A 56326-nucleotide genomic window follows, 5' to 3' on the forward strand; every position below is an offset into this window, starting at 1 on the left:
CCAGAACAGCGTCGAACTCAAGGACATGGGCGTGGCCTCCTCCACCACCGCCCTGGGCCGCACCCTGGGCGGAGCGTTCGGAGTCGCCCTGATGGACACCCTGTTCACCACCCAGGTCACCCACGCCATGACCGACCGCCTCGGCCACCAGGCCGGCACCCTCAACTCCGCCCAACTCGACGCCTGGCCACCCTCCCCGAAGCCGTCCGCGAGGCCTACCGCCACGCCGTCGCCATCGGCACCCACTGGGCCTTCCTCGTCTGCGCCGCCATCGCCGTGGCCGGCCTCATCGCCGCCGTCTTCATCAAGGAAGTCCCCCTCCGCGGCACCAACACCCCCACCCCCGCCCAGGACACCGAGACCACCCCGCCCCTCCAGCAAGCCGCCACCCACTGACCACCGCCGCAACCACCCCCTCCACGCGGTCCACGTCATCCACCCTTAGCGGGGCTTTAGGGACCAATGGCCCGGAACCCGTCGGTTGCGTCGACCGTCCTGATGCACACAGGACATGCACACAGGACATGCACACAGGACGCTGACGCAGCGGAAAGGGAGTGGACATGGGGTTCTGGGCGCGCAGGAATCACGAGGGTCTCCGGGCCCGCGCGGTGGTGGTGGCCTGCGCCGTCGCCGTGGCGGCGACGGTGTGGGGCGTGGCGAGCGAGGTGGGACCGGGGCCCGGGCACGCACACCGGAAGGTGTCCCGGCAGCAGGAGGCCGGGCACCCGGGCCCGGCCGGACAGCGTGCACCCGGGGGGATACCGGAGGGCATGGCCCACGCCTCCGAGGGCGGCGGGAAGACCGTCAACATCACCATCGACGACGGCCCCGACCCGCGCTGGACCCCGGAGGTCCTGGACGTACTGGAGAAGCACGGCGCGCAGGCGACCTTCTGCATGCTCGGTCCACAGGCCAAGGCCCACCCCGAGCTGGTCAGGAGGATCGTCGCGGCCGGCCACCGGCTCTGCGACCACACCATGGACCACGACACCTCCATGGACAAGAAGTCCGTCGCCTACCAGGAACAGCAGATCCTGGACGCGCAGCGGCTGATCGAGGAAGCCGCGGGAGCGGGCGCGCGGGTCGACTACTACCGGGCCCCCGGCGGCGCCTTCACCCCCGACAGCCGCCGCATCGCCGCCGCCCACGGAATGCGCCCGCTCGGCTGGAACGTGGACACCAAGGACTTCCGGACGCCCGGCACGGCCGCGATCGTCGACGCCGTCGAACGCGAGATCGGCAACGGCCCGACCGTGCTCTTCCACGACGGCGGCGGCAACCGCGCCCAGACCGTCGACGCCCTCGACCAGGTGCTGGCCTGGCTGGAGGAGCAGGGCCGGCCGACCGGCTTCCCCGTCCGCACCGCCCCGGACGGACCGGGCGCAGACGCCCCCTGACACGCCGTCCGGCGGGCGAACGGGTGAAGGTCGAGGATGCGGCACGGCCGCGGGTGTTCCCTGGTCGGGCACCTGCGCACGCCGCGCACGGGCTCCGATCCCCGATTCCCGAACTCCGACGCCCGCCCGGCGCCCGACGCGCAATCCCGACGCCCGAGGCGCAACGCCGAAGCCCGAAGCCCGACGCACAACACCCGACCAGGAGGCCCCCGTGTCCATCGCCCCCGCCCGACTGTCCGACCCCGTCGTCGCGGCCTTCGTCGCCGCCGTCAACGCACACGACGAGGACGCCTTCCGTGCCCTCCTGACCGCCGACGCGACCATGTCCGACGACGGCTCCGACCGTGATCTGGAGCAGTGGATCGACAAGGAGGTCTTCGGCCCCCGCGGCCACATGGACGTGCAGTCCGAGTCCGACGACGGCCGCTCCCTGGTCGTGGACTTCCGCAACGACACCTGGGGCGAGATGCGCACCGCCTGGCGCTTCACCATCGCCCCCGGGGGCGGCAGGATCAGCCGCTTCGAGACCGGCCAAGCCTGACCACCACCGGGCGGCGCTCCCGGTACGGGGTCGGACATCCGGTACTCCGGGCGGCGGGTGCTCCCGTACGGGTGAAAGGGCGCCCGGCCTCGTTCCGGGCCGCCGCGGGCCCCGTTGGACCGGGCATGAAGCGCACCCGCATGGCAGCCCTCGCCCTCGCCACCACCGCGGCGGCCCTCGCCCCCGCCCTCGTCCAGTCGGCCGCGGCCGCCGACGCGACGGCCTACCTCCAGGACCCGGCGGGGGGTGAGAAGTCCATGAAGTCGAAGTGGACCAAGGACGAGATGCACAAGCTGGAAGCGCAGTTCCGCTTCCACACCGGGGTCCAGTACGAGATGGTCAGCCGCCCCGGTCTGGACGGCGCACCGGACATCGAGCGGAAGGTCCCCGACCCCGACACGCTGGCGTGGCAGCCGTCGTACGAGTTCACCTGGTCGGTGTCGGACTCCAAGGTGGTGAAGAAGGTGGTGACGACCAAGGACGACAGGCACCCGATCGAGCTGCACGCCGTCCTGCGCACGGCCAAGGGGGCCACGGCGGGCGAGGTCCACCGGAAGCTGGACGGGAAGCCGGCGACGGGCCGCGAGAAGATCGCGGGCGGCAAGCGGATCGCGTGCGACACCGGGACCTACACGGTGGAGTGGTCGGTGACGCGCTCGGGCTACGGGACGCTCACGGGCTCGCTGCCCTGGGACTCCAGCTGTGAGCAGCACCGGCTGGCGTTCTCCCCGGACCACGGGAAGCAGGGGCGGTAAGGGCGGTGGCGGCGGTGGCCCGCCGGGGCGGGCGGCTCGGGGCGGGCCGCCCTGCGCACCTTGTGGGTGCTCGGTGGGCGACGGGGCCGGCGCCTCGGATCGAGGGCCGTAGGCGCGCGTGTTGCCGCGCGGGTGGTCGGCGGCACGGGGTGAAGGTCCCGTACGAGTGGTGCTCGGCGGTGCTCGGCGGTGCCCGGCGGCTCAGCCGTTCTTCGCGGCCGCGTCCGCCTGGGCCGCGATGTCCTCCAGGACGGTCTTCGGGTCCACGTTCGGTTCCACCGCGCGCCCGATGTTGCGCTTGATGGTGTCGCTGACGCTCACCCAGGACGGGTCGTTCACCGGGTAGAGCTGCGCGCCGTACAGCGCCGTCAGGAACAGCTGGTCGTTCTTGTCGAGGCCGCCGCCGGCCGGGCTGCGGGAGGCGGTGACGGTGGACGGCAGCAGGTGGTAGCGGTTGGCGAAGTTCGAGAGGTTCTTGTCCTGGTAGACGAAGTCCAGGAACCTGCCGATCTCCGCCCGCTTGCCGTTCTGCTTGAACGCCATCATCCAGTCGGCCACGCCCACGGTCGGCGGCACCTCACCGCTGCCCAGCGTGTCCGAGACCGGCATGGACACGGCCCCGACGCCGATGCCCTTGGCGCGGGCCTCGTGGGCGAGCGACGGGTAGCCGTTGAGCATGCCGACCTCGCCGCGCAGGAAGGCGGCGAAGGCGTCGGCGCGGTTCAGCTGGGAGGGCGGGGTGGGGCCGGTCAGGCCGGGGGCGACCAGGTTCTCCTTGACCCACCGCCAGGTGTGGATGTTGGGGTCGGAGGCCAGGCTGTAGTTGCCGCTGCTGTCGGCGTAGCCGCCGCCGTTGCTCAGCTCCCAGATCATCGCCTCGGCGTGCGCCTCCTCCGGGCCCAGGGGCAGGGCGTACGGGTACTTCACGCCCTTGTCCTTGAGCGCCTTGGCGGCGGACTTGAGGTCGGACCAGGTCTTCGGAGCGCTGACCCCGGCCTTGGTGAACAGTGCCTCGTTGTAGAACAGCAGGCGGCTGCTCGCCACGAACGGCAGCCCGTAGAGGGTGCTGCCGACGGTGCCGGCCTCGGCGAGCGGCTGGAGGAAGTTCGCCTCGCGGGCCACGGAGAGGAGCTCGTCCGCGGAATACAGCTTCCCCTGGGCCGCGAAGTCCGAGTACGAGCCCATGAGCGCCATGTCCGGCGCCTTGCCGGCCTTGACCATGCGGGAGACCTCGCGGTCGATGTCGGCCCACGGCAGGAGCTTGACCTCGACCTTGATTCCGGGGTGCGCGGCGGTGAATTCAGTGGTCACCCTGTCCCAGAACGCCTTGGAGCTGGTGGCCGGAGTATCGCCGTATTCGGCCGCCACCAGGCGCAGCGTGCCGCCGTCGCCCGAGCCGCCGGAGCTGCCACATCCGGCCAGAGGTATCAGCAGACCGAGAACGGCCGCCGAGGCGGCCGTGCCGAAGATTCTTCGTCCCACGGGTGTGTTCCCCTGATTTTCTTTTGGATCCCATGACTACTTATGAGTTACTCCGAGCCGGGGTGTCCGCTCATGGCCCGTTGGCCGGAATTCTCTCCTGAAAACGGGGTGGTTGATTCCGTTCGGGTGCACTTGTGGTCAATGCTCCAACCAGGGCTTTTCCGGCTGGTGTTTTCCGATATGTGATCCACCGGGGCGACGCGCGTAGACATGCCGAAACGCCCGTTTCCGGTCAGCGGAGCGGGTTCAGGGGTGTGACGGGAACGTCAGTCGGCGAATTCGCCCGCGTACGGGTCGGGTTCGCCCGTCTCGGGGTTGCGGCCCTCCTGCCACCTGCGCTGGGCCTTGCGCCAGTGGACGAAGCTGAGGTGGCCGCCGTCCCAGAAGGTGATGCCGACCGGGCTCACGTCGAACTCGTCGGAGCAGAGCCGGTAGAGGAACTCGGCCATGCCGTAGGGGTACACCGCGAAGGAGTCGGCGGTGTGCCGGCCGCACACCAGGACCGGCCAGCGGTCCGGGTCGGGGTCGGAGGTGATCCAGCACAGGATGTCCGACCCGCCGGTGACGCCCCAGGCGATGATCGCCTCCGGGTCCACGTCGAAGGCGGCCCGACCGCCCTCGGCCTCCCAGACCTGCCGGGCGTTGCCGGTCTCCTCGGCCATCTCCGCCGGGTCCCACTGGAGCCCCGGCTTGGGGAGCGGGAGCAGGATGCTGGCCTCGCCGTTGATGGAACCGGCGCCGAACCGGCCCATGAAGGCGACGAAGTCGGACGGGAACGAGGTGCCCCAGGCCGCCTCGGCGCTCTGCCAGTCGATGTCCTCATCCGCGCCGTGCGTCGCCGGCATGATCTGCTCCAGCGCCTTGATGCGCGCGTTCTCCGTCATGCCGCTCCCCTGACACCCCAGCTCAACCGCCCCAACCTACCGCCGGGGCGGGACTCCCACTAGGACCTGTCCACGCGCACGGAGGTACCCGGCCGCAGCCCCCAGCCGGCCATGGCGCCGGCCTGCGCCTCCAGCACGTGCCGGGAGCGCGGGCGGGGCATCCCGAGGCGGCCCGGGGGCATCGTCACCACGGCCAGCACCCGCAGGTTCCGGTCGAGGTACGCCACGTCGATCGCGAAGCGCATGCGGAAGGTGTGCACGCTCGCCGCGGGGGTCAGCAGCATCGCCCCGGCGATGCCGTCCCGCCCGAGCAGGCCCCGGGTCCGCGCCCGGTAGGAGGCGGCCACCTCCAGCGGCACCACCACCGCCCCGACCCGCAGGGTCGCCCCGCCGTCCCGCCAGTTCGCCATGGCGGCAGCCTAGGCCCTGTCGTAAAAGTCGCGCCTGGCCCGCGACGCCCGGCACCGCACCTCGCCGCGTTGTCGGGGCGCCCGAGTACGTCCAGTACACGGGCGCCCCTCCGCCTTGCGATGCACGGCACCGGACGCCGCGGGCCTGACCGGCGCCACTTTGACGACAGGACCTAGGTCGGGGGCGCCCCCGGCCGGCGGGCGGCCGGCCGCACCGCCGTGCGGCCCGCACCGCCGTGCGGCCCCTGCCAACGCGCGGCCCCGCCACCGGGCGGCCTATGCCGCGCCGGGTCGCTGGGCCTACCTTCGGCGGATGGGTGTGGTCGTGATCGTTCTTGCCGCCGGATACGGGATCGCCGCGGGGCTGCTCCTGCCGCGCGCGCTCTGGCGGCTGGCCGTCGAGCCGGGGGAGCCCTGGCGGGAGCGCTGCCCGCAGGGGCACCCGCTGCGCGGCTGGCTCGGCCCCGCCCGCTGCCCGGCCCCCGCCGCTGCCGTCGCGGCGGGCCGGGAGGCCCTCCCGTACGAGCCGGCGGCCCCGCACCGCTACGGCAGGCGGGCCGCCCCCCTCGCTGCCCTCACGGGCGCGCTCTGCGCCGCGCTCGGGGCGGCCGTCGGCGCGCGGCCCGAGGCCGTGGTCTACGTGGGCCTCGCGCCGGCGTTCGTGCTGCTCGCGCTCGTGGACCGCGCCGTGCACCGGCTCCCCGACGTACTCACCCTGCCGCTGGCCGCCGCGGCCGCCGCCGGGCTCGCGGCGGCGGCCCCGCTGCCCCGCGCCGCGGGCGACTGGCGGCTCGCCCTGCTCGGCGGCGGCCTGCTCGCCACGGGGTACCTGGCGCTCTTCCTGATCAACCCGGCGGGCATGGGGTTCGGCGACGTCAAGCTGGCGCTCTCGCTGGGGGTCGCTCTTGGGTGGTACGGATGGGGGGTATGGGTGGCCGGGGCCTTCCTGGGCTTCCTCTACGGGGCCCTCTACGGCCTCTTCCTGGTGCTGCGGGGCTCGGCGACCCGCCGCCAGGGCTTCGCCTTCGGCCCCTTCATGGCCGCCGGGGCCTTCACCGGAGTGCTGCTGGGTGGTTTCGGAGCGTAGTCATCGCGCGGTGATGCACGCATCTCGCTTTACGAAGGGTTATGGTGGAACCCCCCCCTCGGGCCGGTCCGTATCCCCCCCCACGGACCGGCCCGTTTTTCGTTCTCCGCCCCCTCCGGTCATCCGCGCAGGTCAGCCGCGCTGGGCCCAGAGGTTGGTGCCGGGGGTGGACACCGCGAAGGAGTCGATCTCCGTCAGCTCGGCCTCGGAGAGCGGCGCCGCCGACAGCGCGGCCACGTTCTCCTCCAGCTGCCGCACGCTCGACGCGCCGATCAGCGCCGAGGTCATCCGGTCGTCGCGCAGCACCCACGTCAGCGCCAGCTGGGCCAGCGACTGGCCGCGCCGCTCCGCGATCCGGTTCAGCCCGTGCAACCGGCGGAGCACCTCGTCCGACAGCAGGTCGGGGCTGAGCGACTTGCCCTGGGTGGCCCGCGAGCCCTCCGGAATCTCCTTCAGGTACTTGCCCGTCAGCAGCCCCTGGGCGAGCGGCGCGAAGGAGATGCAGCCCATCCCGGCGTCCTCGAGGGTGTCCAGCAGCGCGTCGTCCTCGGTCCAGCGGTTGATCATGGAATACGAGGGCTGGTGGATCAGCGGACGCACCCCCATCCCGCGCAGGATCTGCACCGCCTCGGCCGTCTGCTCCGCCGTGTAGGAGGAGACGCCGACATAGAGCGCCTTGCCCTGCTGGACCGCGGACGCCAAGGCGCCCATGGTCTCCTCCAGCGGGGTCTCGGGATCGAAGCGGTGCGAGTAGAAGATGTCGACGTAGTCCACGCCCATCCGCTTCAGCGACGCGTCCAGGGAGCTCAGCAGGTACTTGCGGCTGCCCCATTCGCCGTACGGCCCCGGGTGCATCAGGTAGCCGGCCTTGGTGGAGAGGATCAGCTCGTCCCGGTGGGGCGCGAAGTCCTGGGCGAGCAGCTTGCCGAAGTTCAGCTCCGCCGAACCGGGCGGGGGGCCGTAGTTGTTCGCCAGGTCGAAGTGGGTGATGCCGAGGTCGAAGGCCCGGCGCAGGATCGCCCGCTGGGACTCGAGCGACCTGTCGTCTCCGAAGTTGTGCCAGAGGCCGAGGGAGATGGCGGGGAGCTTGAGGCCGCTGTGGCCCGTGCGCCGGTACTCCATGGAGTCGTACCGTGCGGGCTCCGCCCGATAGGGATTGGTATCAGTCACGTTGTCCTCCCTATCACGGAGCTGTGACAGACCGAGTTGGGTACCCCCAGCCACCGCGCAGTAATGTGGCGCACTCGGGGGACCGCAATTCGCACGGGGGCACTGCACGGAGGGGCTGGAAGATCGTGAAGCTGCGCGACCTGGTGTACAGGCTCTACGCACGCCGGGTGGAAGGCCGTCTCGACCATGACGCGGCGCCCAAGCACATCGGCGTCATCCTGGACGGCAACCGGCGCTGGGCGAAGGCGTCCGGAGGCACCACGGAGCAGGGCCACCAGGCCGGAGCCGACAAGATCTCCGAGATGCTGGGCTGGTGCACCGAGACGGACGTCGAGGTCGTCACCCTGTGGATGCTCTCCACGGACAACCTGGACCGGCCCGAGGTCGAGCTGCGCCCGCTGCTCAACATCATCGAGAACACCGTACGGGGCCTGGCGGCCGACGGCCGCTGGCGCGTGCACCACGTCGGCAACCTCGACATCCTGCCCGCCCGGACGCAGACCGTGCTGAAGGAGGCCGAGCAGGCCACGCACGACGTCCAGGGGATACTCGTCAACGTCGCCGTCGGCTACGGCGGCCGCCAGGAGATCGCCGACGCGGTCCGCTCGCTGCTGCTGGAACACGCCCAGAAGGGCACCTCCTTCGAGGAGCTCGCCGAGATCCTGGACATCGACCACATCGCGGAGCACCTCTACACGCGCGGCCAGCCCGATCCGGACCTGGTGATCCGCACCAGCGGCGAGCAGCGGCTGTCCGGATTCATGCTGTGGCAGAGCGCCCACTCGGAGTACTACTTCTGCGAGGTCTTCTGGCCGGCCTTCCGGAAGGTCGACTTCCTGAGGGCCCTGCGCGACTACGCGGCCCGCCACCGGCGCTACGGCACCTGACTACCGGCGCCACGGCACCCGACCGGCTCCCCCTCGCCCCGGGTGTCCCCTGACGCCCCTTCGCCCACCGCCGCACCCTGCCCCCCGAGCTTTCACCTGGGTTTCACCGAGTGTCAGTCATATGCCATGGCATGGCCTGGCCTGATATGGGAATACCACACTCAGGTCGATGCCCGATCCACGGGTGTCGAGTCTCAGCGGACGGCATGGGGCCGTCCGCCCGGGAGGCCCTTTGCACCAGGACGCACGTGCGGTTCGCACGGACGGAGTGGAGGGCCGGAAGTCGGCCCTGGCAGGGCGGCCGATGACCGGTCCGGTCTTCATGGCCCGACCTCTTCCGAGGGGGTACGTCCTTCCGTGGTGACCAGCACAAAGCGCCGCCTGCCCGACAGGCGGACCTACGTCCTCGACACCAGCGTCCTGCTGGCAGACCCCAACGCGATCTCCCGGTTCGACGAGCACGAGGTCGTGCTCCCGATCGTGGTGATCACCGAGCTGGAGGCCAAGCGGCACCATCCCGAACTCGGCTACTTCGCGCGCCAGGCCCTGCGCCTGCTCGACGACTTCCGGGTCCGGTACGGACGCCTCGACGCCCCCATCCCACTGGGCGATCTGGGCGGCACGCTGCGCGTCGAGCTCAACCACTCCGACCCGGGTGTCCTGCCCGCCGGCTTCCGGTTGGGGGACAACGACTCGCGGATCCTCGCGGTCGCCCGCAACCTCCAGGCCGAGGGCTACGACGTCACGGTGGTCTCGAAGGATCTTCCGCTGCGCATCAAGGCCTCCTCCGTGGGGTTGATCGCCGAGGAGTACCGCGCCGAGCTCGCGATCACCGATGCCGGATGGACCGGCATGAGCGAGCTCGCCCTCTCCGGCGAGCAGGTGGACCTCCTCTTCTCCGAAGACCGCCTCTACGTCCCCGAAGCGGCCGAACTCCCCGTGCACACCGGGCTGGTCCTCCAGTCCGAGCGGGGCAAGGCGCTCGGCCGCGTCACGGCGGACGGGAACGTGCGCCTGGTGCGGGGCGACCGCGAGGCGTTCGGGCTGCACGGCCGCAGCGCCGAGCAGCGCATCGCCCTGGACCTCCTCCTCGACCCCGAGATCGGGATCATCTCGATGGGGGGCCGGGCCGGTACCGGCAAGTCGGCCCTGGCCCTGTGCGCGGGCCTGGAGGCGGTGCTGGAGCGCAGGCAGCACCAGAAGGTGATGGTCTTCCGGCCGCTGTACGCGGTGGGCGGGCAGGAGCTGGGCTACCTGCCGGGCGACCAGGGCGAGAAGATGAGCCCCTGGGCGCAGGCCGTTTTCGACACCCTCTCCTCGGTCGCGGGCCGCGAGGTCATCGAAGAGGTGCTGAACCGGGGGATGCTGGAGGTCCTGCCGCTGACGCACATCCGCGGCCGTTCCCTCCACGACGCCTTCGTCATCGTGGACGAGGCCCAGTCCCTGGAACGCAACGTCCTCCTGACCGTTCTGTCCCGGATCGGCGCGAATTCACGGGTCGTTCTGACCCACGACGTCGCGCAGCGGGACAACCTGCGGGTCGGCCGGTACGACGGAGTCGTCGCCGTCGTGGAGAAGTTGAAGGGGCATCCGCTCTTCGCGCACATCACCCTGACGCGCTCGGAACGCTCGCCCATCGCCGCGCTCGTCACCGAGATGCTGGAGGCCCTCTGACCCCGCCAGGGGCTGAAACGGTCAAAAATCCCATACGGGGACAGTGAGTTGACGCCGTCCGGCAAAGGCCGCAGAGCCTAGCCGGGCGGCGTCGCGCTGCACAGGGCTTCGTCGAAACGGAGGGCCTCTTGCCAGGTGTGACCTTTCCCACGCAACGCAGAATTGCCCTGCGGTGTCGAGGTCCGGCAGAGTCTGTTTTCCGTCAGGCCCCGCATACGGCACGTCCCCCGTCTTCGTGCGGAGGGACCGGTACCTCCCATGAGGTGCCAGCAGCACCACAACTCCACAGCCGATTGCCGTATGCCGCCCGGAGTTTCACGCGGCAGCCTCCGCAAGGAGCTGTCCACGGGCCCGTGTCTCCAGTGACCTCAGAACCACGGAGACCAGTGTCAAGGGGGCACTCTTGCGCCCGCTCGGTCACTGCGGACGCTGCTGGAAGGACACCGTGTGAGCCGGATCTCGGTTCGGGGCTTCGCAGTGGCTTCTGCCACCGCGGTCACCACCGTCGGCGCAGTCGTGGGCGTTGCCACCGGCGACCCCACCTCGAACGATCTCGAGACGACCGCGTCCGGGGCGACCCTCCTCACTGACATCCCGGTCGGCGACCAGGCACAGGTCCAGAGCGCGTCCCTGACGCAGCAGGCCGACACCATCGCCCACGCCGCCGACGCCGACGCCAAGCGCTCGGCCGAGGAAGCGGCCCGCATCCAGGCAGCCGAGGACGCCAAGGCCAAGAAGGCCGAGGCGCAGAAGGCCGCGGACGAGAAGGCGAAGAAGGAACGCGAGGCGAAGGAAGTCGCCAGCCGTTCCGCCGCCCGCGACGCCGGTGACTTCGCCGTCCAGAGCTCCTACACGGTCGCTCAGGTCAAGGCCATCGCCCAGCAGATGGTCCCGGCCGGCCAGTTCCAGTGCTTCTCGAACATCATCAACCAGGAATCCACCTGGAACTACCTCGCCGTCAACAAGTCCTCGGGCGCGTACGGCCTGGTCCAGGCGCTGCCCGGTTCGAAGATGGCCTCGGCCGGTGCCGACTGGCGCACCAACCCCGCCACGCAGATCAAGTGGGGCCTGAACTACATGGAAGACCGGTACGGCAGCCCGTGCGGAGCCTGGAGCTTCCACCAGGCCAACGGCTGGTACTAGGCGACACCGCCGCACCCGCTCGACTCCGGGAGCCCCGCACCGTCCGACGGTGCGGGGCTTCCCGCGTGTACGGTCTTTCGAGGTGTGATGAGTGGGCGGGGGAAGGGACCGACATGGCGAAGAGGGAAGGCTGGCTCGGCCGGCTCGGGAGCCGGCTGAACCGGATGGAGGCGCGGCTCGACGAGCGGCGCGCCGAGGTCGAGGCCGAGGCCAGGGGCGACCTGCCGCCGCGGGCCGCCTCCCCCGGCCGCGGACAGGTCCCGGCCGCCCCGGCGTCGGAGCCCGTGCCCGTCCGCACCCAACCCGAGCGGCCCGACCCGGTCAGCGTCGTCCCGTGGGGCATGCGCGTCGCCGCGGAGGTCAGCTGGCGGCTGCTGCTGCTGGCCGGGATGCTGTGGGTCCTGATGAGGGTGATCAGCGAAGTCCGCCTGGTCGTCCTCGCCTTCGCCGCCGCCATGCTCGTCACCGCGCTGCTCCAGCCCTTCGTGGTCCGGCTGCGCCGGCTGGGCCTGCCCCGGGGGCTGGCCACCGCCGTCACCGCGATCCTCGGCTTCGTCGTCATCGGGCTCGTCGGCTGGTTCGTGGTCTGGCAGGTCATGGAGAACCTCGACGACCTCTCCGACCGGGTCCGCGACGGCATCGACGAACTCAAACTCTGGGCGCTGGACAGTCCGTTCCACGTGACCGAGAAGCAGATCAACGACATCGCGAAGAACCTCAGCGAGACCATCGGGACCAACACCGAGCAGATCACCACGGCCGGCCTGCAGGGCGTGACCGTCCTCGTCGAGGTGCTGACGGGCATCCTGCTCGCGATGTTCTCCACGCTCTTCCTGCTCTACGACGGCAAGCGCATCTGGACCTGGACGCTCGCCCTCGTCCCGGCCGACGCCCGCCCGGGGGTGGCCGGAGCCGGTCCGCGCGCCTGGCGCACGCTGACCGCGTACGTGCGCGGCACCGTCCTGGTCGCGCTCATCGACGCCACCTTCATCGGCCTGGGCATCTACTTCCTGGACGTGCCGATGGCGGTGCCGCTGGCCGTGTTCATCTTCCTGTTCGCCTTCATCCCGCTGGTCGGCGCGGTGGTCTCCGGCGCGCTCGCGGTGGTCGTGGCGCTGGTGACCCAGGGCGTGTTCAGCGCCCTGATGGTGCTGCTGGTCGTCCTGGCGGTCCAGCAGATCGAGGGCCATGTCCTCCAGCCCTTCATCCTGGGCCGGGCGGTCCGGGTGCACCCGCTCGCGGTGGTGCTCTCGGTGGCCGCGGGCGGCCTGATCGCCGGCATCGGGGGAGCGGTGGTCGCCGTACCGCTGGTGGCCGTCACCAACACCGCCGTGGGCTACCTGCGGGCGTACAGCCGCGAGCAGCTCCTCCTGGGGCATGCGGCGGTCGGCCCCGGCCCGCACGGGGCGACGGCCCTCGGCAGCTCGGTGAAGGAGGCGGACACCGGTGATCAGTGAGCCGGAGCTGGACGGGGAGTGGGGGCCCGAGCGCCCGGCCGCGGCCTCCGAGGCGGATGCGGAGCAGGGGCCGTTACGGCGGCCGCCGGGCCGCCGGTGGGGGTGGGCGCTGGGCGGGGCGGCGCTGGCTTCGGCGGTGTGGGCGGGTGCCCTGACGGCGCAGGATCGTTTCACCGCCTCGGGTCCGCCGGTCGCCTACCGGCACGCGGAGAACCTGTGCGCCGAGGGGAAGCCGGCCACGCTCGGTTCGATGGCCGGCGGGTTGGCGGCGGGCCCGTCACGCCAGGGCCGGAGCCCCGCCCTGGACTGGTCGTCCTGCGGCTACCACTCGGAGCGGACCGAGGGCCGGGCCTCCTTCTACGACGTGCAGGTGCTGGTCGAGCTGCACAGGAGGACCGATCCGGAAACGGAGTTCGGCAGCGGGCCGGTGCTCGGAACGTTCCTGGACGTGGAGTCGGCCGACAGGGAGGAGATCCCCGGGCTCGGCGAGAGGGCGCTGGTCACCGGAGAGGGCGGGGCACCCCGGCTGCAGGTGCTCGACGGCGGGGCGGTGTTCACGCTCACCGTCCACCGGTGGCGGGAGGGCGCGGACGGTGAGGCCGGCGGCGGTGGCGCCGACGACGGCGAGGAGGCCGACGGCGACGCGCTGCGGGCCGCGATGGCCGAGGACCTGCGCGAGCTGATGGCCCGCCTGAAGAAGTGACGGCGGACAGCGCCGTGCCCCCGCCGCCGGGAAGGCTGCGGGGGCACGGCGCCCGTGCGGGCGGCTACTCGGCGGCGAGCGCCGCCTCCGCGTCGAGGGTGACCGCGACGGCCTGGATCACCGAGGCGACCTTGAAGGCCTCCTGGACGGTCTCCCGGTCGACGCCGGCCTTGCGCAGGACCTGCTCGTGCGAGTCCAGGCACTGGCCGCAGCCGTTGATCGCGGAGACCGCGAGCGACCACAGCTCGAAGTCGACCTTCTCCACGCCCGGGTTGCCGATCACGTTCATCCGCAGGCCGGCGCGGAGCGTGCCGTACTCCGGGTCCGAGAGCAGGTGCCGGGTCCGGTAGAAGACGTTGTTCATCGCCATGATCGCGGCGGCGGACTTGGCGGCCGCGTACGCCTCGGGCGAGAGGTTCTCCTTCGCCTCCGGCTCCAGCTCACGCAGGACGCGCGGGGAGCGGGCGGCGATCGCGCAGGCCAGCACGGTGCCCCACAGCTGCTGCTGCGAGAGGGTGTTCTGGTTGCCGATGACCGAACCGAGGTTCAGCTTCAGGTCCTTCGCGAAGTCCGGAACGGCGGACTTGAGGGAGTCGAGGGGCATCCGTCACTCACCGGCCAGCAGCGCGCCGGCGTCCAGGGTGCCCTCGCCCTTGGTCCAGTTGCAGGGGCACAGCTCGTCGGTCTGCAGGGCGTCGAGGACCCGCAGGACCTCCTTGGGGTTACGGCCCACGGAACCGGCGGTCACCATGGTGAACTGGATCTCGTTGTTCTGGTCGACGATGAAGACGGCGCGCTGGGCGAAGCCGTCCTCGCCCTCGACGCCGCACGCCCGCATGAGGTCGTGCTTGGAGTCGGCGAGCATCGGGAAGGGCAGGTCACGCAGGTCGGCGTGGTCCTTGCGCCAGGCGTGGTGGACGAACTCGGAGTCGCCGGAGACGCCGAGGATCTGGGCGTCGCGGTCCTGGAACTCCTCGTTCAGCTTGCCGAACGCGGCGATCTCGGTCGGGCAGACGAAGGTGAAGTCCTTCGGCCAGAAGAACACCACGCGCCACTTGCCCTCATAGGTCTTGTGGTCGATCTGCGCGAACTCGCTACCGGCCTCGAGCGAGACGCAAGCGGTCAGATCGTAGGTGGGGAACTTGTCACCGACAGTGAGCACGTGCTCTCCTTGCGAACGGGAAAGGGTCCTTTTTGGGGTCTTTCCACGGGGGTTGGACGGATCTCACATGCTGACACAGCAGCATTGATTACGGAAATAGCTACACTTGAGTCCGGTGATCGGAGGTGCCTATCAGTGGCCACGGGTAACAGGGGAGCGAAGCAGCCCACCTTGGCGCAGCTGCGCGCCTTCGCGGCCGTGGCGGAGCACCTGCACTTCCGGGACGCGGCCGCCGCCATCGGGATGAGCCAGCCGGCGCTGTCCGGCGCGGTGTCCGCCCTGGAGGAGGCGCTGGGGGTGCAGCTGCTGGAGCGGACCACCCGCAAGGTGCTGCTGTCCCCGGCGGGGGAGCGGATCGCGGACCGGACCAGGGTGGTGCTGGAGGCGGTGGGCGGACTGCTGGAGGAGGCCGAGGCGGTACGGGCGCCCTTCACCGGCGTGCTGCGGCTCGGGGTGATCCCCACCGTGGCGCCGTACCTGCTGCCGACCGTGCTCGGGCTGTTCCACCGGCGCTACCCGCGGATGGACCTCCAGGTCCACGAGGAGCAGACGGCCTCGCTGCTGGAGGGGCTGGCCGGCGGCCGGCTCGACCTGCTGCTGCTCGCGGTGCCGCTGGGCGTGCCCGGGATCACCGAACTGCCCCTCTTCGACGAGGACTTCGTGCTGCTCACGCCCCGCGAACATCCGCTGGCCGGGCGCAGGGACATCCCGCGCGAGGAACTGCGCTCACTGCAGCTGCTGTTGCTCGACGAGGGGCACTGCCTGCGGGACCAGGCCCTGGACATCTGCCGGGAGGCCGGGCGCACGGCGGGGGCCGATGTCACCACCACCGCCGCCGGGCTGTCGACGCTGGTCCAGCTGGTCGCCGGAGGGCTGGGGGTGACGCTGCTGCCGCGCACCGCGCTGCGGCTGGAGACCACCCGCAACGAGTACCTCGCGACCGGCTGCTTCGCCGAGCCCGCCCCCTCGCGGCGGATCGCCCTGGCGATGCGCACCGGGACCGCCCGCCAGGAGGAGTTCCGGGCGATGGCGACCTCCCTGCGCGAAGCCGTCCGCCCGCTTCCGGTCTGGCCCACGGACTAGGGCGTACCGGGTCCCGCCCGGCCCGAACGACGTGCCCTAGCCGGGCCCGTCCGGAGCCTTCGGGGGGCGGCCGCGGCGGGGGAGGGGGCCCGGGCCGGAGGGGAGGCGGCCGGACTCCGCGAGCGCCCGGCGCAGCAGGAACTCGATCTGGGCGTTCGCGCTGCGCAGCTCCTCGCCCGCCCAGCGCGCCAGCGCGTCGTACACCAGCGGGTCGAGCCGCAGCAGCACCTGCTTGCGCGGCTGCCGGCCCGCCCGCCCCCCCTCCTCGGCCGGGGTCACTGGTAGAGGGTGCCCGCGTTGACCACGGGCTGCGCCGCACGGTCCCCGCACAGGACCACCATCAGGTTCGAGACCATGGCGGCCTTGCGCTCCGGGTCCAGGTCCACGATGCCCTCCTCGGCCAGCCGGTTCAGAGCCAGTTCGACCATGCCCACCGCGCCCTCCACGATCTGCTTGCGGGCCGCCACGACGGCGCCGGCCTGCTGGCGCTGGAGCATCGCGGAGGCGATCTCCGGAGCGTACGCCAGGTGCGTGAAGCGGGACTCGACGATGGCCACCCCGGCCGCGTCGACCCGGGCGTGCAGTTCGGCCGCCAGCTTCTCGGTGATCTCCTCGGCGTTCCCGCGCAGCGAGAGGCCGCCCTCCTCGTGCGCGTCGTAGGGGTATTCGATCGCGATGTGCCGTACGGCCGCCTCGGTCTGGGTCTCGACGAACTCCGTGAAGTCGTCGACCTCGAAGGTGGCCCGCGCCGTGTCCTCGACCCGCCACACCACGACCGCGGCCAGTTCGATGGGGTTGCCGTAGGCGTCGTTGACCTTCAGCACGGCCGTCTCGTGGTTGCGCACGCGGGTGGAGATCTTCTCCCGGGAGGTCAGCGGGTTGACCCAGCGCAGGCCGTCCGTGCGGATCGTCCCGCGGTAGCGGCCGAACAGCTGGACCACGCGCGCTTCGCCCGGGGCGACCGTGTTGAGGCCGCTCATCGCGATCAGGGAGGCGAGGACCAGCAGGGCGCCGGCCGCGACGAGCGAGACCTTGACGGCGGTGCCCGCCAGCACCGCGCCGGCGACGATCAGTCCCGTACCGCCCGCGACACCCGCCAGGCCGAGGAGGAGGGCCAGTCCGCCGCCGATGCTCCGGGCGGTGAATTCACGGACGTCCTGTGGTGTGGAGATGTCATTCGCCATTGTTTGCCCCGTTTCTCGTGGTCGCAGCCGGTCGAGCTGCTTAGCAAAGTGATATCACTTTTTCCCGGCACGGCAACCCTTCGGGCCGGGTGTGCGTCGGTTCCAGTGGTGTGGGTGCTGATTCTCACGTCCGAATTGACCGGTATTGGCCTTGGTTGGCCAACCTTTGTCACAGCCTGCGGTGTTAGCTTTCTGAGCTGACGTCGGGGGGTTATCGAGCGGAGCGGGAGCGATGGGCCGAGCAGAAGCGCGTAAGGCGCAGCAGCAGCGCGGTGCGCGGCGGGCGCCGACCGGACGTGCCGGCGGCGCCGACGGCAAGGGCGGCGCCGGCAAACGCACCGGTATACGCCGCTTCTTCACCTGGAAGAAGATCCTGGGGACCTTCCTCGGGATGATCCTGCTCCTGATGGCCGCGGCGGTGATCCTCTACTTCTCGGTGAACGAGCCCACCGACCCGAACAAGCAGGCCACGCTCCAGAGCAACACCTACCGGTACGCCGACGGCTCGATCATGGCCCGCACCGGTCAGATGAACCGCGAGATCGTCCCGATCGACAAGATCCCCGAGGACGTCCGCACCGCCTTCATCGCCATCGAGAACAAGTCCTTCTACCAGGACCGCGGCATCGACGTGATGGGCGTGGCCCGGGGCCTGTTCAACACGGCCACCGGCAAGGGCAAGGCCGGCGGCTCGACGATCACGCAGCAGTACGTCAAGAACTACTACCTGACCCAGGACCAGTCCGCGACGCGCAAGCTGCGGGAGCTCGTCATCTCCCTCAAGGTCGACCGGCGCATGGAGAAGGACGACATCCTCGCCGGATACCTGAACACCAACTTCTACGGCCGCAACGCCTACGGGATCCAGGCCGCGGCCCAGGCCTTCTACGGGGTCGACGCCGACAAGCTCACCCTGGAGCAGGGCGCCTACCTCGCCGCCGTCATCCAGGCGCCCAGCCAGTACGACCTGGCGACGGCCGGCCCGAACGGCAGGAAGCTGGTCAACATCCGCTTCAACGCCGTCCTGGACAACATGGTCGAGATGGGCAAGCTGGACCCGGCCAAGCGCAAGACCATGACGCTCCCGGATCCGATCAAGCCCAAGCCCCTTCCCGGCATGGACGGCCAGAAGGGCTACCTGATCCAGGCCGCCAACGACGAGATGAACGAGCAGAAGATCACCGACGCGCAGATCGCGGCGGGCGGCTGGAACGTCGTGCTCAACATCGACCCGAAGAAGCAGGCGGCGCTGGAGAAGGCCGTCGACGACGAGCTGGAGTCCAAGCTCGACCGCAAGGACACCAAGAACCGTCCCCAGGACCAGAGCGTCCAGGCCGGCGCCACCTCGGTGGACCCCAAGACGGGCGCGATCGTCGCCATGTACGGCGGCCAGGGCCTGGGCCAGAAGGACGCGAGCAACGCGCTGCGCACCGACTACCAGCCCGGCTCGACCTTCAAGCCGATCGTGCTGGCCTCCGCCCTGGAGAACAACGCTCACACCCAGGACGGCAAGCCGATCACCCCGAACGCGCTCTACGACGGCACCAGCAAGCGCCAGGTCGTCGGCAGCAAGATCCCGTTCAACCCGCAGAACCAGGACGACAAGGACTTCGGCAAGGAGATCACCGTCCAGGACGCGACCAACTTCTCGGTCAACTCCGTCTACGCGCAGATGATCGTCGACGTCGGCCCGCCGGCCGTGAAGAAGACCGCCCTGGCCCTCGGCATGAAGGACCGCGAGGGCTGGCCCGAGGACAAGCCGGCCATGTCGCTGGGCACCATGAGCGCCAACACCCTCGAGATGGCGGCCGTCTACGCGACGCTCGACAACCACGGCAAGAAGGTCACGCCGACCATCATCAAGAGCGCCGAGCACGCGGAGGGCGAGTTCACCCCCCGCCAGGCCGTCGGCGCCCAGGCCATCAGCCGGCAGACCGCCGACACCGTCACCAAGGTGCTCACCGGCGTGGTCAACGAAGGCTCCGGCAGCAAGGTCAAGAGCAGCGCCTACGAGGCCGCCGGCAAGACCGGTACCACCGAGTCCAACGTGGCCGGCTGGTTCACCGGTTACACCCCCGAACTCGTCACCGTCGTCGCCATGTTCGGCGAGGAGCCCGGCACCCACAAGCAGGTCACCCTCACGGGCACCGCCGGCGGCGGCCGCGCGGGCGGTTCCAGCTTCCCCGCCGAGATCTGGAAGACGTACACCCTGGCCGCGCTCAAGGGCGTGAAGACGAGCGAGTTCGACGTGTCGGAGGCGGAGATGGGAGCCGTGCAGGCGCCGTCCCGCAGCCCCTCCCCGACGCCGTCGCCGAGCCCCTCCAGCCAGCCGCCGGCCAGCAGCGCCCCGCCGCAGAACTCCCCGAGCCCGACGCCCACCCCGACGACGAGCAGCAGCCCGTCGAAGTCGCCGACCCCGACGGCGAGCCTGTCGCCGACGCCGACGAAGTCGGGCGGCCCGAAGCCGCCGGACCCGCCGCTGTTCCCGCAGGACCCCGGGCACTGACCCCGGCCGGGACCCGCGAACGCCGCCGCCCCGCAGCCTTCCGGCTGCGGGGCGGCGGCGTTTCCCCGTTCCGGGGTGTCCGTGGTCCGCGGGGTCAGCGCCGTTCGGGAGCCGCCGGCAACGCCAGCTCGAACCAGACGACCTTGCCGCTGCTCAGCCGCGTCGCGCCCCAGCGGCGGGCCATCCGGTTGACCAGGAACAGGCCGCGACCGCCCTCGTCGGTGTCCCGGGCCCGGCGCTGGCGCGGCAGCTGCGGGGAGTCGTCACCGACCTCGCAGCGCAGCACGTCCGTACGCAGCAGGCGCAGGGTCACGGGCCGCTCCGCGTACCGCACGGCATTGGTGACCACCTCGCTCACCAGCAGCTCCAGGGAGTCCTGCAGCTCCTCCAGGCCCCAGCGGGCCAGGGCGCGCCGGGCGAAGCGGCGGGCCCGGCCGGGCGCGGTCTCCTCCGGGTCCAGGAACCAGTACGCCACGTCGCTGGGCGCGATCCCGTCGAACCGGGCCGCGAGCAGCGCGATGTCGTCGTCCCGGTCGCCGGGGCCGAGCATGTCCAGCACGTCGTCGCAGAGGGCTTCCAGCGGCGGCGGGTGGTCCAGGCCGGTCAGCTGCGCGGTGGTCGCCAGGCGCTCCCGGAGCTGCTCGATCCCGGTCCACACGTCCCGCAGCCGGGACTCCACCAGCCCGTCGGTGTACAGGAGCAGGGTGGCCCCCGCCGGGGCGTCCAGCTCCACGGCCTCGAAGTCGACGCCGCCGACGCCGATCGGGGCGCCCGGAGGAACCCGCAGCACCTCGGCACGGCCGCCCAGGTGGAGCAGCACCGGCGGCGGATGGCCGGCGTTGGCGATGGTGATCCGGTGCGATACGGGGTCGTAGACGGCGTACAGGCAGGTGGCCATGCGGTCGGAGCCCAGGCGCTGCGCCTGCTCGTCGAGGTGGTGCAGCACCTCGGCCGGCGGCAGGTCCAGCTGCGCCAGGGTCTGCGCGGTGGTGCGCAGCTGGCCCATGATGGCCGCGGAGGTCATGGAGTGTCCCATGACGTCGCCGACGACCAGCGCGACCCGGCTGCCGGGCAGCGGTATCGCGTCGTACCAGTCGCCGCCGACGCGCGCGGTCTCGGCGGCGGGCAGGTAGCGCGAGGCGAGCCGCACCCCGGTGGGCTGGGGCAGGCTGTCGGGCAGCATGGTGCGCTGGAGCTCGTCGGCGATGTACGCCTCGCGGCCGTACAGGACCGCCTTGTCGATGCCGAGCGCGGTGTGGGTGGCCAGCTGGGCCGCGACCAGCAGGTCGTTCTGCTCGAAGGCGGGCCGCTCGGGGCTGCGCAGGAACACGGCGGCGCCGATCACCCGGCGGCGCCCGCGCAGCGGCGCCAGCACGGCGCGGTTGCCGCGCGGCAGCGGATGGTCCGCGCCGAGCAGTTCGGGCAGGGCGGACTTCGCGCCGGCGGAGGATCCGAAGACGGGCCGTACGCCGCGCAGCACCTCGGCGAGCGCGCCGCCCGGCCGGATCTCGCACAGCTCGGCCGCGGGCAGGTCACCCTGCGGGCCGAGCAGCGGCAGCTGGCTGAAGTCGAGCTCGCCGGCCGTCCCCGAGGCTCCGGCCGCCGGGTCCGTACCCGCGCCGGGGGCGCCGGCCGCCGCGGCGTCGGTGAAGTCGTCGATCGGCCGGAGCCGGTCGGTGCGGCGCAGCCTTAAAACGACCGGGCCGACGGGGCGCTCGTCGCCGACGGGCAGCGGGTCGCGCAGGTAGACGAGGATGGCGTCGGAGAACGTCGGCACGGTGGCCCGGCACAGCCCGAGCACGATCTCGTCGAGGTCGATGCCGCGGGCGATCCGCCGGGTGGCGGCGCCCACGAAGCGCAGCCGGTCCCCTTCCCGGCGGGCGGCGGTGTCCCCGGCGCCACCGCCGACCGGTATGCCGGTTCCGCCGCCGTGCCCGTCCCCGCCGGCTCCGGCCGGCCGGGGGGAGCGGGGGCCGCTGCCGTCCTGACCGCCGAGCACGTCTTCGGCCGCTTCGCGGGCGGGCAGCGACTGCTGGCCGTCGGCGGCGGCGTTGCGCGCCGCGCCGGCGTCCCTGGTGCGGGCGGCGCCGTCCGGGGCCAGGGCGACTCCCCGGGCCGGGTCGGCGGCGGCCGGAATGCCCGCGGACGCGCCGCCGCGCGGCCGGGGGAGTCCGGCAGGGCCGCCGCCGGGCTCCGCGCCCGGGCCCTGCGCATGCGTGCGTACGGCCTCGGCGGCGGGGATGGGCGCCTTGCCGTGGCCGGACTCGTCCGTACCTCCGCCGGAGGCGACGGGCTGCGGGCCCTCCTGAGAGGTGGGGTACTCCGTCACGCGTGGAATTCCGTCCGTTTGCGCTCGATGTGCGCTGCACTCAACTCGGTCAGTCGCGGTATACCCGCTCAGCGGCCGGGGCACCATCACCCCGCGATACCGCGTCTCCCCCGTTACCTCTCGCCGTGTCGACCTCCGGTCAGATCCCTTGTACGGGACGGCACTTGCGCACCCAGGGTCTCATCGTGCCGCTCCCCGCGCGCGGAGTTGCGGAGGACGATCCTACGTTTGCACCCCAGGGGCGCATCAAGGGTCTCATGACGTCATATGCGCCGGGGTGCGGTCCCAGTCCTCGGGCAGTTCGGGAACCGACCAGGCCGGATCCGGCCGCCAGTCCTCCCAGCCGTCGCCGAAGGGCGCGCCCCACCGCCTGATCACCTCGACGGCCGCCCGGCCGGCCTCCCGCACCCGGTCCGCCTCCCGCGGTGCCATCAGCCCGGAGCGCTGCGCCTGGGCGAACTCGTCCTCGTCGCGCCACTTCCAGCTGCGGTCCGGGTAGACGGAGATGTCGAGGAAGTGGTCCACCGAGTCGACCCCGCCGGACCAGCGCGACCGGGGCTCCTCCAGGTTCACGTACCAGCTCTTGAACTGCCAGCCGTGCTCCCAGAACAGCCACACCGACCACGGTTCCCCCGGGCGCGCCAGCTTCAGCACACCCGCGCCGAACCAGCGCGAGCGCACGGTGGTCCGCGGCGCCGTGTAGCGGGTGGCGAGCGGCTCCTCGTGGACGGGGGAGCCGTCGGCGAGGACCGGCTTGACGCACTCGGTGCCCGGGGCCATCCAGACGGCGAGCAGTTCCTCGGTGTCCCGCACCACCGTCACGGGGCGGCAGATGTGCACCCGGCCCTTCAGGCCGGGGGCGTGGTCGCGGTAGCGCCACAGGATCTGCTCCCCGGGAGCCCAGTGCGTGCCCTGCGCACGCGTGCGCGCGGCGCTGCCGGCCGGACGGAAGGTACCTGTCATGCGCAGATCTTAGGTCGGCCGCCCCCGCCGGTGCCGCGGTGCAGATCACCGAGGGGGCGGGGGACGGCAAACGACCGGATACGGACCCTGCCGCAGGGGCGCCTAGGGGTGGGTCATGCGCAGCACGTCCAGTGCCTCGTCGAGCTGTTCGAGGGTGAGGGAGCCCCGGTCGACGTAGCCGGACTCCAGGACGACCTCCCGGATCGTCTTGCGCTCGGCGAGGGACTTCTTGACGACCTTGGCCGCCTCCTCGTAGCCGATGTAGCGGTTCAGCGGGGTCACCACGGAGGGCGAGGACTCGGCGAACTCCCTGGCCCGGTCGGCGTTCGCGGTGATCCCGTCCACCGTGCGGTCGGCCAGCAGGCGGCCGGCGTTGGCGAGCAGCCGGACCGATTCGAGGAGGTTGCGGGCCATCACCGGAAGCATCACGTTGAGCTCGAAGTTGCCCGCGGCGCCCGCCACGGCGACGGTGGCGTCGTTCCCCGTCACCTGCGCGGCGATCATCAGGACGGCCTCCGGGACGACCGGATTGACCTTCCCGGGCATGATCGAGGACCCCGGCTGGAGATCCGGGAGATTGATTTCGGCCAATCCGGTGCGCGGACCGGAGGCCATCCAGCGCAGATCGTTGCAGACCTTGGTCAGCGAGACGGCGATCGTGCGCAGCATCCCCGAGGTCTCCACCAGCGCATCCCGCGCCCCCTGGGCCTCGAAGTGGTTGCGGGCCTCGGTGAGCGGCAGCCCGGTGTCCGCGGCCACCTCGGCGATCACGGCGGCGGAGAACCCGGGCGGGGTGTTGATGCCGGTGCCCACCGCGGTGCCGCCCAGCGGCAGCTCGGCCAGCCGCGGCAGGGCCGCGCGCAGCCGCTCGACGCCGTAGCGGACCTGGGCGGCGTACCCGCCGAACTCCTGGCCCAGGGTGACGGGCGTGGCGTCCATCAGGTGCGTCCGGCCGGCCTTGACGACCTCCGCGAACTCGACGGCCTTGCGCTCCAGCGCGGCGGCGAGGTGTTCCAGGGCAGGGATCAGGTCGCGGGTGACGGCGGCGGTCGCGGCGATGTGGATGGACGAGGGGAACACGTCGTTGGAGCTCTGGGACGCGTTGACGTGGTCGTTGGGGTGCACCTCGCGGCCCAGCCGCTCGGTGGCCAGGGTGGCGATCACCTCGTTGGCGTTCATGTTCGAGGAGGTGCCCGAGCCGGTCTGGAAGACGTCGATGGGGAAGTGGTCGTCCCAGCGGCCCTCGACGACCTCGGTGGCGGCGGCCCGGATGGCGTCGGCGACGTCCTGCTCCAGCACGCCGAGGCGTGCGTTGACCACGGCGGCCGCGGCCTTGACGCGCGCGAGCGCCTGGATGTGGGCGGGCTCCAGCCGCTGTCCGGAGAGGGGGAAGTTCTCCACCGCGCGCTGGGTCTGGGCCCGCCATTTGGCGTGGGCGGGCACCCGTACCTCGCCCATGGAGTCGTGCTCGGTGCGGAACGCTTCGTCCTGCTGCTGACCGGTCATGTTCGTGGCCTCCTCAAAAAGTTGAGCAATTGTCTTGTTCGAAGTGTTCCCAACTCCCCTACCGGCCAGTAAATACCGGGGGTAACACCGGCACTCGGGGAGACTCTTCATGACACGCACACACCGCAGGCCCAGGCTCAGATGTACCCTCGCCGCCGTCGCGGCGGCCGCGGCCCTCGGGGGCACTCTCGCCCTCACCCCCACGGCCCAGGCGGCGGCGCCCGCGGCGGCGCCGGCCGCGACCCCGCTGCCGCCCGAGCTGGAGGCGATCCGCGCGGCCGAGGCCGTCAAGATCTACGGCGACCCCGCCATCCGCCCGTTCGGCGAACGCAAGACCGGCCTGATCTCGCTCGGCGACAGCGAGATCTCGGGCGAGGGCGTGGGCACCTACGACCCCGCGACCAACACGCCGGCCAACCAGTGCCACCGCTCGCCCGACGCGGCGATCCACCGCACCGGCATCCCTGCCGACCTCACCTTCAACGTCGCCTGCTCCGGCGGGTACACCGGCAACATCAGGATCGGCGGCAGCAAGCAGTACGCCGACGAACTGGTGCAGAGCGACAGCCTCGCCGTCAAGGCCCGCAACACGAAGATCAAGATGGTGGTGCTCGTCGCCGGCGCCAACGACGACCTTCAGTTCGGCCCGGTCATGACCGACTGCGTCACCCGCTGGGTGCTCAGCCAGGGCACCTGCGAGCCCAAGTACGCACCCGGCTGGCAGGCCCGCGTGGACGGCCTGCGGCCCAAGGTCGAAGCCACGGTCGCCGACCTCAAGACGGTCATGCGCGACGCCGGATACACCGACTCCGACTACAAGCTCGTCCTGATGGGCTACCCCAGCCCCATCGGTCCCGACTTCCACGACAACCCGAACTTCCCCGGCAAGCTGCCCGGCGGGTGCGCGGGCTACGACTCCGACGCCACCTGGGGCCGCAACTACGCGGTACCCGCCTTCGAGAAGGGCATGCGCGCCGCGGCCCGCGCCTCCGGCGCCGTCTACCTGGACAACTCGCGGCTCTTCCACGGACACGAGGTGTGCATGGAGGACACCTGGGCGCGCGGCCTCTACCTGGACCTCGGCGACCACTTCCCGTGGGACGAGAACACCGCCCGCCAGTCCTTCCACCCCAACTACCGGGGCCACGGCGCGTTCGCGTCCTGCCTGACCCAGCTCTACGGATCCGGCCTGCGCGAGGCGTCCTGCGCGGACCCGGCGAGCACCGGCACCCCCGTCCTGCAGGCCGGGGCCTGGGACGACCGGTTCAAGCCGCTGCGCAACGAGGCGAACGGCACCTGCCTCGACGCGAACGGCGGCGCCAGCGCCAACGGGACGGGGGTCGTGGGCTGGGACTGCCACGGCGGCCGCAACCAGGGCTGGTGGTACGACAGCGCCCGTACCTCCGTCCACGTCGAACTGACCCACGACCGCTGCCTCGACGTCCCCGGAGCCGCGTACGGCCCCGGCACCGGCCTGGTCCTGTGGAACTGCCACGGCGGCGCGAACCAGCGGTTCGTCCGCGACGGCGCCACCCTGCGTCCCGCGGCCGCCCCCGGCATGTGCCTGACGGTCGCCGCAGCCCGTGAACCGCTGCGGCTGCAGACCTGCAACGGCGCTGCGAACCAGCGCTTCGCGTAGGTCCCCGGCCTGAGGGCCGCAGCCGCGCAATCCCACATCCCCCCGCACCCGGCCGGCGCGCCCCGGCCGGGTCCTCACAGGTCGAGCAGCAGCTTGCGCACGTCCCGCGGCCGGTTGGTGATGATCGTGTCGACGCCGAGGCGCACGCACAGCTCGACGTCCTCCGCCTCGTCCACCGTCCACACCCGCACGGCGAGCCCCTTGGCCTTCAGCCGGGCCACCAGGCCGGGGTCGCGCCGCACCAGCTCGATGCCCGGGCCCGCGTGGGTCGCGTACGGGGGCCGCACCGGGCGCAGCGTGCGCTCGATCAGGAACACGGTGGGCAATCCGGGCGCGAGCCGGTGCATCCGCGTCAGCGCCGTGCGCGAGAAGCTCATCACCTCGACGCGGCCGGCGGACCCGTCGGCCAGCCCGTACTCCCGCAGCATCCGCACCAGCTCGGCCTCCAGCCTGCCGCCCGCCCGCGAGGGGTGCTTGGTCTCGACGGCGAGCCCGACCGGCCGGGGCGCGGCCAGCGCCTCCTGGAGCAGGTCCTCGAAGAGCAGCACCCGGGCCCCGCGGTGCTCCTCGCCCCGCCAGCCGCCGAAGTCGAGCGCGGCGAGTTCCGCGTAGGTCATCGCGGAGACGGCTCCACGCCCGTCGGAGGTCCGCTCGACCCGCCGGTCGTGCACGCACACCAGCCGCCGGTCGGCCGTGAGCCGCACATCGCACTCGAGCGCGTCGGCCCCGTCCTCGATGGCCTGCCGGTAGGCCCCGATCGTGTGCTCGGGGTACTCGTAGGAGGCCCCCCGATGGGCGACGACCCGCGTCGTACGGGCGGCGGGCAGTGGCATCTGCGTCATGCCCCGCACGCTATCCGCATGCGTCGCACGCGCCGGTACCGCATGCTCCCCGAATGGCGGAACAACAGGCGTACGTGACGTTGCACTGCGAGCCGTGCGGAGAGTGCGTCGAGGAGGAGTGGCAGTACATCCGGGACGGCGAGCTGCACTGGGAGGAGACCCACTGGTGCCCCCGGGTCGAGGTCCACGCCTGTGACCGGGGCCGGGGCGTTCCCCCCGCCGTGGATCCGGGAACGCATCGCGGCCCGCGAGGGAACGGTCCGGCTGCCGGTCGGCGGTCCCCGCGGCGTGCCGGTCGCGGTGCTGCGCCGCGTCTACGGGCTGACCATGGCCGAGCCGGCGGCGGCACGTACGACGGGGTGGCTCGCCCCCCGGTCGAGGCGCGGCTGCCGACGGAGTCGGACGGCGGTGCGTTCTCCCCGGGGCTCCGGTGAGGCGTGCGGCGCGGAGCGGCGGGGAGCGGCGAGGGGCCCGCGCCGGGTGGCTCGGGGCCCCTCGCCGGCCGGCTACAGGCCCGGGCCCCGTACCGGGATGTGGGTGAACGTCGGCTCCGGGGCCGGGTTCTGGAAGAAGTCGTTGCCCTTGTCGTCCACCACGATGAACGCCGGGAAGTCCTCGACCTCGATCTTCCAGACCGCCTCCATGCCGAGCTCCTCGTACTCCAGGACCTCGACCTTCTTGATGCAGTCCTGGGCCAGCCGCGCCGCCGGGCCGCCGATCGAGCCCAGGTAGAAGCCGCCGTGCGCGCCGCACGCGTCCGTCACCTGCTGGGAGCGGTTGCCCTTGGCCAGCATGACCTTGGAGCCGCCCGCCGCCTGGAACTGCTCGACGTAGGAGTCCATCCGGCCGGCGGTGGTCGGGCCGAAGGAGCCCGAGGCGTAGCCCTCGGGGGTCTTCGCCGGGCCGGCGTAGTAGACCGGGTGGTCCTTGAGGTACTGCGGCATGCCCTCGCCCGCGTCCAGCCGCTCCTTGATCTTGGCGTGCGCGATGTCGCGCGCGACGACCAGCGGGCCGGTGAGGGACAGCCGGGTCTTGACCGGGTGCCTGGTCAGCGTCGCCAGGATCTCCTCCATCGACTGGTTCAGGTCGATGGAGACGACGTCCGAGGCCCCGTCCAGGTGCGAGTCCGTGGTGTCGGGGAGGAAGCGCGCCGGGTCCGTCTCCAGCTGCTCCAGGAACACGCCCTCCGCGGTGATCTTCGCCGTCGCCTGACGGTCCGCCGAGCAGGACACGGCGATGGCGACCGGCAGGGACGCTCCGTGGCGCGGCAGGCGCACCACGCGCACGTCGTGGCAGAAGTACTTGCCGCCGAACTGCGCGCCGATGCCGATCTTCTGCGTCAGCTCGAAGACCTGCTGCTCCAGGCCGAGGTCGCGGAAGCCGTGGCCCAGCGCGGAGCCCTCGGTCGGCAGCTCGTCCAGGTAATGCGCCGAGGCGTACTTCGCCGTCTTCAGGGCGTGCTCCGCGGAGGTGCCGCCGACCACGATCGCGAGGTGGTAGGGCGGGCAGGCCGCCGTACCGAGCGAGCGGATCTTCTCCTCCAGGAACTTCATCATGGAGGCCTCGTTGAGGACCGCCTTGGTCTCCTGGTAGAGGAAGGACTTGTTGGCCGAGCCGCCGCCCTTGGCCATGAAGAGGAACTTGTACGCGCCGCCGTCGGTCGCGTACAGCTCGATCTGCGCGGGCAGGTTCGAGCCGGTGTTCTTCTCCTCCCACATGGTGAGCGGCGCCATCTGCGAGTAGCGCAGGTTCAGCCGCGTGTAGGCGTCGTAGATGCCGCGGGAGAGGGCCGCCTCGTCGCCGCCCTCGGTGAGGACGTTCTGGCCGCGCTTGCCCATGACGATCGCCGTGCCGGTGTCCTGGCACATCGGCAGGACACCGGCGGCCGCGATGTTCGCGTTCTTCAGCAGGTCGAGCGCGACGAACTTGTCGTTGGACGATGCCTCGGGGTCGTCGATGATGCGGCGCAGCTGCGCGAGGTGCGCGGGGCGCAGGAAGTGCTGGATGTCGTGGATCGCCTCTTCGGCGAGCTTGCGCAGTGCCTCGGGCTCGACCTTGAGGAAGGTACGGCCGTCCGCCTCGAAGGTGGACACGCCCTCTGCGGTCACCAGCCGGTAGGGGGTGGTGTCCTCGCCCAGGGGCAGCAGGTCGGTGTACGCAAACTCTGGCATGACGGCAGTCATTCCTCACTCGGCAGACAGCGCTGGCGACCAATTGGCAGCGCAGTCCACCAGCCTAGGACCTCCTGCCGCGGCCGTGTCTGTGAGGTAAGGCTCACTCGGTAGTATCGCGATCTATCGTGTCTCGCTATGCTGGGCCCGTGGACCTGGAAAAGCACCCCGCTGCCCCCGCCCCCGCCGCGCCCGTCCCGGCCGCCGCGCCCGCCCCGGCTCCCGCGCCCGCGACTGCGCCCGTGCCCCCGGGGTCCGGACTGCGCGCCTCCGATGCCGACCGGGACCGGATCGCGCAGATCCTGGCCGACGCCGTCGCCGAGGGCCGGCTCACCGCCGAGGAGCACTCCGAGCGCCTGGACTCGCTGTACGCCGTCAAGACCGTGGGCGAGCTGGAGGTGCTCGTACGGGACCTTCCCGCGCCGGGCACCGGTCACACCCCGGCCGCCTCCGCGCCGGCGTACGCCGCCCGGTCCGGGGCGGTGCCCTACACGGAGACGGTCGTCGCCGTGTGCAGCAGCTCCGCCCGCAAGGGCCGCTGGCGGCCCGGGCCGCTCACCCGCGCGGTCTCCGTCATGGGCGACATCACCGTCGACCTCACCGAAGCGGTCTTCGAGCAGCAGGTCACCGAGATCAACGTGACGTGCGTGCTGGGGAACGTCGAGGTCCTGGTGCCGGAGAATGTCACCCTGCGCGGCTACGGCAGCGGCGTCCTCGGCAACTTCGAGGTGCGCGGCCAGGGGCGCGGCGCGACGGACCCGCAGGCCCCGGTCGTCATCGTCCGCGGGTTCGCCCTGCTGGGCAACATCGAGGCGCGGCCCAGGCTCGGCGCCCGACTGGTCGACCTGGCGGAGCGGATGCGCAGGCGACTGAACGGTTGAGGCGGCCGGTCCGGCCCCGCGGCGGGGGTCGCGTTTCGGACGAACCGCGCGCGCCCGCGGGCACCCAGTGCTTAGGGGCGCGTACAGCGGGTAGGGACAGGTGCATCGTCTCTCGCTCGCGTACCCGTCGTCAGGAGTAGACCGTGCCGCTTCCGCCGCATCAGTCCCTGAAGGTTGCCGTCGTGCCGAAGCCGCGGGTGCCGGTGAGGGCTGAGGACGGCCCATGGCATGCGGAGGCGGTGTGCCGCCGCGACGAGGCGGGCCTGTTCTTCGCCCCGTCCAAGGAGCCCACGGCGGCCCGGCTCTCCCGCGAGGAGGCCGCCAAACGCGTCTGCGCCCGCTGCCCGGTGATGGTCGCCTGCCGCGAGCACGCCCTCCTGCAACCCGAGCCCTACGGCGTCTGGGGCGGCCTCACCGCCGCCGAACGCCGGGTCGTCCTGGCGCGGATGCGGCGCCGCTCGGCCGAACTGCGCCAGAGCCCCGAATCCGGGACGATAGCCGCCGCCGGCTGAGCCCGTGCCCGCCGCGGCACGCGGCGGGGGCGGCGCGGCCGGACGCGCGAGAGGGGCGGTCACCGCCGCACACGGTGACCGCCCCTCTCGTGCTGCCGGAGCGCGCTCCTACTGGGCGCGGTCGAAGTCCACCGCGCTGTAGGCGCGGAGCTTCGACAGCCGGTGCGTCGAGTCGATCCGCCGGATCGTGCCCGACTTCGAGCGCATGACCAGCGAGGAGGTCGTCGCCGTCTCCGAGCGGTAGTGGACGCCGCGCAGCAGCTCGCCGTCCGTGATGCCGGTGGCGACGAAGAAGACGTTCTCGCCGGACACCAGGTCGTCCGTGTACAGGACGCGGTCCAGGTCGTGGCCGGCGTCCAGCGCGCGCTGGCGCTCGGCGTCGTCCTTCGGCCAGAGCTTGCCCTGGATCGTGCCGCCGAGGCACTTTATGGCGCAGGCCGAGATGATCCCCTCGGGGGTGCCGCCGATGCCGAGGAGCAGGTCCACGCCAGTGCCCTCGCGCACCGCCATGACCGAGCCCGCGACGTCGCCGTCCGAGATGAACTTGATCCGGGCGCCGGTCTCGCGGATCTCCTTGACGATGCCCTCGTGGCGGGGGCGGTCCAGGATGACGACGGTGACGTCCTCGACGGCCATGTTCTTGGCCTTGGCGACGCGGCGGATGTTCACCGAGACGGGGGCGTTGATGTCGACGAAGTCGGCGGCCTCGGGGCCGGTGACCAGCTTCTCCATGTAGAAGACCGCGGACGGGTCGAACATGGTGCCGCGGTCGGCGGCGGCCAGCACGGCGATGGCGTTGGGCATGCCCTTGGCGTTCAGCGTGGTGCCGTCGATCGGGTCCACGGCGATGTCGACCTCGGCGCCGGTGCCGTCGCCGACCCGCTCGCCGTTGAAGAGCATGGGGGCCTCGTCCTTCTCCCCCTCGCCGATGACGACGACGCCGTTCATCGAAACGGTGGAGATCAGGGTGCGCATGGCGTTGACCGCGGCCCCGTCCGCACCGATCTTGTCCCCGCGCCCGACCCACCGGCCGGCGGCCATGGCGGCTGCCTCCGTGACCCGTACGAGTTCCAGGGCGAGGTTGCGGTCGGGGGCCTCCGGAGAGACCTCGAGCTGGGGCGGCAGGTTGTGCTCGGTCATCGGAGCGCACCTTTCTGTACGGCGACGGCCGGGAAGTGAGGGTGCTGGAACTCTATCGGTACGTCGACATATTGAGCAGGGCGGGTCACGTATGAGCGGAATATCGGTCAGCCGATTGGCCTGAGCGGACGTCTTGCCGCCCCTGCGCTCCCCGCCTGCCACCCGCCCGCCGCCCGTCCGCCACCCTCGGGGGCGCGCCGCGCGGGCGTCCGGGGCAGACCCCGGCGGTGATCGCCCCCGCGCGTACGGGACGATGGTGCCGTGGCAGGTATGAAAGGCAAGCAGACGGTCTGGGACATGGTCCGGTCGCTGGCGGTGATCGGCGTCGTGGTCGCGGGGATCTATCTCTTCGTCCCGCACGACGAGGACGCCGATCCGGTGCGGGCGGTCGACTACCGGGTGGAGACGCTGACGGCGCGGCGGGCCGCCCCCTACCCGGTGGCCGCCCCTGTGGGGCTGCCGGAGCAGTGGCGGGCGACCTCGGTGACGTTCACGCGCAAGGAGTCCAGTGCCTGGCACCTGGGCTTCCAGGACCCCCAGCGGCAGTACGTGGCGGTGGAGCAGTCCGCGGACACTTCCGCCAAGTACGTCCGCGAGGTCACCCAGAAGGCGGAGGCCACCGGGCAGACGCAGCAGGTGGGCGACGCGGTGTGGGAGCGCTGGGACGGTGAGAAGTACGACGCCCTGGTGAAGCAGGGGCAGGGCTACGTCACGGTCGTCACCGGCACGGCCTCCTTCGAGCAGCTCGGCGCGATGGCGGCGGCGCTGGAGTTCAAGCAGGGGCAGTAGGGCCGCACGGCGAACGGCCGCGCCCCCCGGATCCGGGGAGCGCGGCCGTTCGCCGTTCGCCGTTCGCCGTGCGCGGTGCGCGGTGCGCCGGGCGCGGCGCGGGGCGGCTCAGACGGTGGTGACGACCTCGTCGAACGCCAGGCGCGGGGCGCGCGGGAAGGAGGCGTCCTCGGCCGGCTTGCCGATGTTGACGATCATCAGCGGGGTGTGGTCGGCGTCCAGGAACTCCTTCTGGATGCCGGCGAAGTCGGCGCCGGTCATCGGACCCGCGGCCAGACCGGCGGCGCGGACGCCGACGATGAAGTAGGCGGCCTGGAGCGCGGAGTTGAGCAGGGCGGACTGCTCGCGGACCGGGCGCTCGGCGAAGAACATGTCCTTGGCCTGCGGGAAGTGCGGCAGCAGGGCCGGCAGCTCCTCGTGGAACTCGTTGTCCGCGGAGAGGATCGCGACGAGCGGCGCGGCGGCGGTCTTGGCCTGGTTGCCCTCGGCCAGGTGCTTCACGAGGCGCTCGCGGGCCTCGGGGGAGCGGACCAGCGTGATGCGCAGCGGCGTCTGGTTGAAGGCGGTGGGGCCGAACTTCACCAGGTCGTAGATGGCCTGCACCTGCTCCTCCGTGACCGGCTCGTCGGTGAACGAGTTGGCCGTGCGGGCCTCGCGGAACAGCAGGTCCTGCGCGGCGGAGTCAAGAACGAGAGACATCGGAAAGCCTTCTTCCATCCGTGGGTGAAGCGATGTCCCCGACTCTACGGGGAAAGTAGGTGAATATTCAACTAAATCGCCGGGAGGTGACGGGGGTCACTCCTCGCCGTCCACCGCGTCGCGCGCCGCCAGCGCCGAGTCCAGCCGGGCCCTGGCCCCCTCCAGCCAGTGCCGGCACACCTTCGCCAGCTCCTCGCCGCGCTCCCAGAGCGCGAGGGAGTCCTCCAGCGAGGTCCCGCCGGCCTCCAGCTTGCGGACGACCTCGATGAGCTCGTCGCGCGCCTGCTCGTACCCCAGCGCCGTTTCGGCCTCTGACATTCCCTGTGCCACCTTATGTGTGTAGTGCAACGACGTGATTGCGGCGATGTGTTGGCGGTGTAGGCGGTGGGTCGGCGGTGTGCCCGCCCCGTTCCGGCCCGCGGCCCGCGGGCTATTCGGCCGCGGCCCGCTCTCCCGCCGCCGGGACTCCTTCGGGCGCCGCGTGTTTGCCGGCCTCGGCGACCCGTACGCAGAACTCCCCCTCCGCGACCCGCGCACGCAGCACCTCGCCCTCCGCGACCTCCTCGGGCGAGCGCACCACGTGTCCGTCGGGCCCCTGGAGCACCGCGTACCCCCGCTCCAGGGTCGCCGCCGGCGACAGCGCCACCACCCGGGCCAAGGTGTGCGCGAGCTCCGAATCCGCCCGGTCCAGCAGATGGCCCAGCGTCCGCCGGCTGCGCCCGAGCAGGGCCTCCAGCTCGTCCTCGCGGACCTCCACCATCCGCTGCGGGTGGACGAACACCGGCCGGGCCAGGGCGTGCGCGAGGCCGCGCTCCTCCCGGTCCAGCAGCCCGCCCACCGCGCGCAGCCCCCGGGCCTGCAGCTGGCGCACCCGCTCCAGCTCCTCGCCGACGTCCGGGACCACCTTCTTCGCCGCGTCCGTGGGCGTGGAGGCCCGCACGTCCGCGACCAGGTCCAGCAGCGGCGAGTCCGGCTCGTGCCCGATCGCCGAGACCACCGGGGTACGGGCCGCCGCGACCGTCCGCACGACCTCCTCGTCGGAGAAGGGCAACAGGTCCTCCACGCTGCCGCCGCCGCGCGCCACGATGATCACGTCCACGCCGTCCAGGGCGTCGAGTTCCTTGACCGCCCGGATCACCTGGGGCACCGCGTGCACCCCCTGCACGGCGACGTTGCGCACCTCGAAGCGGACCGCGGGCCAGCGCCGCCGGGCGTTCTCCAGTACGTCGCGCTCGGCCGCCGAGGCCCTGCCGACCACCAGCCCGATCAGCTGCGGCAGGAACGGCAGCGGCTTCTTGCGCTCCGGCGCGAACAGGCCCTCCGAGGCCAGCGACCGCTTCAGCCGCTCCAGCCGGGCCAGCAGCTCCCCGATGCCGACCGGCCTTATCTCCGTGGCCCGCAGGGACAGCTGCCCGCGCGGGGCGTACCACTCGGGCTTGGCCAGCAGGACGACGCGCGCACCCTCCGACACGACGTCCGCGACCTCCTCGAAGACCTGGCGGAAGCAGGTCACGCTGACCGAGATGTCGTGCGAGGGATCGCGCAGCGTCAGGAAGACCACCCCCGCCCCCGGCCGCCGCGAGAGCTGCGTGATCTGCCCCTCCACCCACACCTGGCCGAGCCGCTCGATCCAGCCCCCGATGAGCCGGGACACCTGGCCTACCGGCAGCGGCGCCTCGGCCGACGTATTCAGACCCATGCACGCAGGCTAACGGGCGGCGCGGACAGCGTCTCAGGCCGCCGGGCCGATGTCGGCCTCCCGCCGGCCGCGCTGGACCACCAGCAGCCCCAGTCCCACCGCGAGCCACACCGCCCCCACCACCTGCGCCGTCCAGGACGCTTCCACGATCACCGCGACCGTCACCGCGGCCCCCAGCACCGGGACCACCAGGTGCTTCCCCCAGTGGGGCCGGCCCTCCCGGCGCCGGACCACGAACCACCCCACCACCGAGGCGTGCAGCAGGGTGAAGGCCACCAGCGCCCCGACGTCCACGACCGAGACCAGGTGGTCCAGCCCGTCGTCGCGCCGCGCCGCCCACACCGCCGCGACCAGCGTCACCGCGGCCGCCACCAGCAGCGCGGGCCGCGGCGTGCCGCCCGAAGTCCGTGCGAGCATGCCCGGCAGCCGCCGCTCCCGGGCCATCGCGAACAGCAGCCGGCCGGCCGCCGCCTGACCCGCCAGCGCGGCGAAGGCGGCCCCGATGGCCTTGGAGAGCGCCACCAGATCGTGCAGCCACGGGCCGACCGAGACCTCCACCGCGTGGTAGAAGGCCGGCCCCTGCGCTGCCGGATCCGCCGCCAGCTCCGCCGAGGTGACCGGGCTGAGCAGTGCCGCGAGGTAGGCCTGGGCGATGAACAGCACCCCGGCCACGGCCAGGCAGAACAGCAGCGCCCTGGCCACCTTCGCCGAGCCGCCCGTCACCTCCTCGGCGAAGGAGGCGATCGCGTCGAAGCCCAGGTAGGACAGGACCGCCACCGAGACCGCGCCCAGGACGGCTGCCGTGGAGAAGCCCAGCGACCCGTCGCCGGTCAGCGGGGACAGCCAGCCGCGCTGCGCCCCGTCGCGCACCAGGACGGTCACCGCGGCCACCACGAACACCAGGAGCACCACGACCTCCATGGCGAGTACCGCGAAGCCCACCCGGGCGGCCGTCCGTACGCCCCACAGGTTCAGCAGGGTCGTGACCACCACCGCCAGGGCGGTCCACACCCACCGGGAGATCTCCGGCACCAGGGCGTTCATCGCGATGCCCGAGAACAGGTACGCCACCGCCGGGATCAGCAGGTAGTCCAGCATCGCCATCCACCCGGCGATCAGGCCGGGGCCCTCGCCGAGCCCCTTGCGGGCGTAGGTGAAGACCGAACCGGCCTGCGGGGCGACCCGCACCATCTGGGCGTAGGAGAAGGCCGTGAACGCCATGGCGACCGTCGCGACGAGGTAGACCAGTGCCACGGCGCCGTGCGATCGGGCGTCCAGCGTGCCGAACACCCCGACCGGGGCCATCGGCGCGATGAAGAGCAGCCCGTAGACGACCAGGTCCCGGAAGCCGAGGCTCCGCCGCAGTGCGGTGTGCTCCGTACGGGACTCCGTGACGGACGCCATGGTTCCTCCGGGGGACGGGTGGTACGGACATCCGACCCAGTCTCCGCCCGGCGGGCGACGCCCGGCCTCCCGGAGACCCCCGTACGATGGAGCCCATGACTGCTCCCGCTTCCCGCCGTGTCCTGCTCGCCGCCCCCCGCGGCTACTGCGCGGGCGTCGACCGAGCCGTGATCGCTGTCGAGAAGGCTCTCGAGCAGTACGGTGCGCCGGTCTACGTCCGCCACGAGATCGTGCACAACAAGTACGTCGTCCAGACGCTGGAGAAGAAGGGTGCCATCTTCGTCGAGCGGACGGAGGAGGTCCCCGAGGGCTCCATCGTGATGTTCTCGGCGCACGGTGTGGCACCGGTGGTGCACGAGGAGGCGGCGCGCGGCAAGCTCGCGACGATCGACGCGACCTGCCCGCTGGTCACCAAGGTGCACAAGGAAGCGATCCGCTACGCCAACGAGGACTTCGACATCCTCCTCATCGGCCACGAGGGCCACGAAGAGGTCATCGGCACCTCGGGCGAGGCCCCGGAGCACATCACGATCGTGGACGGTCCGGACGACGTGGCGAAGGTCGAGGTGCGGGACGAGTCCAAGGTCGTCTGGCTCTCGCAGACCACCCTCTCGGTCGACGAGACCATGGAGACGGTCGACGCGCTGAAGACGAAGTTCCCGCTGCTGGTCTCGCCGCCCAGCGACGACATCTGCTACGCCACCTCCAACCGGCAGGCCGCGGTCAAGGCCATGGGCGCCGACTCGGACCTGGTCATCGTCGTCGGCTCGAAGAACTCCTCGAACTCGATCCGGCTGGTCGAGGTCGCCCTCGACGCCGGCGCGCGCGCCGCGCACCTGGTCGACTTCGCCAGCGAGATCGACGAAGCCTGGCTGGAGGGCGTCACCACCGTCGGCCTGACCTCGGGCGCCTCGGTGCCGGAGGTCCTCGTCGAGCAGGTGCTCGAGTGGCTGGCGGAGCGCGGCTACGCGGACGTGGAGATCGTCAAGACCGCCGAGGAGTCCATCGTCTTCTCCCTGCCGAAGGAACTGCGCCGCGACCTGCGCGCCGAAGCGGCCGAACTGGTCGCCGACAAGTAACTCTTTTCGTACGGTTACGTCCATGCAGATCATGGGTGTGGACATCGGCGGTTCCGGAATCAAGGGTGCTCCCGTGGACCTGGACCGCGGCGACCTGGCACAGGAGCGCCACAAAGTAGCGACACCGCAGCCGGCCACCCCCGACGGGGTGGCCGGCTGCGTCGCGGAGGTGGTCCGGGCCTTCTCCTGGTCGGGCCCGGTCGGGGTCACCTTCCCGGGGGTGGTGACGAGCGGGACCATCCGGACGGCCGCCAACATGGACAAGGCGTGGGTCGGTGTCGACGCCGCGGCCCTGCTCGCGCGCGAGCTGGGCGGTCTGCCGGTCACGGTCCTCAACGACGCGGACGCGGCCGGCGTCGCGGAGATGACGTACGGGGCGGGGCGCGGCCGCGGCGGCACGGTCATCATGCTCACGCTGGGCACGGGCATCGGCAGCGCCCTGTTCACGGACGGGCGGCTGGTGGCGAACTCGGAGCTCGGCCACCTGGAGCTCAAGGGCCACGACGCGGAGACGCGGGCGTCGGTCAAGGCCAAGGAGGACGGGGACCTCACCTGGGAGCACTGGGCGCACCGCGTCCAGAAGTACCTGGCCCACGTGGAGATGCTCTTCTCCCCGGACCTGTTCATCATCGGCGGCGGCGTGAGCCGCAAGCCGGAGAAGTTCCTGCCGCTGATCGAGGGCATCCGGGCCGAGATTGTCCCGGCGAAGCTTCAGAACAACGCGGGCATCGTCGGGGCGGCGATGGCGGCGCGGGAGGCGGAGAAGGCGTAGGGGCCGCTGGAGGCGGGCGCTGGGGCTCGGGCGCGCCGGGCTCGGGCGCGCGGGGGCCGGGCGCGCGGGGGCTCAAGCGGGCCGGGCTGGGCGCGCGGGCTCAAGCGCGCCGGGGCGTCCGCCGCCTGCCGATGAGGGTGGCCTTGCGTACGACGGTGATCAGGCCGGCGACCAGGGTTCCCGCGTACAGCCAGCCCGCGTGCAGCGACAGGACCGACACCAGTCCCATCAGCTGCCCGCCGACGCCGCCGGAGCCGCCCGAGAGGGGCCACACTCCGGCGGCGAAGGCGATGGGCGCGGCGATGGGGGCGGTGACCAGGTCGGCGGGCCGTACCCACAGGGCCGTGGCGGCCGCGACGGGCAGGAAGAGCAGCCCGTAGACGAAGAGCGAGGAACCGAACAGCAGCCGGCAGAGCCCGCCGGCCAGCAGCATCCCGGCGCAGGCGAAGAGCCCGCCGCCGAGCCCGGTGAGCCGGGGCCGGGGCATCCGCCGCCCGTAGGTGGGCAGGGGGTCGCGCCCGCCCTGGGCCGGCAGGGTGGCCGGGCGGGGGCCCCTGCGCTGGGCGGGAGGTCGTTGCGGGTGAGGGGCCGGTCGCGTCCTGTATCGCTCCACGCCTCCACGCTAGGCGGGGCGGGTGCGGTATCGGTGCGGGGACACGCGTACAACGACTGCCGCTCATCGGAAAGTAAACTGTCCGGTGGCCCACTCCCGGGCCGCCGCCCCTCCAGCTACGGGAAGTCGCCAACGTGTCGCTCACGATCGGAATCGTCGGCCTGCCGAATGTCGGCAAGTCGACCCTGTTCAACGCCCTGACCAAGAACGACGTGCTGGCGGCCAACTACCCGTTCGCCACCATCGAGCCGAACGTCGGCGTCGTCGGTGTCCCGGACGCCCGCCTGGCCGTCCTCGCGAAGATCTTCGGCTCGCAGCGCGTCCTGCCCGCCACCGTCGACTTCGTCGACATCGCGGGCATCGTCCGCGGCGCCTCGGAGGGTGAGGGCCTGGGCAACAAGTTCCTGGCGAACATCCGCGAGTCGGACGCCATCTGCCAGGTCATCCGTGCCTTCAAGGACGAGAACGTCGTCCACGTCGACGGCAAGGTCTCCCCGAAGGACGACATCGAGACGATCAACACCGAGCTGATCCTCGCCGACCTCCAGTCGATCGAGAAGGCGGTGCCGCGCCTGACGAAGGAGTCCCGCCTCCAGAAGGACAAGGTCGCGGTCCTGGCCGCGGTCGAGAAGGCCCAGAAGATCCTCGAGGCGGGCGACACCCTCTTCTCCCACGGCATCACCAAGGGCACGGAGCAGGGCGACCTCCTGCACGAGCTCCACCTGCTCACCACGAAGCCCTTCCTCTACGTCTTCAACGTGGACGAGGACGAGCTGACGGACGACGCCTTCAAGGCCGAGCAGTCGGCCCTGGTCGCCCCGGCGGAGGCCATCTTCCTCAACGCCAAGCTGGAGCAGGACCTCTCCGAGCTGGACGACGAGGAGGCCCTCGAGCTCCTCCAGTCGGTCGGCCAGGAGGAGCCCGGCCTGGCCACCCTCGGCCGCGTCGGCTTCGCCACGCTCGGCCTGCAGACCTACCTGACGGCCGGCCCGAAGGAAACCCGCGCCTGGACCATCAAGCAGGGCGCCACCGCCCCCGAGGCCGCCGGCGTGATCCACACCGACTTCCAGCGCGGCTTCATCAAGGCCGAGGTCATCTCCTTCGAGGACCTGGTCGAATGCGGCTCGGTCGCGGAGGCCCGCGCCAAGGGCAAGGCCCGCATGGAGGGCAAGGACTACGTCATGCGCGACGGCGACGTGGTGGAGTTCCGCTTCAACGTGTAGCGGCTGCAATACCACCACGTCGCTGATCTGGCAAACATGCAGTTCAGGAGGGGTTCGACTCTCTGGAGTCGGACCCCTTGGTTTTTCCCGTGCTGGGATGGTGCTGGGATGGCTGACCCCTCGTCACCTGTCATCACCCCTGATCACCCCTACCGTGCTGGGATTGCGCTGGGAGGTGGATGGGCTGCCGGTGCTGGATTCCACTGCGGTGAGCCCTGTGATCACGATTCGATCGTCGCGGGGAGCGCAGTCTGCCGCGCCCGGTAGCTAGGTGGGCTGATCGGACGAGCAGATTGAGGGGCCATGGCTGAACCATGGGACGGCTGCTGCTGTCTCTGCCAAAGTGATCGCTACTGCTAGACGATTCTCGTGAGGAACCTGTGAGCACGCTCGGTAGCTTCATCTGGTCAATCGCTGACCAGCTTCGGGGCCCCTACCGCCCTAACCAGTACGGGACAGTGATCCTCCCGTTCACGATCCTGAGACGGCTCGACTGCGTACTCGAGCCGGACCGCGCGGTGGCACGGGAGCTGGCAGCGAGATACGAGAACCCGAACCGGCTCAAAGTCGAGGTCAAGAAGGCCACGGGGCGGACGTTCTACAACACCTCCAACTACGGGTTCGCGAACCTGCTGGCCGATGCGGACGGGTTGGCGGACAACCTTGCCGAGTACATCGACCTGTTCTCCCCCGACGTGGACGTCTTCGAGTACTTCGACTTCAAGAAGGAGATTCTGGCGCTGGAGAAGGCCGGGCTCCTGCGAGAGATCGTCAAGTCTTTTGGTGCAGTCGATCTGCATCCCGAGGTCGTGTCCAACGCAGACATGGGGGATGCGTTCGAGTACATCATCCGCAAGTTCAACGAGGCCGCGAATGAGACCTCCGGAGACCACTACACGCCGCGCGACGCGATCCGGCTGCTGGTCGACCTGCTCTTCGCAGAGAAGGACGTCGACCTCACCGAGGATGGCATCATCCGGTCGCTGTACGACCCCACCGCCGGCACTGGTGGCATGCTTTCCCTGGCCGAAGAGCACCTGCTCGCCGAGAACCCCGAGGCGAAGCTCAGCCTGTACGGCCAGGAGTACAACCCGCAGTCGTACGCCATCTGCAAGTCTGACCTGCTCGCCAAGGGGCACGACGCGACCAACATCGCCTTCGGTAACACGCTCACCGACGACGCCTTCAAGGGCCGCCAGTTCGACTACTGCATGTCCAATCCTCCCTACGGAGTGGACTGGAAGCAGTATGCCAAGGCGATCAAGGAGGAGCGCGACTCCGCCGGCCCCTACGGCCGCTTCGCGCCGGGACTCCCCGCGACCTCCGACGGCCAGATGCTCTTCCTGCTCCACCTGGTCCACAAGATGCGCGCCCCCGAGGACGGCGGCGGCCGCGTCGGCATCGTCATGAACGGCTCGCCGCTCTTTAACGGCGCCGCCGAATCCGGCCCCTCCAACATCCGCAAGTGGCTGCTGGAGAACGACCTCGTCGAGGCAATCGTCGCCCTGCCGACCAACATGTTCTTCAACACCGGCATCGCCACCTACATCTGGATCCTCGACAACACCAAGCACTACGACCGCCAGGGCAAGGTCCAACTCATCGACGGCACGTCGTTCTGGACCAAGATGCGCAAGAACCTAGGGTCCAAGGGACGCGAGATCAGCGACCGCGACCGCGCTGAGATCGTGCGGCTGTACGCCGACTTCGAGGATGCCGATCCCGAGCTCTCCAAGGTGCTGCGCAACGACGAGTTCGGCTACTGGACGGTCACCGTCGAGCGCCCCCTGCTGGACGAGGGCGGGGACCCTGTCGTCAACCGAAAGGGTGACCCGAAACCCGATTCGAAGAAGCGTGATACCGAGAACGTGCCCTTCACCTACGGCGGTTCGACCGCCGGCGCGGCAGCGGGACGCGAAGTCATCCAGGCGTACTTCGATGCGGAGGTGAAGCCCAACGTTCCCGACGCCTGGATCGACTGGGCTAAGACCAAGACGGGGTACGAGATCCCCTTCACGCGGCACTTCTACAAGTACGTTCCGCCTCGTCCGCTTGAGGAGATCGACGCCGACCTGGAGAAGCAAGTCGCCAAGATCCTCGATCTGCTGCGGGAGGTTGAGGGATGACGCAAGCGCAGTTTGATCTTGAGCAGGCTTGGGCCGGCAACGTCCCATCCCGCTGGCGCTGGAGCAGAAATAAAGAACTCCTGGCAGAGTCGCTGTCTGTCTCGCCCGACGGCACGGAGGAACTTCTCAGCGTGTCGCATCTGACCGGGATCACCCCGAGGGCAGAGAAGAGCGTGACGATGACTGCAGCGGAGAGCCTCGATGGCTACCGCCTCGTGGACGCGGGCGATCTCGTCATCAACACGATGTGGGCGTGGATGGGGGCGCTCGGCGTCTCGAAGCAGGCTGGCATCGTGAGCCCCGCGTACGGTGTCTACAGGCCGCGTCCGAACGCAGCCTTCTGTCCTGGGTTTTACGATTACTTCTACCGATCGACCCCGTACGTGATGGAGATGACTCGCCTCTCCCGCGGTATCTGGTCGTCGCGCCTTAGGATCTACCCTGACGTCTTCCTCAGTATGGCGATCCCAGTGCCGCCGCTGGAAGAACAGCGTGCCATCGCCGACTACCTCGACCGCGAGACGTCCCGCATCGACACCCTCATCGAGGAGCAGCAGCGGCTGATCGAGATGCTCCGTGAGCGACGGCGGTTGGTCGTTACGAACGCCATCCCACCAAGGCCCAGCCTAGGTAGCGGTTCCAACAAGCTTGGCCGCACCGCACGGATCGGCAACGGGTCGACGCCCCGACGTGAGTACAAAGAGTACTGGGATGGCGGCGATGTCCCATGGCTCAACAGCTCCGTGGTAAACCAGGCGCGTGTTGGTTCCGCAGCGGAGAACGTCACCGCTGTCGCGCTCGCAGAGTGCCACCTCCCCATTGTCCCGCCCGGCTCGGTGCTCGTAGGTCTAACCGGCCAGGGGAAGACGCGCGGAATGGCGACGATCCTTGACATCGAGGCAACCGTGAATCAGCACCTCGCGTACGTAGTCCCGGATCGGACTCGATGGTGGCCGGACTACCTTCTGTGGATGCTCACGGCTGCATACGAAGATCTTCGGCGAATCAGCGAGGAGAACGGCAGTACCAAGGGCGGGTTGACGTGTGAGGCTCTCAAGCAGCTGCGTGTCACCATCCCCCCGATTGACGAACAGCGGCGGATCGCGTCTTACCTGGAGGAGAAGACTGCGAAGACGGACACGCTCATCGCCGAGACGGAGCTGTTCATCGTGCTTGCTCGCGAGCGCCGATCGGCACTGATCACGGCGGCGGTGACGGGGCAGATCGACGTACGCGAGGGGGCGTGATGGCTGACCACAATGAGGTGGTCTTTGAGGCGGAGATCTGCGAGTACCTGCGGGATCACGGTTGGCTGTACTCGAAGAATGACTGTGATGGTGGTGAGTACGACCGGGAGCGGGCGCTGTTCCCGGCAGATCTGTTCGCGTGGCTGGAGGCGACGCAGAAGCCGGCATACGAGAAGGCGCTGAAGGCGGCGGGCTCGCAGGAAAAGTTCCTTGATGTCCTAACCGCCGCACTGGACCGGCCGCTGGAACATGGCGGCGGGACGCTGAACATCCTGCGCAACGGAGTGCAGTACATCGGCGGTGGCCGGTTGAAGATGGCGCAGTTCCGCCCCGAGACGTCGCTCAACGCGACCACCACGGCGCACTACGAGGCGATGCTGGTGCGGGTGGTGCGGCAGGTGCACTTCTCGACCGCTGACCAGCGCAGCGTCGATCTAGTGTTCTTCGTCAACGGTCTCCCGGTGGCAACGGTGGAGCTGAAGACCGACTTCAGCCAGTCGCTGGACGAGGCGGTCAACCAGTACAAGCAGAACCGCAACCCGTTGACGAACGGACGGCCGGAGCCATTGCTGTCGTTCGGCCACCGGGCTCTGGTGCACTTCGCGGTCTCGAACGGCCTGGCGGCGATGACCACGAGGCTGGAGGGGGAGAAGACCCACTTCCTGCCGTTCAACATCGGCTTTGACAGTGGTGCCGGCAACCCGCCCGGCGCGGACGGACGGTCGGCGACGGCGTACCTGTGGGAGCGGGTGTGGGCGAAGCATGCCTGGCTGAACATCCTCGGGCGGCTGATGATCGTTCAGACCAAAGAGGAGTGGGACGTCACCACCGGCACGTCGGTGCGGCGTACGAGCATGCTCTTCCCGCGGTTCCATCAGTGGGAGGCCGTCACGAGCATCGTTGAGGCGGTCAAGGAGGAGGGTGTCGGGCAGCGGTACCTGATTGAGCACTCGGCCGGGTCAGGGAAGACGAACACCATCGCCTGGACAGCCCATCGGCTGGCGCGCCTACATGTCTATGACCAGAAGGTCTTCGACTCGGTCATCGTGGTCGTGGACCGCGCGGTGCTCGACTCACAGTTGCAGGATGCGATCCGGCAGATCGACGGCTCCGGCAAGATCGTCGCGACGATCAGCCCCGAGGACGTTCGCAAGGCTGGCGCGAAGTCGAAGTCCGGTCTGCTGGCGCAGGCGTTGAAGAACGGTGAGCTGATCATCGTCGTGACGATGCAGACCTTCCCTCATGCGCTGGAGGAGATACGGACCGACGCCGGCCTGAAGGGCAAGCGGTTCGCCGTCATCGCCGATGAGGCGCACTCCTCCCAGTCGGGTCAGATCTCCTCGAAGCTGAAGCAGGTGCTGACCGCTGAGGAGGTGAAGGAGATCGAGGATGGTGGCGAGATCGATGTGGAGTCGTTGCTCGCTTCGGAGATGACCGAGCGGGCCGAGTCGGAGAACATCTCCTACTTCGCCTTCACCGCGACGCCGAAGAACAAGACCCTGGAGCTGTTCGGTCGCAAGGGGCCCGACGGCAAGCCGCGCGAGTTCCACTTGTACTCGATGAAGCAGGCGATCGAGGAGGGCTACATCCTCGACGTGCTCAAGGGATATCAGTCCTACGACACCGCGTTGAAGATTGCCGGCAAGGCCGAGAGTGGTGACGGAGGAGAGGTTGAGGAGGCCGCCGCCCGCAAGGGTCTGATGCGGTGGGTGCAGCTCCACCCGACGAACATCAGCCAGAAGGTGCAGATCATCGTCGAGCACTTCCACGCCAACGTCGCCTACCTCCTCGAAGGCAAGGCGAAGGCGATGGTCGTGACCGACTCGCGCAAGTCCGCGGTGAAATACAAGCTGGCTATCGACGCCTACATTGCCAAGCGCCGCGCCGAGGACACTTCGTACAACTACCGTACTCTGGTCGCCTTCTCCGCTGGGGTGACGATGGCCGAGGACGAGACCTGGCACAGCGACTGGGGCCCGCAGCCGTCGAAGGACGACGAGTTCACCGAGGCCAACATGAACCCCGGCTCCGGGGCGGATCTGGCGGCTGCGTTCAAGGGCGATACGTACAAAATCATGCTGGTCGCCAGCAAGTTCCAGACCGGCTTCGATCAGCCCCTGCTCTCGGCTATGTATGTCGACAAGAAGCTGTCAGGGGTCGCCGCGGTGCAGACACTCTCGCGGCTCAACCGCACTCACCGCACTGCCGGTGGGGAGCAGAAGCGCAAGACGTTCGTCATCGACTTCGCCAACAAACCCGAGGACATCAGGGCGGCCTTCGAGCCGTACTTCAAGAACGCGACCCTCGAGACCGAGACTGATCCGTACGTCGTCGTCCACCTGGCCAACAAGCTTGCTCAGGCCGGAATCTACACCGAGGACGAAGTGCGTAAGGTCGCCGAGCTGTGGGTGACTCGGAAGGGTAACAACGCGCTCTCGGCGGCGATCAGCCCGGCGCAGCACGACTTCCGGCGGCGCTACACGCGAGCGATCGAGGATGAGGATAAGGTCACGCTCCAGGCGCTCGACCTGTTCCGTAAGGACGTCTCCACCTACGTACGTCTCTATGACTTCATGTCGCAGATCGTCGACTATGGCGACCCCTACATGGAGATGCTCTCGATCTTCCTGCGCCTGCTGGAGAAGGTCATCGCCGAGTCTGCTTGGGCGGCCGACGTAGACCTTTCCGAGGTGGTGCTGGTCGGGGTCAAGCACCACAAGGCGATCGCGGTCGACATCTCACTCGTGGGCGACGGGCAACTGAAGGGCATCAGCGCCGCCGGCACAGGCGCGAAGAAGGATCCGAAGTACGTCGCGCTTCAGGTCGTCATAGACAAGATGAACGACCTCTTCGGCGCCGAATCGTTCACCGCATCGCAGATCAGGGAGTTCGTGCAGGGTCTTGTCGAGCGGTTGCTCGCCGACCCGAACCTGGTCAAGCAGACCAAGGCGAACTCCAAGAAGCAGTTCGTGGAGTCACCGGACTTCCAAGCAGCCGTTACGGAGGCAGTCGCAGACAACCAGGATGCCCACAACACCATGGCTGACTACTTCTTCACCGACGGGCCAGCCATCAACGCGATCATCGTTGCCCTTGCGGATGCCTTCTACGAAGCAGCAGTCGATCAGCAGGTGGATTCCACCTGAGTGGACGCCGAGGTCAGACGTCCTTGATCTGTACGCGGTCGCCGCACAGTGTCGACCAGTCGTCGCGGTCCGAGGTCAGTACGAGGACGGGTGCCGGGGAGCGGAGCGCCATCGCGGCGACGAGGGCGTCGATGGCGTACTTGTGGCCGTGGAGTCCGCCGGCGTCGCTCAGCAGCTGCACCGCGGTGAGACTGTCCGCCTGGGTGACGTCCTGGACCTGAAGGCGAGAGAGCAGCCAGCGCAGCCGGGCGGTATCCGTCTTCCCGTAGACGGCTTCCACCACCGTTAGGGCTGATACGAGGACGGGTACGCCCACGCGCCGAGCGGCCTCGATCCGGGTGATCATCTGGCGATCGTTGCGCAGCAGCAGCGACAGCGCCTGGGAGTCGAGCACCAGGGACCTGGCTGCGGGCTGCTTCATGCGGCGCTGTCGTTCGACGCGTAGGGCGCCGGTGCGTCACCAAACAGTTCGCTCTGCGCAGCCTGGACCTCGGCCTCGCTCAGCGGCTCGTGCTCGGCTTCGTAGACGGCCACGATCTCGGCGAGGCCGTCCATGGCGAGCTGATGCCGGACCGCCGCCGTCACGTACGCGGACACACCGCGCTTCCCGGTACGCGTGCGCAGAGCGCCGAGGAGTTCCGAGGGCATCGAGACGGAGATGTTCTCCGTGCCGCCGGGGCGAGGTGACTTCATGGTCGCAAGTCTAGTACAGAAACTATTACAGCGCCGGAGTGCTGCGCGGTCTGTATCCCGGGCGGGCGTCGATGCCTAGTCTTGGTGCTTCTGGATCTCCGTGTGCGTTGCAGTGAATCCCGTGCTGGGATGGTGCTGGGATGCGCCCGCATATCTGCAGGTCAGATCCTTGTGGTCGAGTTCCGCTTCAACGTGTGAGCGGATGAACGCACGCCACGTTGCTGACGCGGCACCCGTGCAGGTCAGAAGGGGCCGGGCTCAGTCGAGTCCGGCCCCTTCGTCGTCACCGTGCCGGATGGGTGCTGGACACCCTGACGTGCGGTCGGGTCTCGTAAACGGGGACCGATGCCCCACGTGAACGGCCCAGACCACCAGGTCCCCGTCGTCGATCGTGTAGACGACGCGGTAGTCGCCGACGCGCAGGCGGCGACGTTCGGGCTGGGACACCAGCGCAGTGGTGTCGAAGCCGAAAGGGTCGGTCTCCAGCTCGGTCAGCTTGGCCAGGATGCGCAGCGCCATGTCGCGGGGCATCTTCCGAAGCTCGGCCTGCGCCTCGGGGCGGAAGACGGTTCGGTACTCACTCACCGCGTGCCAGCGTCTCCCTCATGATGTCCTCGTCGGGATGCCGCGGGCGGGATTGGCGATGCGCTCGCCGATGATCCGGTTGATCTCGCGTTCTTCCCACTCCTGATACCTGCGCAGCACCTCGATGCAGACGATGGCGGCGACCTCCTTGCCCCGGCGTGTGATCACCGTGGGTACGCCGTCGCGGTCGGCGCGCTCCACGACCTCCGCCAGGTGGGCGCGCACGTCGCGGATGGACTCTGTGGGCAGCGACTGCGTCATGCGCACAAGCGAACGGAAGGTGCCATGTGTACACAACGGCTGGGATTCGGGGTGGTCCATCGTCGTGCTGAATAGGTTTCCGCGGCGCTGATCCGTGCTGGATGCGATCGCCGGGAGCCACGTTTGCGCAGTTGGGGGCCCTTCTGCCCTGCGACGGAGTGGATCGGGCGGCCTTTGCTGTCCGTGCCGTGGGTGAGGAGGGCTTCCAGCTCGGCGTCGGTGATCGCGGCCGCGTCGTCGATCCGTTGGCGGGCGGAGCCTTCGGCGTACGGCCATCCTGGCCGCAGCAGACGACGGCTGTTCAGTTCGAGGTTCGGCCAGATCGTCGATGATCCCCGCGAAGTGGGCCGAGGGCCGGCCGGGGCTGTGCGGTCCGATACCGGCTCATGGATCCCTGCCTCGCGTACCCGGCCGGTCCGCAGCCGGTCCGCAGGACGGAGGGCGTCCGCTGTGACCCCTTCGCAGGGATCGGTAAGCCCGAATGCCTGAAGTACCGCCTGCCGGGAGCGTGGTCGCGGCGCATCGACGACGAGCACCCCCCGGTCCACCTGGTGACGGACAGGGAGCCCGGCTCGGCCTCAACCTGCCGTCTTCCCGGGGGCGGTCGGGTTGAGGGCCTTGGCGATCGCAGGGGTTACCGGGTGGCCGGCGAGGACGTGGCGGACGGCGTCGAGGGGGACGGGGCGTTCGTAGTAGCCCTCGAAGTGGGCCTGGACGGCCTCGGGGGAGCGGTCGGCGAGGAGGTGGAAGAGGAAGCCGGAGCCGTCCGGGTCCGCGCTGCCCGACGGGAAGGCGATGGCGGAGCCGGTGCGCCAGGCCGTGTCGCCCGGCTCCCGCCACAGGCAGGCGGTGACCCGTGGTGTGTCGACGTCCTCGTCGCAGAAGGCGGGGTCGTCCAGGAGCGGGCGCAACGCGGCGGGTACTTCGTCGATGACGCCTGGCCAGACCTGGTCGTCGTCCGTTCCGTACGGACTCATCTCCGACTCGTGGTCGAAGCCGCGTATGAGCACACCGGCCGGGGTGAAGACGATGGAGAAGTCGTCCCCCGCGCCGTTCGCCATCAGGGCCGCCTCTTCGCCGGGGCCCCGGGCGGCGTCGAAGGTGTAGCAGCAGAACCGGGGATCATCGCCGATCGCGGTGTCCAAGGCCGCCAGGGCGCGCAGGTGGGAGCGGAGTCGGTCGGTGTCGGGGAGGAGGGCGGCGATGTCGTGCACGGTGCTCATGACGCCATGGGAGCAGCAGCCACTGACAAGCCGGCGCGGCCGGTCGGGGCTGCGGACCGCTACCTCCCGCGGCTGTCGCCCATGCGCCGGGCGCGGAGTGCGCAGGCGCCGTAGGCGGTCGGGTCGACGGGGGTTCGTGCGCCCGCTTCTTCCGGGGGTGGCAGACTCGCCGGACGTTTTCGACGGAGTGCCGGTGAAGGGGAAGTGGCGTGGAGATCGTGGTGGACGACCTTCGGGGGTCGCAGATCGTGCGGTTCCTCGAGGAGCACGTGCGGCAGATGCGGTCCATCACGCCTCCGGAGAGCAAGCACGCCCTCGATCTCGACGCCCTCCGCGCACCCGAGGTGACGTTCTGGTCGGTCCGCGACGGGCAGGCCGTGGTGGGCTGCGGTGCGATCAAGCGGCTGGACGCGGGGCACGCGGAGCTGAAGTCGATGCGTACGGCGGCGTCGCTCACGCGGAGCGGGATCGCGTCCCTGCTGCTGGAGCGCATCATCGGTGAGGCCAGGCGCATGGGGTTCACGCGGCTGAGTCTGGAGACCGGGTCGGCCGAGTTCTTCCTGCCGGCCAGGAGGCTGTACGAGAAGTTCGGCTTCGCCCCGTGCGCGCCGTTCGCGGACTACCGGCCGGACGAGAACAGCGTGTTCATGACGAGGGCCCTGTGAAGGGTGGGGCCGCAACCCGCGCGGTCCGGCCCCCGGTTCTTCAGCTGCTGGGCGGGGTGAGCTTGTCGAGGTCCAGGCTGATCTCGAAGGGCACGGGGCGACGCAGGGTGCCCCGGAAGATGCCGGCGGGAGCGTAGGCGCCGGTCGGTTCGTCCAGTTCGTAGACGTGGACCACGGGCGCGCCGTCCTCGTCCTCGATGCACCAGTAGTGCGGGATGCCTGCCTCCGCGTACTTGCGGAGTTTCACCGTGCGGTCCCGGTGGGCGGATTCCGGAGATACCGCCTCCACGACGAGCTTCACGTCCTGGGGGGCGTACCAGGTGCGGTCGGGCTGGTAGGGCAGGTCCGTCAGCAGGAGGTCCGGTTCCGGGCGGTTGCGGGCATCGAGGCGGATCGTCATCTCCCGCTCGACCTCGAAGCCCGCTGGCGCCTGCGCCATGAGTGCGGTGGTCAGGGCGGTGACGAGGCGGCCATGCCAGGACCTTGGGGGCGACATCCTGAAGACGAGGGCTCCGTCGATCAGCTCGGTGTGGCGGGGCGCCTCGGGGAGGCGGTCGAGGTCCTCCGCGAACCAGCCTTCCGCGCGCGGCGGGCGCATCCAGTCGGGCAGTGCGGTCATGGGACAACCCTAGCGATCGCAGCCCGTCGGAGGGGCGCTCTAGAGGCCCCGGACCGAGGCGACGGTGAAGGGCGCGGGGGTGCCCGCGTTCGTGCCCGTGCCCGGGTCCAGGGGGCCGCCCTTGTCGAACTGGGAGCGGACCACCAGGGTGCGGCCCGCGGTGTGGGTGAGGGTCGTGGGGATCTGCAGGGACGGGTCTGTGATCGTGCGCAGCAGGCGGGCGTGGGTGCCGTCGCCGGTGATCTGCCAGCGGGTCAGGGTGTTCGTGGTGTTGTGCGCGACGCGCAGGGTGCCGTCGCGGGAGAGGTCGAGGCCGTCGGCGGCCTTGAGGTCGGCGCCGGCGAGGGTGACGCGGCGGACGGCTCCGCCGCGCAGGTCCACGCGGTAGAGGTCGCCCGCCACCATGTCGACGGTGAGCAGGTAGCGGCCCGCGCGGTGCGATGCGATGCCGTTGAGGCTGTACGCCCCCGCCGGTCGCGGGCGGAGGTGAGGGGACAGGTCGTACGCCTCGGTCAGGACCCCGCCGCCGGCGGCCAGCTGGGCGGGCGTCACGCGGTACAGGACTCCGCGCACGCTGTCGGTGAGGTACGCCGTGCCGTCCGGGGTGAGCGTCAGGTCGTTGACGAAGCGGGGCGCGTCGCCCGTCACCTCGAAGCGGGCCAGCCGGGTGCCGGTCGCGGTGTCGTAGACGGCGACCCCGGCGGTGGAGTCCGTCACCCACAGCCGGCCCCGCCCGTCGGCCCGCAGCCCGTTCGCCGTGCGGCGGCCGTCGGTTCCGGCGGGCAGGAAGACCTCCGCCGTGGAGCGGCCGGGGCGCGCCCGGTAGACGGTGCCGTCCGCGTACGAGCCGACGTAGACGGTGCGAGTACGCGGGTCGGTGGCGATGCCCTCCGGGTAGACCCTCGCTCCCGGTAGGGAGAACGCGGTGGATATGCGGGGGTCCGCCGCGGGGGCGGGGACGGGGGAGGGTGGGGCGGCCGGGGCCGCTCCCAGCGTGAGGGCCGCCGCGAGGGCGGCGGTGGCGAGCTTCCCGGTGGTGACGAGCTGCATCTGCGATGTCCTCTCCGATGTGTATGAGGGCGAATCTAAGTTAGAGGTCTAATGACCGCAAGGGGTGGGGCCGTAGGATGCGGGCATGACCTCCATGGCCCCCGAGGAGCGCATCGGCTCGCACCTCAAGCGCGCCGAGCAGGCGCTTCTCGCGGCGAAGAACACCGCGTGCAAGCCGGCCGCAGTAACGGTTCCGCAGTACGCCGCCCTGCTCTGGCTCGCCGAGAAGCCCGGCATCTCCGCCGCCGCGCTCGCCCGGCTGTGCGGGGTCACCCCGCCGACCATGAACACCGTGCTGAAGAACCTCCAGGAGCGCGGGCTCATCGAGCGCACCCCGCACGAGTGGCACCGCAACGTGCTGGAGACCCGGCTGACCGACGAGGGGCGCGCGGCGCTGGAGCGCGCCGATTCCGCCGCGGTGCGGGTCGAGCGGGCGCTGGCCGCCGCGTTCACCGCGGAGGAGCGGGACCAGCTCATCCACCTGCTCGGCCGGTGCACGGAGGTGCTCGGCGCCCTGCGCTGAGCACGGCTCGGTTCCCCCCGGCGGGAACTGCGCCGGCCATTCGTACATCAGGACCTGTGGGTGCCCCCGCGTGCCCGGCTGTTCTACCCCCGCCCCCGCCGCCGGGGGCCACTCAAGACCGTTCGGAGCGAACCCGTGCACCACGACGACCCCTACCAGCCGGCGCGGCCCCGGCGTTCCCGCCGCCTCATAGCGATCAGCGCGGTGGCCGCCCTCGCGCTCCTGCTCGGCGGCGGATTCGCCGCCTGGAAGCTCGACTGGTTCTCCGGCAACGGTGACGCCGTGAGCTACGGCAAGGCCGCCACCACTCCCCCCGCCACCGGGGACGGCCGGCCGCCGAGCCAGTCGCCGTCCGGGAAGGCCGCGCCCTCGGACGACCCGGACGTGCTCATGCCGACGGGACCGAAGGCCGACTTCAAGCAGACCACCAGGCTCGACGACGGCACGGTCATCGCCAAGACGCGCCTGGCGGGTGCGAAGTCGGGTTTCGAGGGCGACGTGTGGGTGTGGGCGCCCAAGGAGTACGAGGACCCCAAGTACGCCAAGAGCGGGTTCCCCGTGCTCATCGCGCTCCCGGGCGGCAACGGCTTCCCGGCCAACTACTGGGCCGACCGCAGCCTCGGCCTGCAGAAGGCCATCAGCGAGGGCGTCCAGGCCGGGACCAGCCTCCCCTTCGTCGTGGTCATGCCGGTGCTCAACCCGGACAGCAAGTACTACTACGACGGCGCCGACATTCCCGGCCGGCCCAAGATGGGCACCTGGATCGCCGAGGACGTCCCGGACTTCGCCAAGGCCAACTTCCGGACGTACAAGTCCCGGGACGGCTGGGCCTTCATGGGCTCCTCCTCCGGCGCCTTCGTCGGCATGAAGACGGTCCTGCAGCACCCGGACCGGTTCAAGGCCGTGATCGCCAGCGGCGGTGAGATCGTCCCCGACTCCCCGCTCTGGAAGGGCCACCAGGCGGAGATGGACGCGAACAACCCGGAGAAGCTCGCCCAGAAGCTGATCGACGCGAAGGGGCCGGAGGTCTACGTCAACTTCCAGATCGGCACCAAGGAGAGCGGGAAGGAGCGGATGACGCAGTTCGTGCAGACGTACGGCAAGGGGCCCGTCAAGACGACCATCCGCGACATCCAGAACGGCGAGCACAACGGCTGGCACTACGTCCGGGGCATGAAGGAGGGCTCCCTGGAGTGGATCAGCAAGGTGCTCAAGGGGCCGAAGCCCGCCGCCTCCTGATCCGCGCGGCACGTCACATCCGTCCCAGGCAACCCGTCCCGTCGTTCATACCTCTGTAAAGGGTGTAAGGGGGACCGATCGGTCCGGCCCGCGCTCCCACCGGAGCGCCGGAGAAGGAACGGGACAAATCCGTGCAGTATGACCAGCAAGGCGACGGCGGCCCCCTGACCCAGGGCGGCCGTCGCCCCAAGCGCCTGCGCCTGCTTCTGATCAGCGGCGGGCTCGCGCTCACCCTCGCCGCCGGGGGCGGCGCCGCGGCCTACAAGTACGGGCTCTTCTCGGACATAGGGGAACCGGTGTTCTTCGGGAAGGTCGAGGCCGGGAAGAAGGAGCAGGACCAGGACAGGGGGACGGCGACGGAGAAGGCGCGGGGCGGGGCCGTCGAGGCGTCCGGCACCCGTTCGGGCGTACGCATGCCGACCGGCCCGAAGGCCGAGTTCGTCCGCACCAGCCGGCTGCCCGACGGCACCCAGATCGGCCGCACCACGCTCACCGGCGCGAAGTCCGGGTTCACGGGTGACGTGTGGGTGTGGGTGCCCAAGGAGTACGACGAGCCGAAGTACGCCCAGAGCGCCTTCCCCGTCCTGATCTCCCTGCCCGGCGGCCGCGGCTACCCCACGAACTACTGGGGTACGGGCCCCGGCCTCGGCCTCCAGAAGGCCGTGAGCGACGGGGTGAAGGCCGGTACGAGCCTGCCCTTCATCCTGATCATGCCGGTGCACAACGCCGACACCAAGCACCACTTCGACGCCTCGGACATCCCCGGTCAGCCCAAGATGGGTACCTGGATGGTCGAAGACGTCCCGGATTTCACGAAGGCCAATTTCCGGACGTTCACCTCCCGCGACGGGTGGGCCTTCATGGGCTCCTCCGCCGGCGGGTTCGGCGCCTTCAAGCACGTCCTGAAGTACCCCGACCGCTTCAAGGCGGCCATCGCGAGCGGGGTCGACATCGTCCCCGACTCCCCGCTGTGGAACGGGAACACGCAGGCCATGGACGAGAACAACCCCGAGAAGCTCGCCGGCGCACTGATCGGGGCGGGCGGCCCGGACGTCTACATCAACTTCCAGATCGGCACCGCCGAGTCCGGCCGCGAGAAGGCCGAGCAGTTCATGAAGGACTACGGCAAGGGTCCCGTGCACACCAGACTGCAGGTGATCCAGGATGGTGAGCACAACGGGAAGTCGTACGTACGCGGGATGCGGGAGGGCGCGCTGGAGTGGATCAGCAAGGTGATGGTCGGACCGACACCCGGACCCGGCGTGCGGTGAGCCCCGCGGTGAAGGGGGCCGCGGCGGTCGCCGCGGCCGGGATCGCGGCGGCGTGCCTGTGCGCCGTCGCGTTCCTGGAGCCGCCCGGCGAGCGGCCGGTGCACCCCTTCCCCACCGTGGGCGTGCTCATGGCGGGCGGCGAGCACTGGTGCACGGCGAGCGTGGTCGACAGCCCGAAGGGCAACGTCGTCGCCACCGCCGCGCACTGCGTGGCCCCGGCCGGCGAGGACGGGGAGCCCGGCGAGGTCGCCCACGACGGCCTGGCCATCGGCGAGCTCGCCTTCGCCCCCGCGTTCTCCGGCGGGGGCGCGGGCAGCCGGCCGCTCGGGACGTGGAAGGTCACCTCGATCCAGGTCGACGAGCGCTGGACCAGGTGGGGCGAGGACACCGCCGACTTCGCCTTCCTCACCATCGCGCCGGACGGCGACGGGCGCAGCGTCCAGGAGGCGGTGGGTGGCGGCGCCGAGACCCCGAAGCCGGACTGGACCTCGGGATACGAGCGGGACGTGACCGTCGTCGGCTACCCCGAGTCCGACCACAACCCGCAGAACAAGCCCGTCTCCTGCACCACGCAGACCCGCCACGACGACGACGACCCGGACATGCTGTACATCGGCTGCGCCGGGTTCTGGACGGGGACCAGCGGCAGCCCCTGGATCGCCGACCGGGGCGGGCCCGAGCGGCCCGGCCGGCTCATCGGGGTGCTGAGCGGCGGGGACACGGACGTGGACTCCACGGCCGCGCTGTTCGACGAGCGCGCGAAGGCGCTGTACGAGCGGGCGGCCGCGGGCGGCTGAGGTCGAGGGCCGGGCGCCGGGCGCGTGCGGGGCCGACCGTCAGGCCGCCGGTGCGCCCGGGTGGGGCGTCCGGCCGCCGCGGTGCCCGGGCGGGGTGTCAGGCGCCCGGTGTGCCCGGTTGGCCGTCAGGCTGCCGGATCCCCCGTCACTTCTTGCGCTCCGTGCTGACGATGACGCCCACCGCCGCCACCACGATCGTGCCGCCGAGCACGATCGGCCAGGTCAGGGCCTCGCTCAGGATCAGCGCACCCAGTGCGACGGCCACCACGGGATTGACGTACGCGTACGTGGACACCAGCGACAGCGGCGCGTTCCGCAGCAGCCAGGCGTACGCGGTGAAGGCGACGAGCGAGCCGAAGACGACCAGGTAGCCGAGCGCCACCCAGGACGCGGTGGAGTACGCCGCCAGGTCGAGCCCGCGGTGCTCGCCGCGCAGCAGGCCGACGACCACACCCCCGATCCCGCCCGCCAGCATCTGGTACGCGCTTCCGGTGAAGGGATTCTCCGGAAGGCTCAGCTTCGATCCGGAGAACGAGCCGAGCGACCACAGCACCGAGGCGACCAGCACCAGCAGCACCCCGGACAGCTGCACCGCGCCGCTGAGCCCGGGGCTGGTCAGGACCGCGAGCCCGGCCAGCCCGACCAGGACCCCGACCAGGGTGCGCCGGGGCGGCCGGTCCCCGGTGCCCGCGCGCAGCAGCACCACCCACATCGGCACGGCCGCCACCAGCAGCGCGGCGAGCCCGGAGGGCACCGAGGTCTCGGCGAGGACGACCAGTCCGTTGCCGCCGAGGATCAGCAGCAGCCCGACCAGCACCGCCGAGCCGAGCTGGGCGCGGGTGGCCTTGAGCGCGGCCGGCCCGGACCGCCAGGCGACGACACCGGCCAGCAGCAGGCCGGCCGTGATGAAACGGGCCCCGGCGGAGAGGAACGGGGGCATGGTCTCGACGACGATCCGGATCCCGAGGTAGGTCGAGCCCCAGACGACGTAGACGAGGACGAGTGCCGTCCAGGCCGCGCCGGAGGTCTTGCGGTGCGGGGCGGCCGTGGACGGGCTCTCCACCGGGGTCGATGTGCGCATGGCCGAGATCC

General features: G+C 70.7%; 52 protein-coding genes and 3 pseudogenes. 28 read left to right on the top strand and 27 right to left on the bottom strand.

Annotation, left to right across the window (positions count from 1 at the left end; genetic code table 11):
- The 4 genes and pseudogenes from AC07FY_RS06930 to AC07FY_RS06945 all read left to right on the top strand — a co-directional run.
- A pseudogene (locus AC07FY_RS06930) lies at positions 1-396 on the top strand (MFS transporter); the annotation flags it as partial.
- Positions 397-563: 167 nt separating this feature from the next.
- On the top strand, positions 564-1400 hold the full coding sequence (locus AC07FY_RS06935) for a polysaccharide deacetylase family protein (RefSeq protein ID WP_479001632.1): 837 nt from the start codon (positions 564-566) through the stop codon (positions 1398-1400).
- A 211-nt stretch (positions 1401-1611) separates the two neighbouring features.
- Positions 1612-1941: a nuclear transport factor 2 family protein gene (locus AC07FY_RS06940; RefSeq protein WP_479001635.1), complete on the top strand. Its 330-nt coding sequence runs from the start codon at positions 1612-1614 to the stop codon at positions 1939-1941.
- Between the two features lie 125 nt (positions 1942-2066).
- Positions 2067-2696 (top strand): hypothetical protein, encoded by a 630-nt coding sequence (locus AC07FY_RS06945; RefSeq protein ID WP_479001637.1) that lies wholly within the window; start codon positions 2067-2069, stop codon positions 2694-2696.
- Positions 2697-2897: 201 nt separating this feature from the next.
- Here the strand turns inward: AC07FY_RS06945 and AC07FY_RS06950 are convergent, their stop codons facing one another.
- The 3 genes from AC07FY_RS06950 to AC07FY_RS06960 form a co-directional block, all read right to left on the bottom strand.
- A complete protein-coding gene (locus tag AC07FY_RS06950) occupies positions 2898-4178 on the bottom strand; it encodes an extracellular solute-binding protein (RefSeq protein WP_479001639.1) in 1281 nt (426 codons plus the stop codon).
- Between the two features lie 266 nt (positions 4179-4444).
- Positions 4445-5062 (bottom strand): SMI1/KNR4 family protein, encoded by a 618-nt coding sequence (locus AC07FY_RS06955; RefSeq protein WP_479001641.1) that lies wholly within the window; start codon positions 5060-5062, stop codon positions 4445-4447.
- A 59-nt stretch (positions 5063-5121) separates the two neighbouring features.
- Positions 5122-5472 carry a DUF192 domain-containing protein gene (locus AC07FY_RS06960; RefSeq protein WP_479001643.1) on the bottom strand — a complete coding sequence of 117 codons (351 nt, stop codon included), beginning with the start codon at positions 5470-5472 and terminating at the stop codon, positions 5122-5124.
- Between the two features lie 313 nt (positions 5473-5785).
- On the opposite strand from AC07FY_RS06960, the gene AC07FY_RS06965 reads away from it, so the two are divergent.
- Positions 5786-6559, top strand: coding sequence for a prepilin peptidase (locus AC07FY_RS06965; RefSeq protein ID WP_479001645.1), 774 nt, complete (start codon positions 5786-5788; stop codon positions 6557-6559).
- A 132-nt stretch (positions 6560-6691) separates the two neighbouring features.
- On the opposite strand, the gene mgrA is transcribed toward AC07FY_RS06965, so the two are convergent.
- Positions 6692-7729: an L-glyceraldehyde 3-phosphate reductase gene (mgrA, locus tag AC07FY_RS06970; RefSeq protein ID WP_479001647.1), complete on the bottom strand. Its 1038-nt coding sequence runs from the start codon at positions 7727-7729 to the stop codon at positions 6692-6694.
- A 125-nt stretch (positions 7730-7854) separates the two neighbouring features.
- On the opposite strand from mgrA, the gene AC07FY_RS06975 reads away from it, so the two are divergent.
- The 5 genes from AC07FY_RS06975 to AC07FY_RS06995 all read left to right on the top strand — a co-directional run bounded on the left by AC07FY_RS06975 (position 7855) and on the right by AC07FY_RS06995 (position 13593).
- A complete protein-coding gene (locus AC07FY_RS06975) occupies positions 7855-8616 on the top strand; it encodes an isoprenyl transferase (protein WP_069921737.1) in 762 nt (253 codons plus the stop codon).
- Between the two features lie 357 nt (positions 8617-8973).
- Positions 8974-10290, top strand: coding sequence for a PhoH family protein (locus AC07FY_RS06980; RefSeq protein WP_479001650.1), 1317 nt, complete (start codon positions 8974-8976; stop codon positions 10288-10290).
- 447 nt (positions 10291-10737) lie between these two features.
- On the top strand, positions 10738-11433 hold the full coding sequence (locus tag AC07FY_RS06985) for an aggregation-promoting factor C-terminal-like domain-containing protein (protein WP_479001652.1): 696 nt from the start codon (positions 10738-10740) through the stop codon (positions 11431-11433).
- A gap of 113 nt (positions 11434-11546) precedes the next feature.
- Positions 11547-12890: an AI-2E family transporter gene (locus AC07FY_RS06990; RefSeq protein ID WP_479001654.1), complete on the top strand. Its 1344-nt coding sequence runs from the start codon at positions 11547-11549 to the stop codon at positions 12888-12890.
- Positions 12880-13593: a hypothetical protein gene (locus tag AC07FY_RS06995; protein WP_479001657.1), complete on the top strand. Its 714-nt coding sequence runs from the start codon at positions 12880-12882 to the stop codon at positions 13591-13593. Before AC07FY_RS06990 ends, AC07FY_RS06995 begins: the two co-directional genes overlap by 11 nt.
- Positions 13594-13657: 64 nt before the next feature.
- Here AC07FY_RS06995 and AC07FY_RS07000 read toward each other — a convergent pair whose 3' ends face one another.
- Together AC07FY_RS07000 and AC07FY_RS07005 are read right to left on the bottom strand one after the other, a co-directional pair.
- The gene (locus AC07FY_RS07000) at positions 13658-14197 is read right to left on the bottom strand and encodes an alkyl hydroperoxide reductase (protein WP_479001660.1); all 540 of its coding nucleotides are present in this window, start codon (positions 14195-14197) and stop codon (positions 13658-13660) included.
- 3 nt (positions 14198-14200) lie between these two features.
- Positions 14201-14755, bottom strand: coding sequence for a peroxiredoxin (locus tag AC07FY_RS07005; protein ID WP_479001663.1), 555 nt, complete (start codon positions 14753-14755; stop codon positions 14201-14203).
- A gap of 135 nt (positions 14756-14890) precedes the next feature.
- Between AC07FY_RS07005 and AC07FY_RS07010 the strand changes: the two genes are divergently transcribed.
- Positions 14891-15838, top strand: coding sequence for a hydrogen peroxide-inducible genes activator (locus tag AC07FY_RS07010; RefSeq protein WP_479001666.1), 948 nt, complete (start codon positions 14891-14893; stop codon positions 15836-15838).
- Positions 15839-15874: 36 nt separating this feature from the next.
- On the opposite strand, the gene AC07FY_RS07015 is transcribed toward AC07FY_RS07010, so the two are convergent.
- Positions 15875-16117 carry a type II toxin-antitoxin system antitoxin gene (locus tag AC07FY_RS07015; RefSeq protein WP_479001668.1) on the bottom strand — a complete coding sequence of 81 codons (243 nt, stop codon included), beginning with the start codon at positions 16115-16117 and terminating at the stop codon, positions 15875-15877.
- Complete coding sequence (locus AC07FY_RS07020) at positions 16114-17022, bottom strand: SPFH domain-containing protein (RefSeq protein WP_479001671.1); 909 nt, start codon at positions 17020-17022, stop codon at positions 16114-16116. The genes AC07FY_RS07015 and AC07FY_RS07020 overlap by 4 nt, the downstream gene beginning before the upstream one ends.
- Before the next feature lie 232 nt (positions 17023-17254).
- On the opposite strand from AC07FY_RS07020, the gene AC07FY_RS07025 reads away from it, so the two are divergent.
- Entirely contained in the window at positions 17255-19528 is a 2274-nt protein-coding gene (locus AC07FY_RS07025; RefSeq protein WP_479001673.1) for a transglycosylase domain-containing protein, read from the top strand.
- Between the two features lie 94 nt (positions 19529-19622).
- Here the strand turns inward: AC07FY_RS07025 and AC07FY_RS07030 are convergent, their stop codons facing one another.
- The 3 genes from AC07FY_RS07030 to AC07FY_RS07040 form a co-directional block, all read right to left on the bottom strand.
- Positions 19623-21857, bottom strand: a complete 2235-nt coding sequence (locus tag AC07FY_RS07030; protein ID WP_479001676.1) for a SpoIIE family protein phosphatase — start codon at positions 21855-21857, stop codon at positions 19623-19625.
- A 255-nt stretch (positions 21858-22112) separates the two neighbouring features.
- Positions 22113-22820 carry a cytidylyl-2-hydroxypropylphosphonate hydrolase gene (gene fomD, locus AC07FY_RS07035; protein ID WP_479001679.1) on the bottom strand — a complete coding sequence of 236 codons (708 nt, stop codon included), beginning with the start codon at positions 22818-22820 and terminating at the stop codon, positions 22113-22115.
- 102 nt (positions 22821-22922) lie between these two features.
- Positions 22923-24326: a class II fumarate hydratase gene (locus AC07FY_RS07040; RefSeq protein ID WP_479001682.1), complete on the bottom strand. Its 1404-nt coding sequence runs from the start codon at positions 24324-24326 to the stop codon at positions 22923-22925.
- 109 nt (positions 24327-24435) lie between these two features.
- On the opposite strand from AC07FY_RS07040, the gene AC07FY_RS07045 reads away from it, so the two are divergent.
- A complete protein-coding gene (locus tag AC07FY_RS07045) occupies positions 24436-25965 on the top strand; it encodes a ricin-type beta-trefoil lectin domain protein (RefSeq protein WP_479001685.1) in 1530 nt (509 codons plus the stop codon).
- 74 nt (positions 25966-26039) lie between these two features.
- Here the strand turns inward: AC07FY_RS07045 and AC07FY_RS07050 are convergent, their stop codons facing one another.
- Both AC07FY_RS07050 and AC07FY_RS07055 read right to left on the bottom strand, forming a co-directional pair.
- Entirely contained in the window at positions 26040-26807 is a 768-nt protein-coding gene (locus AC07FY_RS07050) for a glycerophosphodiester phosphodiesterase (RefSeq protein ID WP_479001688.1), read from the bottom strand.
- A gap of 506 nt (positions 26808-27313) precedes the next feature.
- Positions 27314-28978, bottom strand: a complete 1665-nt coding sequence (locus AC07FY_RS07055) for a fumarate hydratase (protein WP_479001691.1) — start codon at positions 28976-28978, stop codon at positions 27314-27316.
- A gap of 149 nt (positions 28979-29127) precedes the next feature.
- Here AC07FY_RS07055 and AC07FY_RS07060 point away from each other — a divergent pair, with 149 nt between their 5' ends.
- Positions 29128-29859, top strand: coding sequence for a DUF1707 SHOCT-like domain-containing protein (locus tag AC07FY_RS07060; protein WP_479001694.1), 732 nt, complete (start codon positions 29128-29130; stop codon positions 29857-29859).
- Positions 29860-30002: 143 nt separating this feature from the next.
- The gene (locus tag AC07FY_RS07065; protein WP_479001697.1) at positions 30003-30371 is read left to right on the top strand and encodes a WhiB family transcriptional regulator; all 369 of its coding nucleotides are present in this window, start codon (positions 30003-30005) and stop codon (positions 30369-30371) included.
- A 108-nt stretch (positions 30372-30479) separates the two neighbouring features.
- Here the strand turns inward: AC07FY_RS07065 and glpX are convergent, their stop codons facing one another.
- On the bottom strand, positions 30480-31511 hold the full coding sequence (glpX, locus tag AC07FY_RS07070; protein ID WP_479001700.1) for a class II fructose-bisphosphatase: 1032 nt from the start codon (positions 31509-31511) through the stop codon (positions 30480-30482).
- A gap of 270 nt (positions 31512-31781) precedes the next feature.
- On the opposite strand from glpX, the gene AC07FY_RS07075 reads away from it, so the two are divergent.
- A complete protein-coding gene (locus tag AC07FY_RS07075; RefSeq protein WP_479003125.1) occupies positions 31782-32300 on the top strand; it encodes a DUF4245 domain-containing protein in 519 nt (172 codons plus the stop codon).
- Between the two features lie 108 nt (positions 32301-32408).
- Here AC07FY_RS07075 and AC07FY_RS07080 read toward each other — a convergent pair whose 3' ends face one another.
- The 4 genes from AC07FY_RS07080 to AC07FY_RS07095 form a co-directional block, all read right to left on the bottom strand.
- Positions 32409-32999, bottom strand: coding sequence for a malonic semialdehyde reductase (locus AC07FY_RS07080; protein WP_479001703.1), 591 nt, complete (start codon positions 32997-32999; stop codon positions 32409-32411).
- A 96-nt stretch (positions 33000-33095) separates the two neighbouring features.
- Positions 33096-33317, bottom strand: a complete 222-nt coding sequence (locus AC07FY_RS07085; RefSeq protein WP_479001705.1) for an exodeoxyribonuclease VII small subunit — start codon at positions 33315-33317, stop codon at positions 33096-33098.
- A 112-nt stretch (positions 33318-33429) separates the two neighbouring features.
- On the bottom strand, positions 33430-34698 hold the full coding sequence (gene xseA, locus AC07FY_RS07090) for an exodeoxyribonuclease VII large subunit (protein WP_479001708.1): 1269 nt from the start codon (positions 34696-34698) through the stop codon (positions 33430-33432).
- Between the two features lie 33 nt (positions 34699-34731).
- Positions 34732-36102, bottom strand: a complete 1371-nt coding sequence (locus AC07FY_RS07095; RefSeq protein WP_479001711.1) for an APC family permease — start codon at positions 36100-36102, stop codon at positions 34732-34734.
- Between the two features lie 86 nt (positions 36103-36188).
- On the opposite strand from AC07FY_RS07095, the gene AC07FY_RS07100 reads away from it, so the two are divergent.
- On the top strand, positions 36189-37181 hold the full coding sequence (locus AC07FY_RS07100) for a 4-hydroxy-3-methylbut-2-enyl diphosphate reductase (protein WP_479001714.1): 993 nt from the start codon (positions 36189-36191) through the stop codon (positions 37179-37181).
- Positions 37182-37203: 22 nt separating this feature from the next.
- On the top strand, positions 37204-37953 hold the full coding sequence (ppgK, locus tag AC07FY_RS07105) for a polyphosphate--glucose phosphotransferase (protein ID WP_479001716.1): 750 nt from the start codon (positions 37204-37206) through the stop codon (positions 37951-37953).
- A gap of 100 nt (positions 37954-38053) precedes the next feature.
- Here ppgK and AC07FY_RS07110 read toward each other — a convergent pair whose 3' ends face one another.
- Positions 38054-38566: a DUF6542 domain-containing protein gene (locus tag AC07FY_RS07110; protein ID WP_479001719.1), complete on the bottom strand. Its 513-nt coding sequence runs from the start codon at positions 38564-38566 to the stop codon at positions 38054-38056.
- A gap of 134 nt (positions 38567-38700) precedes the next feature.
- Here AC07FY_RS07110 and ychF point away from each other — a divergent pair, with 134 nt between their 5' ends.
- From ychF to AC07FY_RS07130, 4 genes are all read left to right on the top strand, one after another.
- Entirely contained in the window at positions 38701-39789 is a 1089-nt protein-coding gene (gene ychF / locus AC07FY_RS07115) for a redox-regulated ATPase YchF (protein WP_479001722.1), read from the top strand.
- 380 nt (positions 39790-40169) lie between these two features.
- Positions 40170-41915, top strand: coding sequence for a type I restriction-modification system subunit M (locus AC07FY_RS07120; RefSeq protein WP_479001725.1), 1746 nt, complete (start codon positions 40170-40172; stop codon positions 41913-41915).
- Positions 41912-43162, top strand: a complete 1251-nt coding sequence (locus AC07FY_RS07125; RefSeq protein WP_479001728.1) for a restriction endonuclease subunit S — start codon at positions 41912-41914, stop codon at positions 43160-43162. Before AC07FY_RS07120 ends, AC07FY_RS07125 begins: the two co-directional genes overlap by 4 nt.
- Complete coding sequence (locus tag AC07FY_RS07130; protein WP_479001733.1) at positions 43162-46308, top strand: type I restriction endonuclease subunit R; 3147 nt, start codon at positions 43162-43164, stop codon at positions 46306-46308. The genes AC07FY_RS07125 and AC07FY_RS07130 overlap by 1 nt, the downstream gene beginning before the upstream one ends.
- 13 nt (positions 46309-46321) lie before the next feature.
- On the opposite strand, the gene AC07FY_RS07135 is transcribed toward AC07FY_RS07130, so the two are convergent.
- The 4 genes and pseudogenes from AC07FY_RS07135 to AC07FY_RS07150 form a co-directional block, all read right to left on the bottom strand.
- Entirely contained in the window at positions 46322-46729 is a 408-nt protein-coding gene (locus tag AC07FY_RS07135) for a PIN domain-containing protein (protein WP_479001736.1), read from the bottom strand.
- On the bottom strand, positions 46726-47001 hold the full coding sequence (locus tag AC07FY_RS07140; protein WP_479001739.1) for a hypothetical protein: 276 nt from the start codon (positions 46999-47001) through the stop codon (positions 46726-46728). Before AC07FY_RS07140 ends, AC07FY_RS07135 begins: the two co-directional genes overlap by 4 nt.
- A 258-nt stretch (positions 47002-47259) precedes the next feature.
- Complete coding sequence (locus tag AC07FY_RS07145) at positions 47260-47586, bottom strand: type II toxin-antitoxin system RelE family toxin (RefSeq protein WP_479001742.1); 327 nt, start codon at positions 47584-47586, stop codon at positions 47260-47262.
- Positions 47579-47847 (bottom strand): annotated as a pseudogene (locus tag AC07FY_RS07150) (type II toxin-antitoxin system Phd/YefM family antitoxin). The gene AC07FY_RS07145 and the pseudogene AC07FY_RS07150 overlap by 8 nt, the downstream one beginning before the upstream one ends.
- 437 nt (positions 47848-48284) lie before the next feature.
- Here AC07FY_RS07150 and AC07FY_RS07155 point away from each other — a divergent pair.
- Positions 48285-48413, top strand: a pseudogene (locus AC07FY_RS07155) (type II toxin-antitoxin system YoeB family toxin); the annotation flags it as partial.
- A 12-nt stretch (positions 48414-48425) separates the two neighbouring features.
- On the opposite strand, the gene AC07FY_RS07160 reads toward AC07FY_RS07155, so the two are convergent.
- Positions 48426-49070, bottom strand: coding sequence for a hypothetical protein (locus tag AC07FY_RS07160; protein WP_479001745.1), 645 nt, complete (start codon positions 49068-49070; stop codon positions 48426-48428).
- A gap of 209 nt (positions 49071-49279) precedes the next feature.
- Here AC07FY_RS07160 and AC07FY_RS07165 point away from each other — a divergent pair, with 209 nt between their 5' ends.
- The gene (locus AC07FY_RS07165; protein WP_479001748.1) at positions 49280-49735 is read left to right on the top strand and encodes a GNAT family N-acetyltransferase; all 456 of its coding nucleotides are present in this window, start codon (positions 49280-49282) and stop codon (positions 49733-49735) included.
- Between the two features lie 40 nt (positions 49736-49775).
- On the opposite strand, the gene AC07FY_RS07170 is transcribed toward AC07FY_RS07165, so the two are convergent.
- On the bottom strand, positions 49776-50354 hold the full coding sequence (locus tag AC07FY_RS07170) for a Uma2 family endonuclease (RefSeq protein ID WP_479001751.1): 579 nt from the start codon (positions 50352-50354) through the stop codon (positions 49776-49778).
- Positions 50355-50393: 39 nt separating this feature from the next.
- Positions 50394-51404, bottom strand: coding sequence for an SMP-30/gluconolactonase/LRE family protein (locus AC07FY_RS07175; protein WP_479001754.1), 1011 nt, complete (start codon positions 51402-51404; stop codon positions 50394-50396).
- Positions 51405-51489: 85 nt separating this feature from the next.
- Between AC07FY_RS07175 and AC07FY_RS07180 the strand changes: the two genes are divergently transcribed.
- From AC07FY_RS07180 to AC07FY_RS07195, 4 genes are all read left to right on the top strand, one after another.
- Positions 51490-51927, top strand: a complete 438-nt coding sequence (locus tag AC07FY_RS07180) for a MarR family winged helix-turn-helix transcriptional regulator (protein WP_479001756.1) — start codon at positions 51490-51492, stop codon at positions 51925-51927.
- Positions 51928-52062: 135 nt separating this feature from the next.
- Positions 52063-53166, top strand: coding sequence for an alpha/beta hydrolase (locus AC07FY_RS07185; RefSeq protein ID WP_479001759.1), 1104 nt, complete (start codon positions 52063-52065; stop codon positions 53164-53166).
- A 131-nt stretch (positions 53167-53297) separates the two neighbouring features.
- On the top strand, positions 53298-54437 hold the full coding sequence (locus AC07FY_RS07190) for an alpha/beta hydrolase (protein WP_479001762.1): 1140 nt from the start codon (positions 53298-53300) through the stop codon (positions 54435-54437).
- Positions 54434-55234, top strand: a complete 801-nt coding sequence (locus AC07FY_RS07195; protein ID WP_479001765.1) for a trypsin-like serine peptidase — start codon at positions 54434-54436, stop codon at positions 55232-55234. The genes AC07FY_RS07190 and AC07FY_RS07195 overlap by 4 nt, the downstream gene beginning before the upstream one ends.
- Positions 55235-55379: 145 nt before the next feature.
- Here the strand turns inward: AC07FY_RS07195 and AC07FY_RS07200 are convergent, their stop codons facing one another.
- On the bottom strand, positions 55380-56315 hold the full coding sequence (locus tag AC07FY_RS07200) for an EamA family transporter (RefSeq protein WP_479001768.1): 936 nt from the start codon (positions 56313-56315) through the stop codon (positions 55380-55382).
- Between the last annotated feature and the right edge of the window lie 11 nt (positions 56316-56326).

It is taken from the genome of Streptomyces sp. NPDC045967 (genome assembly GCF_056430495.1).

Coding starts and splice junctions, on each gene's coding strand:
- AC07FY_RS06935 (WP_479001632.1), top strand. CDS start 564: ATGGGGTTCTGGGCGCGCAGGAATCACGAGGGTCTCCGGGCCCGCGCG.
- AC07FY_RS06945 (WP_479001637.1), top strand. CDS start 2,067: ATGAAGCGCACCCGCATGGCAGCCCTCGCCCTCGCCACCACCGCGGCG.
- AC07FY_RS06955 (WP_479001641.1), bottom strand. CDS start 5,062: ATGACGGAGAACGCGCGCATCAAGGCGCTGGAGCAGATCATGCCGGCG.
- AC07FY_RS06960 (WP_479001643.1), bottom strand. CDS start 5,472: ATGGCGAACTGGCGGGACGGCGGGGCGACCCTGCGGGTCGGGGCGGTG.
- AC07FY_RS06965 (WP_479001645.1), top strand. CDS start 5,786: ATGGGTGTGGTCGTGATCGTTCTTGCCGCCGGATACGGGATCGCCGCG.
- AC07FY_RS06990 (WP_479001654.1), top strand. CDS start 11,547: ATGGCGAAGAGGGAAGGCTGGCTCGGCCGGCTCGGGAGCCGGCTGAAC.
- AC07FY_RS07000 (WP_479001660.1), bottom strand. CDS start 14,197: ATGCCCCTCGACTCCCTCAAGTCCGCCGTTCCGGACTTCGCGAAGGAC.
- AC07FY_RS07020 (WP_479001671.1), bottom strand. CDS start 17,022: ATGGCGAATGACATCTCCACACCACAGGACGTCCGTGAATTCACCGCC.
- AC07FY_RS07025 (WP_479001673.1), top strand. CDS start 17,255: ATGGGCCGAGCAGAAGCGCGTAAGGCGCAGCAGCAGCGCGGTGCGCGG.
- fomD (WP_479001679.1), bottom strand. CDS start 22,820: ATGACAGGTACCTTCCGTCCGGCCGGCAGCGCCGCGCGCACGCGTGCG.
- AC07FY_RS07040 (WP_479001682.1), bottom strand. CDS start 24,326: ATGACCGGTCAGCAGCAGGACGAAGCGTTCCGCACCGAGCACGACTCC.
- AC07FY_RS07045 (WP_479001685.1), top strand. CDS start 24,436: ATGACACGCACACACCGCAGGCCCAGGCTCAGATGTACCCTCGCCGCC.
- AC07FY_RS07050 (WP_479001688.1), bottom strand. CDS start 26,807: ATGACGCAGATGCCACTGCCCGCCGCCCGTACGACGCGGGTCGTCGCC.
- AC07FY_RS07055 (WP_479001691.1), bottom strand. CDS start 28,978: ATGCCAGAGTTTGCGTACACCGACCTGCTGCCCCTGGGCGAGGACACC.
- glpX (WP_479001700.1), bottom strand. CDS start 31,511: ATGACCGAGCACAACCTGCCGCCCCAGCTCGAGGTCTCTCCGGAGGCC.
- AC07FY_RS07075 (WP_479003125.1), top strand. CDS start 31,782: ATGAAAGGCAAGCAGACGGTCTGGGACATGGTCCGGTCGCTGGCGGTG.
- AC07FY_RS07080 (WP_479001703.1), bottom strand. CDS start 32,999: ATGTCTCTCGTTCTTGACTCCGCCGCGCAGGACCTGCTGTTCCGCGAG.
- AC07FY_RS07085 (WP_479001705.1), bottom strand. CDS start 33,317: ATGTCAGAGGCCGAAACGGCGCTGGGGTACGAGCAGGCGCGCGACGAG.
- xseA (WP_479001708.1), bottom strand. CDS start 34,698: ATGGGTCTGAATACGTCGGCCGAGGCGCCGCTGCCGGTAGGCCAGGTG.
- AC07FY_RS07095 (WP_479001711.1), bottom strand. CDS start 36,102: ATGGCGTCCGTCACGGAGTCCCGTACGGAGCACACCGCACTGCGGCGG.
- AC07FY_RS07100 (WP_479001714.1), top strand. CDS start 36,189: ATGGAGCCCATGACTGCTCCCGCTTCCCGCCGTGTCCTGCTCGCCGCC.
- ppgK (WP_479001716.1), top strand. CDS start 37,204: ATGCAGATCATGGGTGTGGACATCGGCGGTTCCGGAATCAAGGGTGCT.
- AC07FY_RS07125 (WP_479001728.1), top strand. CDS start 41,912: ATGACGCAAGCGCAGTTTGATCTTGAGCAGGCTTGGGCCGGCAACGTC.
- AC07FY_RS07130 (WP_479001733.1), top strand. CDS start 43,162: ATGGCTGACCACAATGAGGTGGTCTTTGAGGCGGAGATCTGCGAGTAC.
- AC07FY_RS07135 (WP_479001736.1), bottom strand. CDS start 46,729: ATGAAGCAGCCCGCAGCCAGGTCCCTGGTGCTCGACTCCCAGGCGCTG.
- AC07FY_RS07140 (WP_479001739.1), bottom strand. CDS start 47,001: ATGAAGTCACCTCGCCCCGGCGGCACGGAGAACATCTCCGTCTCGATG.
- AC07FY_RS07160 (WP_479001745.1), bottom strand. CDS start 49,070: ATGAGCACCGTGCACGACATCGCCGCCCTCCTCCCCGACACCGACCGA.
- AC07FY_RS07170 (WP_479001751.1), bottom strand. CDS start 50,354: ATGACCGCACTGCCCGACTGGATGCGCCCGCCGCGCGCGGAAGGCTGG.
- AC07FY_RS07175 (WP_479001754.1), bottom strand. CDS start 51,404: ATGCAGCTCGTCACCACCGGGAAGCTCGCCACCGCCGCCCTCGCGGCG.
- AC07FY_RS07180 (WP_479001756.1), top strand. CDS start 51,490: ATGACCTCCATGGCCCCCGAGGAGCGCATCGGCTCGCACCTCAAGCGC.
- AC07FY_RS07200 (WP_479001768.1), bottom strand. CDS start 56,315: ATGCGCACATCGACCCCGGTGGAGAGCCCGTCCACGGCCGCCCCGCAC.